This is a genomic window from Collinsella sp. AF37-9, from assembly GCF_003475115.1.
GTDB lineage: Bacteria > Actinomycetota > Coriobacteriia > Coriobacteriales > Coriobacteriaceae > Collinsella.
The window spans coordinates 1,018-58,688 of the sequence record NZ_QROQ01000009.1 but is presented as its reverse complement, the minus strand read 5'-3'; the positions used below and the strand labels follow the sequence as shown (position 1 = coordinate 58,688).

The window sequence follows — 57,671 nt, the reverse complement described above, 5'->3', positions numbered from 1 at the left end:
TTGACTCCTTAAAGCTGTTAGCGTGTGGCTTGGGCGCCGCGGAACTCCATCCGCGGCGCTCTTTTTATTCAAAAAGCTACTAAGAAGGGGCCCGCTCGGACATGTGCTCCGAGCGGGCCCCTTGCTGTTGGCATGTGGCGCTGAGCGGCTTAGGCCTCGTCGACGACCTTAAGGCCGCGGGTCTGGTCGATCTCGTTGAGGAGGTTGACGCGACGCTCGTGGCGGCCGCCCTCGAACTCGGCGTCGAGCCACTCGTCGACGATCATCTTAGCGAGCTCGGAGCCAACGACGCGGGCGCCAAAGGCGAGCACGTTGGTGTTGTTGTGCATGCGGGAGAGCTTGGCGCTGAAGGGCTCGGAGCACACGACGGCGCGTACGCCCTCGACCTTGTTGGCAGCCAGGCTGATCCCGACGCCGGTACCGCAGATCAGGATGCCCAGGTCGACGTCGCCGTTGGCAACGGCCTTACCCACCTTGTAGCCGGCGATGGGGTAGTCAAAGCTCTCGGAGGTGTCGGTGCCAAAGTTCACGACCTCGCAGCCGCGCTCCTTCAGGTGCTCGGAAATGATGTTCTTGAGCTCGACGGCGGCGTGGTCGTTACCGATACCGATCTTCATAGATGGTTCCTCTCTGGTCTGTGCGGCGCAAATGCTAAAGGTGTTTACCGCGTTCGACTGCATGATAGCGCGACTTTTGTGTAAACGCTCGGGCGTTTTTTGATCAAACGCTTTAGCAGGCAACAAGACCCGCATTTCATGAATGAATGCCGCCAGTTTGTGCTTGAGCGCCGTCCGCCGGAACCATGGTTGCGGTTTTTGATGCATTGTTATCAAATAAAGGAGCCAACTTTTTTGAGAGTCCAGCCCGTTATGCAAGCAGGAGATACCTATGCCTACCGATTCCATCCGTGATGCCGCGTTTTGCGATGTTTTGAACCGCGAGCTTGTCTGTGCACTCGGCTGCACCGAGCCCATTGCCGTTGCCTATGCAGCGGCGCTGGCGAGCCAGACGCTCGGTTGCGAACCCGATCATATGGATGTTGCCTGCTCGGGCAACATTATCAAGAACGTTAAGAGCGTGACCGTGCCCAACTCGGGCGGTATGCACGGTATTGAAGCCGCGGCCGTGCTGGGTGCCGTGGGCGGCGACGCTAAGAGCGCGCTCGAGGTGCTCGAGAGCGTTAACGATGAAGACCGCGCTCGCGTGGCCGAGCTCCTCGCCGACGCTGGCTACTGCGATGTGTCGCTTGTCGAGGGTGTGCCCAACCTCTACATCAAGGTGACTGCGACGGCCGGGGGCCATACCGCGGTCGTCGAGATTACCGATCACCACACTAATGTCACGTGCCATACGCTCGATGGTATTCCGGTATGCGGCAAGTCGGCGGGGGAGTGCGCCGCCTGCGCCGAGCGCGTGGTGGCCGAGCGTGCGGCAGATAACGCCGATACGCCCATGTCCATTGATTCCATCATCGACTTTATCGAGGACGGTGACATTGAGGGCGCCCGCGCTGCCGTTGAGCGTCAGATTGAGCTGAATGGCGCAATCAGTGCCGAGGGCCTTGCGCACGCTTGGGGCGCCGAGGTGGGTCGTACGCTGCTGGGTGCTCGTGCCGATGACGTCGCCTGCCGTGCCCGTGCCCGTGCGGCCGCCGGGTCCGACGCCCGCATGAACGGTTGCGCGCTGCCGGTCGCCATTGTGTGCGGCTCGGGCAATCAGGGCATTACCTGCGCACTGCCCGTCATGGAGTATGCCGAGTACCTGCGCTGCGACCACGAGCGTCTGGTGCGCGCCGTGATGCTGTCCGATCTTATCGCCGTGCATATCAAGAGCTATATTGGTGCGCTTTCGGCGTTTTGCGGTGCTATTTGCGCCGCGTGCGGCGCCGGCGCTGCGATTACCTGGCTGTGCGGTGGCACGCGCGAGCAGATTGGCGCGACGGTCTCGAATACGCTCGGTAACGTGGGCGGCATCGTGTGCGACGGCGCCAAGGCGAGCTGTGCCGCCAAGATCTCGGCTGCCGTCGATGCAGCGATTCTGGGCCATGATATGGCCATGCAGGGTCGCGGCTTCCGCGCCGGCGAGGGCCTGATCCAAGATACCGTTGAGCAGACAATCGCCAGTATGGGCTACGTAGGCCGTGTGGGCATGAAAGATACCGACGTCGAGATCCTCAACATCATGATCGGCAAGACTCGAGTGTGCTAGTTCGTTAGTTACGCGGGTTTACCAACCCGCGTAACGGCTCGACGCTGCAAACCCGCCAGAGCGGCAATCTGCCTTTCAACTTCGGCGGCATGATCAAAAGATCAATGCCGCTTCGTTTCAAGGCACCTTGCTCGCTCTGGCGGGTTTTCGCTGACTTTGCCTAAACATCGGGGTAGTCATTGGGGACGTTCTTAAATGACTAGTCGTTGGGGACGTTCTTGTTTGACTAGTCATTTAAGAACGTCCCCAACGACTATTAAGTCTGAACGTTAGCTCAGTTCGTCGGCTACTTGGTGTTCGTAGAAGGCTTCGATTACGGCGTTGAAGTCGCGGGCGAAGTCTTCCATGGTTCCACGCCAGGTGGCTCGGCCGGGCTTTCCTTGGCCCACATAGGCGGTTTGAATACCGCAGTCGGGGCTGGGGAAATCGCGCTTGGGGTCGTTGCCCACCATGAGGACCTCATGTGGCTCGAGCCCCATGACCTGCAGCTGCTCTAGATAATATGTGGCATCGGGCTTGCAGCGCGTGGCGTTGCCCATGTGCGTTACGAGCTCGAAGGGCGCGTCTGTCAGCTCGCCCCAGCCCATGCGGCATTCGATGGCCCCCTGCGGAAAGCTGGGGTTGGTAAAGAGCGCGCAGCGCAGTCCTGCATCCTGTACGGCCTGGAGCGCGGCATGTGCGCCTGGCATGGCTCTCGCATTGATCATGTCATCGTTCTTGTGTGGCAGGACTTCGCGGTCGTAGTAGGTAGACGCCTCGTAGATGAGGGGGTCGGAGAGGCAGATTCCACACCGGCGCTCAACCTCTTTCTGGTAGAACTCAAGATTGGTGCGATTGTCCGTGCTGCTGCGGCGATTGGCGTTGAGATCGACCAGAATTGTGCCTAGGCGTGCCATCGTGCCGCCTCGGCTGCGTCGCCCGATATCCGCGAGCATCGACGAGACATCCTTAAAATAGCGAAGGATGAATGCGTTGAGGTTGATGCTAAGAAGCGTCTCGTCCATATCGAAAACGACTGCTTTGAGCACGCGGGCACCTTTCTCGTAAATTTGATCTAGAGTCGTTGGCTCCGGATACTTTACCCCAAAGCCAAATGCCTGGCTGGTTATCGTCAAGTTGTGGAGACGTGTGTTCATAAGATTGCGAAAAAGTCTCCATACGAGTAAAAAATCGCAGTTCACGCTTGAAATCGAAGTGATTTCCCCGTAATCTATACGGACGTGATTGCATAAGCGTCACATCAGTATCTGTCGGCTCCCGAGTGTTCCTAAACGTTGTGTGCTTGTCGCACCCTTCTGTAGGTCCTAGCAATCGGGGCCCCGTAGTTCGAAAGGGGTCCACCTTTGAGTGAGATTCAGAACTCGTCCATTTTCTCTCTTGACGATGTCAACGAGGAGGAGATGAACAACCTCATCGACGGTACGATTACCGACTTTGATGAGGGCGATCTCGTTAACGGCACTGTCGTTAAGATCGAGCATGACGAGGTGCTCGTTGACATCGGATTTAAGTCCGAGGGCGTTATCCCGGTCCGCGAGCTGTCCATCCGCAAGGACGCTAACCCTGCAGACATCGTTGCACTCGGTGATCCCATCGAGGCCCTCGTTCTCCAGAAGGAGGACAAGGACGGTCGTCTGGTCCTGTCCAAGAAGCGTGCCGAGTACGAGCGTGCTTGGAACCGCATCGAGGAGAAGTTCAACTCCGGCGAGAACGTCGAGGGCGAGGTTATCGAGGTTGTCAAGGGCGGCCTGATCCTCGACATCGGCCTGCGTGGCTTCCTGCCCGCTTCCCTCGTCGACCTCCGTCGCGTCAAGGACCTCACCTCCTACATGGGCACCCGCATCGAGGCTCGCGTCATCGAGATGGACCGCAACCGCAACAACGTCGTCCTCTCCCGTCGCGTCGTGCTCGAGGAGTCCCGTAAGGCCGAGCGTTCCGAGATCCTGTCCAAGCTCAAGTCTGGCATGCGTCTCCAGGGCACCGTTTCCTCCATCGTCGACTTCGGCGCCTTCGTCGACCTCGGCGGTATCGACGGCCTCATCCACATCTCCGAGCTCTCCTGGAACCACGTCAACCATCCTTCCGAGGTTGTCAAGGTCGGCCAGGAGGTCGAGGTCGAGGTTCTCGACGTCGACCTCAACCGCGAGCGCATCTCCCTGGGTCTCAAGCAGACCACCGAGGATCCGTGGCGCGCACTGGTCAAGAAGTATCCCGTCGGCGCTATCGTCGAGGGCACTGTGACCAAGCTTGTCCCGTTCGGCGCTTTCGTCGACCTGGGCGAGGGCATCGAGGGCCTGGTGCACATCTCCGAGATGGCCAACAAGCACGTCGATCAGCCTTCTCAGGTCACCCACGTGGGCGACAAGGTTCAGGTCAAGGTCATGGAGATCGACCTCGACCGTCGTCGTATCTCCCTGTCCATGAAGTCCGCTGCTGAGACTCTGGGCGTCGAGATCGAGGTTACCCCGCTGCCTTCCGAGAAGAAGGACGAGGAGACTGACGCCGAGTAAATCGGTTTGACGATCACTTGTTTTAAGGGATCCGTCCGTAATGGACGGGTCCCTTTTTGCATTTGGCACCGAGATGCGCAATGCTGCCGGGCTGTCCACAGGCTATTGAATTGTCGGTGCATGAAAAAAGCCGACATCCCGCCTCGGGGAGGAGGCGGGAACGCACCGAGTAGACGGAGGGGTGCGGAGCGCGGTCGCGTCTCGACTGACAACGTTGCCCATCGACGGGATTATTGTAGCGCATGGGCGCTTCTTGGTTTATCGTGTCGAGCGCTTGTGTTGTGCCGTTGCCTGTGGCGGCGGTGTGCTACACTCTTGCACTGCTGAGTGGGCCAGACGGTCGCGCGATGTACTGCTTGCGGTACGCGTGAGGAAAGTCCGGGCTCCAGAGGGCGGGATGCCGGCTAACGGCCGGGCGGAGTGATCCGACGGAAAGCGCCGCAGAAAAGAAGACTCCCACCTGCGTCGCAAGGCGTAAAGGGAAAAGCTGAAACGGTGGTGTAAGAGACCACCAGCGTCGTGGCAACACGGCGGCTTGGCAAGCCCCATCCGGAGCAAGCGCGAATAGGAACGCTATGGGCCGGCCCGGTCCGCGTTCGGGTAGCGTGCGTGGAGCTGCACGGTAACGTGCAGACAAGATAAATGACCGTTCACGACAGAACCCGGCTTACAGGCCCACTTGGCATTTTTGTTACCCTGACAATCGGTACGGCCTTTGCCGTATTATTGAGGCTGTTTGTTGCTGCGCTTTATTTTGTTGAGGGGCTTTGTTGGACAGCTATTTTACTCTGCAATCGAATATTGAGGTTTCGGGCGAGTTTGTGGACCGCAAGAGCCGGTTTATTGCCCAGCTGGTCCATATTGAGTCCGAGGACGAGGCGAATGCCTTTATCGAGATGGTTCGCAAGCGTCATTATGACGCTCGACACAATGTTCCCGCGTGGATTTTGGTCGATGGACGCGAGCGCCAGAGCGATGATGGTGAACCGAGCCGCACGAGTGGTATGCCGACGCTCGAGGTGCTGCGCGGTGCGGGGCTCAAAAATGTTTGCTGCGTAGTGACACGCTATTTTGGTGGTACGTTGTTGGGACCTGGTGGCTTGGTACGCGCCTATACCGCGGCGACGCAGACGGCGGTGGCTGCGGCTCAGGAAGCCGGGCAGATCGTTGAGATGACGAGCGTCGTGCCGGTTGATGTGCGTGTGGCCTATCCGCAGTATGAGCAAGTGCTTCGTTTGGCCCAGGATTCGGATGCCAAGGTTTCGGATACCGATTACGCGGATGCCGTGACGATTCATTTGGTGTTTAAGGCGGGGGAGCAGGAGCCGTTTTGCGTTAAGATGCGCGAGCTTATGGCGGGGCGTGAGGAGATTGAGGTCAGCGCTCCCGAGTTTGCTGAGTTCTAACGACGACGGCCGGCGTGCTTTTGGATGAATCCCAAGCGCGCCGGCCGTCGTTTTATGTTGTCGCCGTTTACTCGGCGAGCTGCTTTAGCACATCGCAGGCGATGTCGACGGCGTCGTCGATGCAGCCGGGGCAGCTGCGGAGCGGACCCTGGTCCGATCCGACGCCTTTGAGCGTGCCGCAGACGGTCGTGGTGTTCTTCTCGCCAAAGCGCTTGGCAATCTCGCGCGACAGCTTGTAGGTCTGGCCCTTGGTCTTGGGGTTCTCCATACCATCGCTCATCACAAAGCCCATGATGGCCACGGCGCCCGAGATGGCGCCGCAGGTCTCGGTCATGCCGCCCATGCCGGCGCCAAAGCCCTCGGTGAGGGTAAAGGCGATCTGGGGGTCGAGCCCCACAGCGGGCGCGAGCGTGCAAGCGACAGCCTGGGCGCAGTTAAAGCCGCGGGCGTGGTACTCGGCAGCCTGAGCCTGGCAGGCGGCAGTGTTGAGCTGGGTGGTATCGATCTGCTTCATCGTTGTCTCCTTGTTCATGGTGTACCCGCCTATGGTACCCTTGCCGGCGCATTCGCTTATCGAGACCGCAGTGCATATCTCATTGTTTTTCGCCATCGAACACTTTCTTAAGATTTGGGACAAATAAACCTGATTAATTTGTCCCATAACCTATCGGCGGGATGGGTTGAGAGGGGTGCGGGGTAGCGGTATCGTGAACCGAATAAAAACAAAACCCAAGTAAGGGAGTTGGATATGAGCGAGCAGACCATCGGTACTACATGTGTTCAGGGCGGCTATCACCCGGGCGACGCGGAGCCGCGCCAGGTGCCCATCTACCAGTCCACCACGTGGAAGTACGACACGTCCGAGCACATGGGCAAGCTGTTTGACCTGGAGGAGTCTGGTTACTTCTACAGTCGTCTGCAGAACCCCACATGCGATCTCGTTGCCGCCAAGATCTGTGAGATGGAGGGCGGCACCGCTGCGATGCTCACGAGTTCGGGCATGGCCGCGAACTTCCTCGCGATCTTTAACGTGGCCGGTGCCGGCGATCATGTGGTCGCTAGCTCTGCTATTTATGGCGGTACGTATAACCTGCTCGCCCACACCATGGGCCGCATGGGCGTGACTTGCACGTTTGTCGCCCCCGACTGCACCGATGAGGAGCTGGAGGCAGCCTTCCGGCCCAACACCAAGCTCGTCTTTGGCGAGACGATCGCCAACCCCGCCCTTGCCGTGCTCGATATTGAGCGCTTTGCCAAGGCCGCACATGACCACGGCGTGCCGCTGATGGTCGACAACACCTTCCCGACGCCCGTGATGTGCCGTCCCTTTGAGTGGGGCGCCGACATCGTTACGCACTCCACCACCAAGTACATGGATGGACATGCTGCCTACCTGGGTGGCGTGATCGTCGACCACGGCCAGTTTGACTGGATGGCCCATGCAGACAAGTTCCCGGGTCTCACCACGCCCGACGAGAGCTATCACGGCGTGACCTATGCCGAGAAGTTCGGTCGCGAGGGTGCCTTCATTACCAAGGCAACCGCTCAGCTCATGCGCGACCTCGGCCCCATGCAGAACCCGCAGGCGGCGTTTTTCCTGAATAGCTCGCTCGAGAGCCTGCATGTGCGTATGCCGCGTCATTGTGAGAACGGCCTGGCCGTTGCTAAGTTCCTGCAGAGCCATCCCAAGGTGCGCTTTGTAAGCTATCCGGGCCTGGAGGGCGATAAGTACTATGACATCGCTCAGAAGTACATGCCTAACGGTACCTGCGGCGTGGTGAGCTTTGGCTTTAACGGTGGTCGCGCGGCGGCCGAGACCTTTATGAAGAGCCTTAAACTTGCCCAGATCGCCACGCATGTGGCTGACGCCCGCACCTGCTGCCTGCATCCCGCTAATGCCACACACCGCCAGATGAACGATGAGGAGCTCATCGCCTGTGGCATCTCCGCCGACATGGTGCGCCTGTCGTGCGGCCTCGAGGATACGGCCGATCTGATTGCCGACCTTGAGCAGGCGCTCGAGCAGTGCTAGGCTAGCTTCTCGTATGAAGCGACGGAGCCTCTTGGGGTTCCGGTGACATATAGTTCCGATTCCGTAGGCGGGACCCCAATCGCGACTGTTCGCAGGCGATTGGGGCCCCGTTTTTGCGTTGCACCACTCGAAAGGATGGATATGGAGAAAACTGCAGAGCAGCTGCGCCGCGAGCACATTGCCCTTGAGGGCGATACCCATGGCAAGAACAAATGGGCGATTCTGTTTACCGTGCTCATCATGACGTTTATGTCGTGTCTGGATTCGACCGTCGTGACCGTGGCGTTGCCCGTGATGCAAAAGGAGCTGGGCGTGGGCCTCGACCGCATCCAGCTGGTGAGCTCGGTGTACCTGCTTGCGACATGCGTGGCTATGCTGCCGTTTGGCCGCTTGGGCGACGTGCGCGGCAAGGTGGGCGTATTCCAGCTGGGCGTAATCGTTTTTACGGTCGGCTCGCTGCTTTGCGGCCTTTCGAGTTCGCTAGAAGTTCTTATTCTGGCACGCATTGTGCAGGGCGTCGGCTGCGCGGCGGCCATGGCTAACAACATGGGTATCATCACCGAGTCGTTTCCGGCGCGCGAGCGCGGTCGTGCCATGGGTATTCTCGCGACCTTCGTGGCCCTCGGCATGATGTGTGGCCCCGTGCTGGGCGGCATGCTGGTGGCAAGCTTTCCCTGGGAGAGCATCTTCCTCATCAACCTGCCCATTGGCGTCATCTCGTTTATCGTGGGACTCTATACACTACCGCATGTTAAGCCGGAGGCCGGCGAGCGCCCCATGTCCCTGATTGAGGCTGCTCGTCGCTGCTTTGCAAATTCGGCCTTCACCATCAACCTTGCTTGCATGCTCATCGTGTTCGTTGGTATTGGCGCATCCGAGTTTATCCTGCCGTTCTATTTTCAGGACGCTCACGGCTTTGGTTCCGATATCTCTGGACTACTCTTTTTGGCGCTGCCGATGGTGAATGCCTTTATCGGCCCGCTTTCGGGTACGGTTTCGGACCGCGTTGGCTGCGAGGGACCCACGGCGGTCGGTCTAGGCGTGTACGTGTGCGGTCTCTTTGCGGTAAGCACGCTTGACGAGCGCTCTTCTATCCCTGTGATCGTGTGTTGCGTCGCGTTTATGTCGTGCGGTACGTCGATTTTCCAGAGCCCCAATAACTCGCTGTATATGGGCTCAGCTCCTCGCGAAGCACTCGGTTTTGCGGGCAGCTTGGGCAGTTTGGCGCGATACGCCGGCATGGCACTCGGCATTACGGCGGCGTCGCATATCCTGTATGGGCAGATGAGCGTGGCGATGGGCGAGGCCGTGACCAGTTTTGTTGCGGGCCGTCCGGATGTGTTCCTGTTTGGTTTTCGTTCGGTGTTCTATGTGTTGATGGCCGTGGCAGCCGTGGGCTTTGCGCTCGCCATGGTGCGTTTGGTGAAGATGCGCGCCCGCCATTAGCGTGTTGGGAGGCTGTCTGCCACGATTCGCGCCGTCCCAAAAAGACTGGTTTGTGGTGCGATGTGGCTTGTGGGACGGGCGGGGGTCGGTCCGTGGTAGACTATCGAACAACGTTTATTAATCGCGCGGTATCGTTGCCGCGAGAAGGGGTTGCGCCATGCAGGAGCTTGAGGATCGTATTCGCCATGACGGCATCGTAAAGGCCGGTAACGTCCTTAAGGTTGATGCCTTCCTCAACCACCAGTGCGACGTTGAGCTGTTCGACCACATGGGTGCCGAGTGGGCCCGTCTGTTCGAGGGTGCCGAGATCAACAAGATCCTGACGATTGAGGCTTCGGGCATTGGCATGGCTTGCATCGCAGCCCAGCATTTTGGCGGCGTGCCGGTGGTCTTTGCCAAGAAGGCACAGTCCATCAACCTCGACGGCGAGCAGTATGCCACGACCATCTACTCCTTTACTAAGCAGAAGGAGTACCCGGTCATCGTTGGTAAGCGTTTTCTGTCCGAGGGCGACAAGGTCCTGATCATCGACGACTTCTTGGCCAACGGCTGCGCGCTCGAGGGTCTTATCAAGATCTGCGAGGCTGCGGGTGCCGAGGTATCCGGTATTGGCATTGCGGTGGAGAAGGGCTTCCAGGGCGGTGGCGATAAGCTCCGCGAGCGCGGCTTCCGCGTTGAGAGCCTGGCCCGTATCGCCGATATGGACTGCGAGACCGGCGAGATCACCTTCGCCTAAGCGCGCAACACAAGCGATTGGTATGCGATGTGACAAAGGGACTGTCCCTTTGTCACATTTTTTGTATGAGGGGAGGTGTTGATATGGATGAGAACAAGATGGGGTGGCGCGAGTATGCGCGCTATGCCGAGATGTCGGCCGAGGAGTTGGCGCGCGATTGCGAGGTGCAGGTGTTTCGCGCGACGGGTCCGGGCGGACAAGGCGTCAACACGACGGACTCTGCTGTGCGCATGAAACATGGGCCCACGGGGATTGTCGTGACGGCGCGCGAGAGCCGTAGTCAGTTTCAGAATCGCGCGAGCTGCCTGCGTAAGCTGCGCGCAGAGCTTGAGCGTCGTGGCCGTCCGCCGCGCCGTCGCGTCAAGACCAAAGTGCCCCAGCGATCGCGCCAGCGCAGGCTCAACGACAAGCACTTCAATGCGATTAAAAAGGCTAACCGTCGCAAGCCGGGGAGCGACGAGTAGCCGATTGTTTCGCTGGTCTTGCTAGCGGGTGGGGTGCCAGACTTGGAGGGCGCCGGGTAGGATGTCGACTTCGATGCGCGAGGCGACGATGGGCTCGCCGTCGGCCTGGATGGGGTAGTCGGGCTCCTCAAAAGTTAGCTCGGCATGGCGGCAGCGGCGCATGCGAACCGGTGGCAACTTGGTATGGTGGCCGTCCTTGGCCGAAAGGAACATAGGCAGGGCTACCGCGCGAGGGACGGGGCCGCAGGCGTAGCAGACGTCGAGCATGCCGTCGCAGGGGTCGGCATCGGGGCAGATGCGATAGCCCGAGCCATACGTGGGGCCCAGCTGTATCGCCATAATGATCGCCCTCACGCGCTCTGTGGGCGCGCCGTCAAAGCTGACTGTCATAGGATAGTTGCGATAGCGTAGGCCAAACTGCTCAAGTCCCGAGAGGGTGTAGAGCGGCGCGCCCGTCAAGCCGGTCTTTTTGCGCAGCTCGGTGGTGCTAAGGCCGATGGCAGCATCGATGCCGACCGAGAGCGTCTGGTCGTAGTACTCAACGGTAGCCTCGCCGCTGCCGCTCGCAGGGCTCCACGAGCGAATGCGCCCGATATCCTGACGCTGCAGCTCGCAGGTGAGCAGCGCGCCAAAATCCTTGCCGGAGAAATCGTCGATGCCGAGCGTCTGGGCAAAATCGTTGCCGGAGCCCACGGGCAGGACGGCAAGAGCGGGGCGGGCGTTCTCCTTTTGCGTCATAAGCCCGTTGACGACCTCGTGAATCACGCCGTCGCCGCCGAGTGCGATAACGGTGCGATAGCCCTGAGCCTGTGCGGCCAGCTCCTTGGCGTGTCCCATACGCTCGGTCAACACCAGGTCAAACTGGGATGCGCGTGCAGTCATGTCCAAAAAGCGTTGCAGGCGTTCGGCAACTTCGCGTGCCGCACCCGACTGGGCGGCTGGGTTGGCGATGATGAGCGTGCGACCAAAATCAGTTGCGTGCATGGGGCGACTCCCGGCGTGTGACATGACGGTGCGGTCGCGCTCAGGTCGAATTAGCCCCGATTGTGGCTGCACGGCGATTATTACATCTACTCTATCAGGTCGTTGTGGCGCTCGATAGCATCCGCTACCGTACCGCCCTCATCCACAATAAGCGAACGGCGCTTGGGTGAGATGATGCGCTGGGCGGGGTACACGCCGCGGTGTCCGCCGGTTAGGTAGCTGATAAAGGCCACGATGACAAAGAACCCGGCGGCCGTGCCGTGGAACAGGTCGATGGCCATCATGCAGGTGGTGATGGGCACGTTGAGGCCGGCGCAGAACACGCCGAGCATGCCGAGAGCCGCCAGAAAACTGGGGTCAAGCCCGGTAAGGCAGCCGATCCAGCCGCCGAGCGCCGCACCGATGCCAAACAGAGGCGTGACCTCGCCGCCTTGGAAGCCGGCGCCCAGGGTAAGCGCTGTGACGACCAACTTGATGGCTGCGTCCGCCAGGGTGGTGTTGCCTGCAAACCCGGCGCCGGAAAGCCACGTGGAAAGGCCGGCGTAGTCCCAGGCGTCGAGGAGGGCGTAGGCGGCCAAAACCACGAGTGCGCCTATGAGTGCGCGAACGAGGTAATTGGTGATAAAGCGGCCGTACAGGCTCTTGACGGTACGAACCGACCAGGCAAAGAGACGTGCGGTGAGACCAAAGATGATGGCGCTGATGACTACGATGACAACCGTCCGTGGTGTCATGTTGGGAACGCTGGCGATGACATTCGCCTCGTACTCGGTTCCCAAGGCAAGCGACGTAAAGTAGCCGGTAAACGAGGCGACCAGGCAGTAGATGCCCGCGGTGTAGTCGATCTTGCCGATAAAGCACATCTCCATGCCAAAGAAAGCTCCAGCAAGGGGTGAACCGAATACGGCGCCAAAGGCCGACGAGATGCCGGCGAGCATGAGGTCGTGGTGGTCATGCTTTTTGAGGTGGGCGAGGCTCGAGATGTTGCTGGCGATGGTGCCGCCAATCTGCACCGCAGCTCCCTCGCGACCGGCCGACCCGCCCGTTAGGTGCGTGAGCGTGGAGCAGACGAAGGTGAGAACGGCCATGCGCATATGGATGAGGCGTGTGCCCAGAGCGGAGTCGATGACCAGGTTGTTACCGCGTTTGGCGGCAAGGCCGTGGTTTTTGTACACCCATGCGGTGGCAACGCCCACAACGGGAAGCAAGGCGTAGACCCATGCATGGTGCTCGCGATAGTCGGTCGCGATATTCAGCGAGGTCAAAAACGCCCAGGCGGCAACGCCCATGGCGAGCGAGACGATGACGACGAGTGTGAGCAACTTGGCGCTCGCGAGTAGGTTGCGGGCGTTGCGGCGCGTGTCGGCGGCCAAGAGATGCTCGGAGCGGGTGAGCTGATGCCTGCCGGCCATGATGACGTCGTTCAGGGAGAAAAAGCCGCCGTCGTCGAGCGACTGAGAATGATCCTGCGCTTCGTTTGCGCTTTCGGGTTTGTCGGTAAAAGTCATACGTTCCTCTTTTGGGTTGCAACACGAGCATTATAAAACGCGGTAAACGCGACGAGCCGGTGGGTTGGTTTTGGTTTTGTTTCGCGGCTTGCGGCCGACAGATGTATTCGCGGCCGCGGGCCAGGTCTTGAGCAGGCGGCGAGGGATTATACTGAGAGAAACATAAAGAATCGGCGCTTTTGTTGCGCGCCGCAGCATGCTAGAGGTGTATATGGCTGAGAAACTCATTCCGTTGGAGGACGCGCAGGCGATCGTCTTGTCGCACGTGAATCGCACCGAAGTCGTCGAGATTCCCGTGTGGCAGGCCGCCGGTCTTCCCTTGGCAGAGGATGCGGTGGCCGATATCGACATCTCGCCGTTTGCCAACAGCGCTATGGACGGATATGCCGTGCGCTCGGCGGACTTGGCGCAGGCATCTGGCGAGGCGCCGGTGACGCTCGACGTTATCGGACACGAGGCTGCGGGCCATGTGTTTGAGGGCACAATCGGCGCGGGCGAGACGGTCCGCATCATGACGGGCGCGCCGGTACCCGAAGGTGCCGATGCCGTGGTGAAGTATGAGATCGTCGATGTGCTCGTCGGTGACGGCAACGAGGGTTCGCGTGTGAGGTTCTCGGCGCCTGCCAAGGTAGGGGAGAACGTTCGCTCTGCCGCCGAGGAGGCCCATGCCGGCGATGTTGTGATGCACGCCGGCGAGGTCGTGGCTCCGGCGGGCGCCGGCTTGTTGGCGAGCGCCGGGTATGCGAGCGTGAAGGTGCATGCCGCGCCGCGTGTGGGCATTATCTCGCTGGGCACGGAGCTGGTCGCGCCGGGTGAGCTGCCGGCGCGCGGGCAGATTCGCGACTCCAACTCGTCGGCGTTGATGGCCGAAGCGCTCGATGCAGGAGCCGAGCCCGTGTTCTACGGCATTGCGCCCGATGATGAGCAGGCGATTGCCGAGCTGGTGCATCGCGGCGTGCTGGAGTGCGATTTTGTCATTACGAGCGGTGGCGCCTCGGCAGGCGACTACGACTACGTGACGGCGCTCGTCCGGCGCGAGGGCGAGGTGCTGTTCGATCGCATCTCGATGCGTCCGGGCAAGGCCATCACGTTTGGCTTGCTTGGGGGTAAGCCCTACCTGGGACTTTCAGGCAATCCGGCCGCGGCGTATGTAGGCTTTGAGATGCTTGCGCGTCCGGCGATCCGCAAGATGCGCGGCTTTGCCGAGGGTACGCGTCCCGTGCAGCAGGCGACGCTCACGCACGGCGTGAAAAAGCGACAGCATCGCCGCTTCTTCGATCGCGCCACGGTTTTGCGCGACCCCGAGACCGGTGAGCTGTTGGTGACCGAGGCCAAGACGCAGAATTCGGCGCTGCTCGGCACGATGCAGCGGGCTAACTGCCTGTTGCGTGTTGACGAAGGACCGTGCGACCTCAAGGTGGGCGATGTCGTGGACGTTGTTCGCGTCGACCTGCCCGAGGGCGCCGTGTTGTAAGAGGAATGCTATGGAGCTGAAGATATCGATCGTGACGTGCTCGGATACGCGCGATCTTGCCCAGGACGAGGCTGGAGCCGCACTCGAGGAACTTATCGAGGCGCAGGGCTGGACGGTCGCCTCGCATGTGGTCGTGCGCGACGACGTCAGCGAGATCGGTGATGCCATTGTGGAAGCCGCCGATGAGTGCCACGCCAATGTCGTGCTCACCTGCGGCGGCACGGGGCTTTCGATGCGCGATGTGACGCCCGAGGCGGCGCGTACCGTCTGCGATCGCGATGTGCCGGGTATTGCCGAGGCGATCCGTGCGTACTCCATGACCAAGACGCGCCGCGCCATGCTCTCGCGCGCCGTGTGCATGCAGCGTGGGTATACGCTTGTCATCAACTTTCCGGGATCCACGAAAGCGGCCCGCGAAAGCTGGGAGGCCGTGAGCGACCAGCTGGAGCATGCGGCCCAGATGACGGCGGGCGGCGGGCACACCAAATAAGCGCACTACCTGCGGCGGAGCGACCTTGCGAGTCGCTCCGCCTTTTTATGCATCGACAGCGCGGGCCGTCTCGTGGTTATTGGTAAAAGAAAATTATCAGGCGAGAAATCTTTATCACTGATATTATTCGCACGAAAGTATAATCTAATTACAGAATAAAGCTCGCGGTGGGGTACCCGGGCACAAGGTCCGAAAGGGTTGAACATGTTCGATATGGTTTCTCGCCGCGGATTCGTCTCGCTTTCTGCTGTCGCCGCTGCCGGCCTTGGTCTTGCCGGCTGCTCGGGCAACAATACGTCCGAGCCGGCCGGATCCGATGCCGGTTCTGCTAAGGCATCTTCCAAGAAAGCTGTCGAGCTGCAGGTCTTTGCCGCCAACTCGCTCGAGAAGGCTCTGCCCGAGGTTCAGGAGCTTTATACCGACCAGACCGGCACCGCCTTTGCCGACACGCAGTTCAAGGCCTCCGGCGACCTCGTCGAGCAGATGCGCGCCGGTGCCGCCGTTGACGTGCTCATCACAGCCTCCAAGGGCACCATGGATGACGCCGAGGCCGCCGAGCTCGTCGACGCCGACACCCGTGAGGATATGTTCGTCAACGACCTCGTGATCATTCGCGCTGAGGGCTCCGACACCAAGGTCGAGGCCATCGCCGACGTCGCGAATCTGGACGGCAAGATCGCCATTGGCGACGCCAAGACCGTTCCCGCCGGCAAGTACGCCAACCAGGCCCTGGCCTCCGTGGGCCTCTACACCGGCACCGAGGGCGACGACGGCGAGTACGCCCCCGAGATCGCCGACAAGGTGGCCCTGGCCGACAAGGTCGGCACGGCTGCGTCTTACGTCTCTACAGGCGACTGCGTGGCTGGCTTTGTCTACAGCTCCGACATCTACCGCTACGACGGCATCGAGGAGGCCTTTGTGTGTCCCGAGGACTCGCATAAGCCCATCGTGTATCCGGGCGCTGTCGCCGATGGCTCCGAACATGCCGACGAGGCCAAGGCGTTTATCGACTTTTGCCTGTCCAACAAGAAGGCCCAGAAGATTTGGGCCAAATACGGCTTTGAGCTTTCCGCGTAGTGCGGCTTGGCGCGATAATTCCATCGTTTTGTGTTTAACTCCGTCCTTGTATTCTCTTGGAGCTTTTTGTGCTTAATAGATTCCGCATGCTTGTCGCCTGTGCTTTGACCTTCGCGCTTTGCTGGGTGCCGGGATTTGCGTTTGCTGGGGACGCCGAGGACGGGGCCCAGGTTGCTGCGACCGCTCATGGGCTTTCCTATGGGATCGAGGGTTTTGAGCGGTTGGCCAAGGGGACCGCTCGTGCCATGGAGGGCCAGCCTGAGGGCTACCGGTTTCCCGTTGACGAGGACGTGGACCTTGTAGTGGCGCCTGCTGCCGATCGCGTTGTGGTGTGGATATCGCCCAAGGCGGTCGAGAAGTATGGATTGGATCCGCAGGACAACGAGTGCGTATCGGGCCTCAAGGCCCTCGTCTGTGAGCTCGACAGCGCAAACTGCATGGGAGGTGCGCAGCTGGGGGACGTGGATCTTCCTTGGTATGTCACGGCGGAAGCAACGTTTGATGCCGGCGGGTATACCTATGGCTTTGACGAACGCGGTGCGGATGGGGACCGCTATGTGGTGATTGCATCGGCCTCGGGTGATGCCAAGGGCGGCGCGCGTTGGCTTGATAGCGCTCAAATGGTAGAAGCATCGTCAGTCGTGTTGCGGAATGAGCAGGGGCCCTTGACCTCTTTGGCCTCCTTTTTAGGCGGCATCGACTACCGCCCGTTTTGGGTGTCTATCAAAACGAGCGGCCTTGCCCTGCTGATTGCCTTTGCACTGGGCTTGTTTGCCGCGTGGAAGACTATGGGTACCTCGAGTCGCATCAAGGGCCTGCTCGATTCGGTCTTTACGATTCCTATGGTGCTGCCGCCCACGGTCTGCGGCTTTCTGCTCCTCATGCTGTTTGGCCGCTCGACCGGGGTGGGCCAGTGGCTCATCGCGCACGGCATCTCGATCGTCTTTACCTGGCCCGCGGCGGTCATTTCGGCCGTCGTTGTGTCGTTTCCGCTGGTCTACCGCACGGCGCTCGGAGCCTTCGAGAGCCTCGACACGCAGATGCTCGACGCCGCGCGCACGCTCGGGTGGTCCGAACGTCGCATCTTTACCAAGCTTATGATGCCGCTCGGCTGGCCCTCGATTGCCGCCGGTACGGTGCTCGCCTTTGCCCGCGCCATGGGAGAGTTTGGCTGCACGCTGTTCTTTGCGGGCAACTATGCCGGCATTACGCAGACCATTCCCATCGCCATCTACTTTGAGTGGATGGGCGGCAACACGTCGGTAGCTCTCTTTTGGGTCATTGTCGTAATCGTGTTCAGTTTCCTGGTCATCCTGTTCATCAACATGTACACGGCGCATTCGCAAAAGTATCGCGAACGGGGCCTTTCCCGTGCGGAGCGCAGGCAGGCCAAAGATTTCGCCGGACAGGGCGATTCGCTCGACCCGGTCGGCGGCGATGCGCTGCGTATCGATCGCGAGGCGCTGGCCGAGCTCATGCGCGATGACGCCGTCTCGACGGGAGGTCGATAGGCCATGTCGCTCGTTTTGGATATTAAGAAACGTTATCCCGGGTTTGTGCTCGACATGCATCTTGAGGCCGGCGAGGAGCGCGTGGCACTGCTGGGCGCCTCGGGTTGCGGCAAGAGCTGCACGCTGCGCTGCATTGCCGGTGTGGAGACGCCCGACGAGGGCAAGATCGTCGTCAACGGCGTGACCTTTTTTGATTCGGCGGCGGGCATCAACCTATCGCCCCAGGAGCGTAAATGCGCCCTGCTGTTCCAAAACTATCAGCTGTTTCCCAATATGACGGTGGCCGATAACGTGTGCGCCGGCGTACAGGATGCGGGTGACGTCGCTGCACGCAAAAAGCTCGCCGAGCGCTATCTGGGCATTTTTGGTCTGGCCGATTTTGCCGACCGCTATCCCGCACGCCTCTCGGGTGGTCAGCAGCAGCGCGTGGCGCTTGCGCGCATGGTGGCGGCACACCCGGGCATTTTTATGTTCGACGAGCCCATGAGCGCGCTCGATGCCTACCTCAAGAGCGCGCTCGAGCAGAACATGCTCGACCTGTTCGACGTATGCAACCGCACCGTGCTCTACGTGAGCCACGATATCGACGAAGCGTGTCGCCTGTGCCAGCGCATTTGCGTGATGCATAACGGGCATGTGGAGGAGATCGGCTCCGTCGAAGATGTGGTCCGCCGGCCGCAAACCTTGGCCGCGCTGCGCTTGACGGGCTGCAAGAACACAAGCCGGGCGTGCAAGATCGGCGACGAAGAAGTTGAGGCTCTCGACTGGGGCATGACCTTTAATGTGGGTCGCGAGGTTCCTGATGATGTGGCGTACCTGGGGATTCGCGCAAGTTACTTCCATGTTGACAACCGTGCCGAGCGGGGTCGTAACAGCTACGACTTACACGTGGCCCGGGTGAGCGATTCGCGCTTTGAGCGGCTGGTGCTGTTGGACGTGCCACGTGTCGATGCGCCCACGCGTCTGCAGTGGAAGGTCAACAAGGTGAGCGTGGCTTCCGACGAGCTGCCGCAGGCCGACGAGACCCTGCGCATGCACTTCGATGCCAAGAGAATTCATCTGGTTTGTCGATAATGTGACAAAGGGACAGTCCCTTTGTCACATGCGGGACCTCGGTCGCCTAGAAGCGCGACCGTTTGCCGAATCTAGACTGACAAAACCTTATCAATATGATAAATAATTATCAGAGGGTAGGTTCGGGCATTAGACATCTTGTGCTCCGATGCTGTCGTACGTGTGTCGGCGGTGTTCGTCTGGACGACGACCGCCGGTATAATTGCCTTCGATAAGAAATAGGAGGGTGCGTCGATGCCGCAGATGACATATTCGTGTCGTATTGCGGCGCGCGCCCTGTATATGGCTCGGAGCCGCATATGAGCAGGTATGTTCACGGCTCCGGGAGAGACGACGCACAACTAAATAATCGACCGCAAAGTAGGTTCCCTAAAAATCCGGTTTTGAGCACGGCCGGGCAATCGCCGCCCGTCGTGCATCGATACCGCTGTTATCCGTTTTTGGTTCGAGAGGGGAACCGTTATGGCTGAAGAATTCGATTTCCATCCGATGTGGGAGAGCCTCGGCATGAATCTTGCCGACCACGATATGCTGCTGGGCGCCGTGGGCCAGATGTACGGCGACATGTTCCTGACGCAGAACAATCGCCCCAAGTCCACGTCCTACCTGGACTTTGTGGCCACCAACATCCATAGCGGCCGCATTAAGGAGATGCTCGACAAGAAGGAGGCTGGCGAGGCCACCAAAATCGTGGGCTCGTTCTGCGTGTACGTGCCCGAGGAGATCGTGCTTGCCTGTGACGGCATTCCCGTTGGTCTGTGCACGGGTGCCGATTGGGCAACGGACAAGGTCGAGGAGCATCTGCCGCGCAACACCTGTCCGCTTATCAAGAGCTTTGCCGGCTTTAAGCTGGGCGAGGTCTGCCCCTACATTGAGTCGAGTGACCTAGTGGTAGGCGAGAACACCTGCGATGGCAAGAAGAAGGCCTACGAGTTCTTTGCAACGCAAAAGAACATGTACGTCATGGATATTCCCAACGTGCACGACGAGTCGACGCTCGTGACCTGGAAGGCCGAGGTCAAGAAACTCGCCGCCAAGATCGAGGAAGAGTGCGGCGTCAAGATTACGCCCGAGCGTCTGAAGGCTGCCATCCACGCCGTCAATGAGAAGCGCCGCGCCCTGCAGCGCCTCGCTGCCACGCGCGCTGCCGACCCTGCACCTATTAGCGGTCTCGACAGCCTACTGACCGTTCAGGCCGCCTTTATGGACGACACGCCGCGTCTGACCGGAGCCATCAACGATATGGCGGCTGAGTGCGAGCAGCGTGTCGAGGCTGGCGAGGGCGTGGCGCCCAAGGGGACCAAGCGCATCCTGTACACCGGCACGCCCATGGCCGTGCCCAACTGGAAGCTGTTCAACCTCATCGAGAAAGCCGGCGGCGTTGTGGTAGGCGAGGAGTCCTGCACGGGCTCGCGCTACTACAAGGACCTGGTCGACGAGTCCGGTGAGACGGTGGACGAGATGCTCGATGCCATCGCCGAGCGCTACTTTAAGATCAACTGCGCCGTCTTTACGCCCAACGACCAGCGTATGAAGGACATTGTCCAGATGGCCAAGGACCTGCATGCCGACGGCATCGTCGACGTGGCCCTGCAGTTCTGCACGCTCTATGAGATGGAGTCGTTTGCCGTGGAGAAGGCCGCCGAGGAAGCCGGCATTCCGTTTATGCACATCACGACCGACTACGCCGGTGAGGATGCAGGCCAACTGCAAACCAGGATCGAGGCCTTCTTGGAAACCATTTAGGGCTATCCGTCCCGGCGGCTTTCCCAGGCACCCGATCTTGCCGTTCAAACCGTCGCTTGCGTGCGAAAGTACGCGGCGCGTCTCTTTCACGGCAACCTCGGGCACCTGGGAAAGCCGCTTCCTTGGTTGGTTAAAAGGTTTAGGAGTTATATGTCGGAAAATATTGAGCAGCCGTTGCCCAGCACGTTTGAGGAGTTTAACGAACAACGCAAGGCGGCGTTTATTCGCGTTAAGGATTACAAGCAGGCGGGTAATCGCCTGGTCGGCTTTTTGTGCAGCTATACGCCGCTCGAGATTATCGATGCCGCGGGCGCCTCGAGCGTGGCTCTGTGCGGTACGTCCGACGAGGTGATTCCCGAGGCCGAGAAGGTGCTGCCGGCAAACCTCTGCCCGCTCATCAAGTCGACGTATGGTTTTGCCTATTCGCAAAAGTGCCCGTTTACGTACTTTAGCGACATGATCATCGGCGAGACCACCTGCGACGGCAAGAAGAAGATGTACGAGCTGCTCAACGAGCTCAAGCGCACGCACATTCTGCACCTACCGCAGGGCCGCGACCGCGCCTACGAGCGCGAGGGCTGGTACGAGGAGTGCCGTCTGCTCAAGGAGGAGCTCGAGAACTTCTACGACATTACGATTACCGACGGCGACCTACGCGCTGCTGCCCGTCGTCGCAATCGCCTGCGTGCGGCCCAGCTCGAGATGTTTGCGCTGCAGGCCAACCAGCCGGCGGCCATGAGCGGCGTCGATCTGATGAGCACCATGTTTGCCGGTACGTTCAGCTTTGATATCGAGGCCTATACGCAGCAGCTGGAGCAAAAGGTCGCTAACCTGCGCGAGGCCTACGAGGCCGGCGAGCACCCGGTTGCGGCGGATGCCAAGCGCATCCTGATCACCGGTTGCCCGGTGGGCGGCGTAATCAACAAGATCGGTCGCACCATCGAGTCCAACGGCGGCGTGGTCGTGTGTATGGATGACTGCTCGGGTGAGCGCACGGCGGCCATGATGGTCGACCCGGATGCGCCCGACATCCTGCGTGCGATCGCCGACCGCTACCTGGATATCAACTGCTCGGTTATGACGCCCAACGACGGTCGTATGGAGAACACGCTGGCCATGTGCGAGAAGTATCACGTCGATGGCGTAGTGGAGAGCGTGCTCCAGGCGTGCCACACCTTTAACGTGGAGAGTGCACGCATGCAGGAGGCCGTCGAGGGTGCGGGTATTCCGTATATGAAGATCGAGACCGACTACAGCAACGGCGACATGGGCCAGATCGAGACCCGCATCGCCGCCTTCATCGAAACCCTCTAGCTTCCTCAGGCACCGGATCTTGCCCCTCAAACCGTCGCTTGCGTACCAAAGTACGCCGCGCTCCTCTTTCGGGGCAACCTCCGGCACCTGAGAAACCTAGAGCTAAGGCGCCTGAACGCGCCGCTGTCTTTGATGTTTGGATTAGGAGAGAGCCATGATAGGGATCGGGGTCGATATCGGGTCTACGGCGGCTAAGGCTGCTGTGGTCGATGGTGAGGGTTCGGTGGCGTGGACGTGCGTGCAGCCAACCGGGTTCTCCTCGGTCGATGCCGCCGATAGGTTGCGCGAGGCGCTCGCGGCGGCGGGCTTTGACGTTGCATCCGATTCTGCGCGTGTGGTGGCCACGGGTTACGGGCGCGTGGCTGTGCCATACGCCCACAAGGTTGTGACCGAGATTACCTGCCACGGCGCCGGTGCCGTGCGTCTGTTTGGCGATCGCGGCACGGTGATTGACGTGGGCGGCCAGGACACCAAGGTCATTCAGCTTAAAAATGGCCGCGTGGCCAAGTTTGCCATGAACGACAAGTGCGCTGCCGGCACGGGGCGCTTTTTGGAGATCATGGCCGACCGCCTAGGTATTTCTCAACAGCAGATGGCCGACCTGGCGCGTTCCGGCGAGCCTACCAAGATTTCCAGCATGTGCACGGTGTTTGCCGAAAGTGAGGTCATTAGCCTGATCGGTCGCGGTGAGCCGCGCGAGAACATCGCACGTGGCGTGATCGACAGCGTGGTCTCGCGCGTGGCGACCATGGCCGGGCAGGCCGCGGGCGCCCCGTACTACCTGACCGGTGGCCTGTGCGAGAACGCCTTCGTGGTGGAGCGGTTGGGCGAGCTGCTGGGGTCGCCGGTGACCACCTCGCCCCAGGCTCGCTTTGCCGGTGCCATCGGCGCGGCGATTCGCGCACAGGCGCTCGATTAATGCATCGGCCGTGGGCCTGCATTCATGCGTATACTGGGAGGAAATGATTGACCGATGAGAGGAGGTATCGATGGCTGACGATCAGATTAAGCTCACGTCTATGACTGCCGCGAGCGGTTGAGCCGCTAAGTTGGCTCCTGGAGCCCTCGCCCAGGTCCTGGGCGACTTACCCAATGTGCATAACGACAACCTGCTCGTGGGGTTCGATACCTCCGACGATGCTAGTGTTTTTCGTGTTGGCGAAAACCTGGGCCTCGTGCAGTCCGTCGACTTCTTCCCGCCGATGGTCGACGACCCGTTCCTGTTTGGTCAGATCGCGGCGGCCAACTCGCTGTCGGACATTTATGCCATGGGTGGACGACCGAGCCATGCCATGAACCTGCTGTGCATTCCCAGTTGCCTGGGCGTCGAGGTCGCAGGTGAGATTCTGGCGGGTGGCGCCGATAAGTGCGTCGAGGCGGGTTGCTCCATCGCGGGCGGCCATACCATCAACGACGACGAGCCCAAGTACGGCCTGTCCGTGAGCGGCTTTGTCTCGCTCGACCGCATGCTCGCCAACAGCGGCGCGCGCGCTGGCGATGTCCTGCTGCTGACCAAGGCGATCGGCTCTGGCATCATCACCACGGCCATTAAGGGCGAGCTCATCGAGCAGGACGAGGCCGCAGCCATGTTCGACTCGATGCGCACCCTCAACGAGGCCCCGATTCGTCTGGCCGAGGGCCTCGAGCTTCACGGCTGCACCGATGTCACGGGCTTTGGCCTGATCGGGCACGCGTGCGAGATGGCCGAGGGCTCAGGTGTGCAGATTGAGCTTGTGTCGGGGGCGGTGCCGCTCTTTGACCAGGTGCTCAATATGGCGCGTCTGGGCATTATCCCTGCCGGCGCCTACCGCAACCAGGATTTCTTTGGCCCGCGCGTGGCGGCCGACGATGACCTGGAGCCGGGAATGCTGGATGCGCTGTACGATCCGCAGACCTCGGGCGGCCTGCTCATCGCAGCGCCTGCTGCCGATGTGGATGAGCTCGCCCGCCGCCTGCATGCCGAAGGTCGCGTTGCCGCCACAATCGGCCGCGTGTGCGAGGCGGTGCCGGGTGGTCCTGCCGTTCACGTTGTGCATTAAGGAAAACCGTTTATGCGACCGTCTACTGTTCTGGGCGGTCCCTTTTGAAAGGATTTGCTATGTCTACCAAAATTGAAGTCAATGCCATGGGCGATGCCTGCCCGCTGCCCGTCGTCAAGACGCTCAAAGCTCTGAAGCAGCTTGATGGCGAGGGTGCTGTGGTGACCTCGGTCGACAACGAGACGGCCGTCAAGAACATCTCCAAGATGGCACAGGAAAAGGGCTGCACGGCCTCGGTCGAGAAGGTCGCCGATGCCGAGTGGCACGTGATCGTGGCGACCGCCGGCGCCGTTGCCGTGGCCGATCCTGAGCAGGACGGCGCCGCTTTCTGCGACGCCAGCGCCGGCAAGGGCAAGCTGGTCGTGGCCGTCTACACCGATTGCATGGGTCGCGGCGACGATGAGCTGGGCCACAAGCTCATGAAGGCCTTTATCTTTGCCGTGACGCAGCAGGAGGAGCTGCCCGCCACGATGCTCTTCTACAACGGCGGCGCCAAACTCACCGTCGAGGGGTCGCCGGTGCTTGACGACCTCAAGGGCCTGGCCGAGCAGGGTGTCGAGATCCTTACCTGCGGCACCTGCCTCGACCACTTTGGCATTAAGGACCAGCTTGCCGTGGGCGATGTCACGAACATGTACGTGATCGTCGAAAAGATGGAGCAGGCCGGCCGCGTCGTGCGTCCGTAGCGCCTGGGTGGGATTGCCATGAGAGAAAAGCGCCCGGCGCTTGTCATCACGTTTCCCACCACGGCGGCCGCCATGGGCTGCGAGTCTCTGTGCCGTGAGCGTGGCCTTCCCGGGCGAACGATTCCCGTACCCGGAGAGGTTGCTGCCGGCTGCGGCCTGGCATGGAAAGCCCTGCCTGAAAATGAACCACTGCTGCGAAGCGAGCTTGCCGCGGCGGACGTTCCCACCGAGGGCTTTACTGTGATCGATATGTGGGAGGTCGTGCGATGATCTACCTGGATAACGCGGCGACGACCATGCACAAACCTCAGGCGGTCATCGATGCCGTGGTGCAGGCGATGTGCTCGCTCGGCAATGCTGGGCGAGGCGCCACGTCGGGTGCGCTCGACGCGGCGCGCACCATCCACAGCTGCCGCACCAAGCTTGCGCGCTTGCTGGGCTGCCCGCGGGTGGACCATATTTGTTTTACGCCCAACTCCACGGCGGCGCTCAACACCGCCATCAACGGCGTGGTGCGCCCCGGCGATCGTGTGGTCACGACGGTGCTCGAACACAACTCCGTGCTGCGTCCGCTCAACCGCCTGGCGGCAGAGCAGGGCGTGACTGTTGAGCATGCGGGCTGCGACGCGAACGGCGTGCTCGACTACGACGAGCTCGAGCAGCTGGTCACGCCGGGCACGCGTGCCGTGGTGGTGACACACGCCTCCAATGTGACCGGCAACGCGGTCGACATTGCACGCGTGGCTGCCATGGCCCATGCGGCCGGCGCGCTTGTGATCGTCGATGCCTCGCAGTCTGCCGGCACGGCGCATATCGATATGCAGGTCATGGGGCTCGACGTGGTGTGCTTTACCGGCCACAAGGGGCTCATGGGCCCGCAGGGGACCGGTGGCCTAGCCGTGGCGGAAGGCATTGACGTGGCTCCTTGGGCCATGGGTGGCACGGGCGTGCGCAGCTTCGATGCGCTGCAGCCGCAAGAGTGGCCCACGCGTCTTGAGGCGGGCACGCTCAACGGTCACGGTATCGCCGGCCTTTCCGCCGGCCTCGACGTTATCGAGGCCCAGGGCGGGGTAGAGGCGATTGCGGCACGCGAACGTGCGCTTGCCGAGCGCTTCCTCGCCGGCGTTCGCGACATTCCCGGCATTGCGCTCTACGGTGCGTTTGACCAGCCCGTGCGCTCGGCGATCGTTTCGCTTAACGTGGGCGATATCGATTCGGCCGAGGTCTCGGACGCGCTCATGCAAGGGTGGGGGATTGCGACGCGCCCCGGCGCCCACTGCGCTCCGCTCATGCACCGCGCACTGGGGACCGAGCGCCAGGGTGTCGTTCGCTTCTCGTTTGGGTATTTCAACACGGACGAGGAAGTCGACACCGCGATTGACGCTCTGCACGATTTAGCCTGCTAAAGCGTATATACTTGCGGGACGGGTCTTTTGCCCGTCCCGTTTTGTTTCGACCCGAAAGGTGGTCCTATGGCATCATCCGCCCCGCGCGGTCTGCGCTCCGACCATGTCCTCACCGTCGGCATCGCCCTGTTCTCGATGCTCTTTGGCGCCGGCAACCTCATTATTCCGCCGCTGCTGGCGCTGCAGGCGGGCTCTGCCACGCCGCTCGCCATGCTCGGCTTTCTGATTGCCGCCATCGGCCTTCCCGTCATGGGCTTTATTGCCGTGGCACTTGCCGGAACGGCGCGCGAGCTTGCCGGTCGTGTGCACCCCAAGTTTGGCGAGTTTTTTGTCGCGGCGGTGTATCTGGCTATCGGTCCGTGTCTGGCCATTCCGCGCACGAGCTCCACGGCCTTCGAGATGCTGGTGCCGCTGCTGCCCGAGGGTGTCTCGCTCGGCACGGCCCGCCTGGTGTTTGCCGTCGCCTTCTTTGCCGTCGCCTTTGTGCTCACGCTGCGCCCGGGTGTCATTACGCGCGTGCTCGGCCGCATTACGGGCCCCGCGCTCATCGCCCTTATCGTATTGGTCGTGGGCGCTGCCGTGGTCTCGCCGCTGGGTTCCGCTGCCGCGCCGCAGGCTCCTTACGATGCCGGTGCCGCCGTGCAGGGCTTTTTGACCGGCTATCAGACCATGGACCTGCTCGCGTCGCTCGCCTTTGGCATCATCATCGCCGAGACCATCCACGAGCTGGGCGTTACCGACGACAAGCGCGTGGCCTTCGAGATTTCGCGCTCCGGCGTGATCGCTGGTGTGCTCATGGCCATCATCTACTGCGGTCTGGCGCTTGCCGGCACGCAGCTGAGCACCGTGATGCCCGATGCCACCAACGGAGCCGCCATCCTCGCCCGCTCGGCCTCCATGCACTTTGGCCTTGCCGGCACGGTCGTGGTCTTTGCGATCTTCTTCCTCGCCTGCATGAACGTATGCATCGGCCTCATCAGCTGCTGCTCGCGTTACTTCTGCGAGACGTATGTGGTCGAAGGGGGAGCAGAGGCTTCCGAGGAGGCCATGCGCCGTCCCTTTGCGATACTCGCCTTTGTGTTCGCGGCGTTTTCGTGCGTGCTCTCAAACGTGGGCCTCGACGTGATCCTCATGTTCTCGGTGCCCATGCTCAACGCCCTGTACCCTGTTGCAATTGTTCTGGTGCTTATGGGCCTAGTGCACGGTTTTTGCGACGCGCATCCGCAGGTGTGGGTCTGGGTCGGCGGCGTTGTCGCGGTGCAGAGCGTGATCACCTCGATCCGCGACGCGTTCTTTGCAGGCGTGTGGCTGCCGTTCGATGCGCTGCCGCTGGCCGACATTGGAGCCGCATGGGCGCCGGTTGCCGTGGTGGCGTTTGTGATTGGCCTGCTCCACAGCCGGTTTGTCGCACATTCGAGGAGCTAGGGTATCGTCGCTTGCACAGGCGGGGAGTCTCCCCTATAATTTCCTTCGCTTTGGGACACGCAAGGTTTAGACCTTAGCTGCTCAACACCTTCGGGACGTGGCGCAGTTTGGTAGCGCGCCTGCTTTGGGAGCAGGATGTCGCAGGTTCAAATCCTGTCGTCCCGACCATATCTTGCGGGCGTAGTTCAATGGTAGAACCCCAGCCTTCCAAGCTGATGACGCGGGTTCGATTCCCGTCGCCCGCTCCAAGTAATTTGCAGGTCAGAGGTACGTTTACTTCTGACCTGTTTTGTTTTGACCGTCCGACGCGGGGCCTTTGCATTGGCAATGCTCGTCCCTGCTGATTAGGAAAGAAGTGACTGACATGGCAGATTTCAAGGCAGAATATCCCACCCCCGATTGCCTGGCGCCCGCCGCGATCGAGGCCAAGACTGAGGCCGCCGGCGTTACCAAGGCTAACCTGCCGGTCTCGAAGGCCTTTTTGCTCGCTATGTTCGCCGGTGCGTTCATCGCCTTTGGCGGCCTGTTCTTCACGGTCTTTCTGAGCGATGCGTCCCTTGGCTGGGGCGCTCAGCGCTTTGTAGGTGGCCTTGCTTTTTGCCTGGGGCTGGTGCTCGTGCTTATTTGCGGCGCGGAGCTGTTTACCGGCAACTCGCTTATGGTCTGCGCGCTTAAGAGCAACAAGATCACGCTCGTCCAGATGCTCAAGGCTTGGGCTATTGTGTGGATCGGCAATTTTGCCGGCGCCCTGTTCGTTGTCTTTTTGATTTACATGGCAGCTATTTACAAGCTCAACGGCGAGGCCGTCGCCAACGCCATGGTGAGCGTCGCCGCCGGTAAGGTTACGATCGACGCCGTTACCATCTTCTTCCGCGGCATTCTGTGCAACATCTTTGTCTGCCTGGCCGTATGGATCGGCACTGCCGGCAAGACCGTGGTCGATAAGGTCGTGGGCATTTTGCTGCCCATTGCCGCCTTTGTGGCCTGCGGTTTTGAGCACTGCGTTGCCAACATGTACTTTTTGCCCATGGGTATTTTGATGCACTCCTGCGGCTATGGAGCCGATGTCGCTGGCGCCGATGCCCTCAACGCTGCCGGGTTGGCGCTCAACCTTACGGTCGCCACGCTGGGCAATATCGTGGGTGGCGCCCTGATCGTGGCGCTGGGCTACTGGTTTATCTACGCCAATAAGGAGGCCTAAAGCCACCAAGCCATAACCGACCAAAAAGGGACAGGTTTATTTTGGCAGGTTTTAGACGAGGCGCTTCGACGTCTTGTCACGAGCTGCCATAATGGACCTGTCCCTTTTGCGTGCGCGCCGGTATTTATTTGCCCGATGACGATCGCGGGGGACCAGCTTTTTATTGAACATGTCGAAAGGCTTTTCATGAGCGACTGCGAATCCATGTCTGCCGAGGTGCGCGGCCGCCTGCGTTCCATTCCCGCCGTTCACGAGCTGCTTGCCGAGTGGCCGGTCATGAAGGCTGCTGGCGATGCAGGCGACACGATGGTACGCGAGGCGATTGACGCCGAGCTCGATGCCGAGCGCGCGGCGATTCGCTCCGGCGCCCCTGCAAGGAACAAGCGCGAGCTCGCCTTGGCAATTGAGCAGCGGACCCATCGCCTGTCGCTGCCGACCCTGCGCCCTGCCGTCAACGCGACGGGCGTTGTGATTCACACCAATCTGGGCCGTGCTCCGCTTGCTCCCGCAGCGGTGCAGGCGGTGGCCGATGTCGCCCGCGGCTACAGCACGCTTGAGTATGACGTCGCGACCTGTGCCCGTGGGGGCCGCAAAGAGCATGCCGCGCGTCTGCTGCGCACGCTCACGGGGGCGCAGGACGCCCTGGTTGTCAACAACAACGCCGCGGCGGTGCTGCTGGTGCTTGCCGCGCATGCAAGCGGCAAAGAGGTCATCGTGAGCCGTGGCGAGCTTGTCGAGGTGGGCGGCAGCTTCCGCATTCCCGATATCATGGCGGCTTCGGGTGCCAAGCTTGTCGAGGTGGGCTCCACCAACCGCACGCATCTGGATGATTACCGAAGCGCCATTACGCCCAATACGGCGATGATCTTGAAAGTTCATCCTTCTAACTACCGTATCGAGGGTTTCCACGAGGAGGTTTCCGCGGCGGAGCTTTCTGCGCTGGCGCATGAGCACGGGCTGTTACTGTACGAGGACCAGGGCTCGGGCGCTTTGCTTACAGATGAGGTGCTCGTCGATGCTGGGGAGAAGCCCACGTCCGCCTCGCTTTGCGCCGGCGTTGACGTCGTCTCGTGCTCGGGCGACAAGCTGCTCGGCGCCTCGCAAGCGGGCATTATTCTCGGTAGCGCCCAGGTAATCGCCGCCTGTGCCTCGCATCCGCTTATGCGCGCGCTTCGCCCCGGCAAGCTCACGCTCGCGGCGCTCGAGGCCACTTTGCGCCTGTATGTGACCGGATCCGATACAGCGCATCGGGAGATCCCGGTGCTCAACATGCTTTCCGGCGCGCCGGCTCCGCTCGAGCGTCAGGCCAAGCGCCTGCATGACCGCATGCTGCGCAAGCTTCGCGAGTCTCAGTGTGAGGAGGCGGTGGAGCTGCAGGTTGTCGAGGGCGTGTCTGCTCCGGGCGGCGGTTCGCTGCCGACCGTCGAGCTCCCAACTTTTTGCGTTGCCGTCTGTCCCGTCGATGGGCGTCTATCCGCCGATGGCCTAAAGCGCGCTATGGTACAGGAGCCCGATACGCCGGTTGTGACGCGCGTGCGGCACGACCAGGTGCTTTTTGACGTTCGCACGCTTTTGCGCGACACCGACCTTGACCTGTGTGCGTCTGCGTTGGCGGATGCCGTGCGGGCAGGTTTGCGTCGATGACCGCGCGCGAGCTTGTCGAATGTCCCGTTATCGTCGGAACGGCAGGACACGTCGACCACGGAAAGTCGGCCCTTATCGAGGCGCTGACCGGCAAAAATCCCGACCGTCTGGAGGTCGAACGGCGCCGAGGCATGACCACTGAGCTCGGCTTTGGCGAGCTCGAGCTTCCCAGCGGCAAGCTTGTCGGCTTGGTCGACGTACCCGGGCATGCGCACTATCTGCGCGCCATGGTGCAGGGCGCCACCGGCGTGGACGTTGCGTTGCTGGCGGTTTCGGCCGTTGAGGGCGTGATGCCGCAGACCCGCGAGCACGTTCGGGTTCTGGAGCTGTTGGGTGTGACGCGCATGGTCGTCGCACTCACGATGCGCGATTTGGCCGACCACGAGATTGCCGCGCTGGCGGAGCTCGATGTCGAGGCGTTTCTGGACGGGACCGTGTTTGCGGGTGCCTCTATAGTGCCGGTGTCCTCCAAGACGGGCGAGGGCCTGGACGAGCTGCTTACGACGCTCGATAACACGGTTTGTTCGTGCTGGTCGGAGCATCTGGAGGCGACCGCTGGCTCGGGCGCCGCGCCCCGTCTTCCCATCGACCGTTGCTTTAGCATCCGCGGCACCGGAACCGTCGTGACGGGTACGCTGCACGACGGTCCCGTTTCGGTTGGCGATGAGCTCGTTGCGCTGCCGTCGCAAACGCGCTGTCGCGTGCGCGGGGTGCAGGTTCACGGGGATACCCAGTGCGCGGTTCCCGGCCAGCGCGTCGCCCTGAACCTGGTGGGCGATGGCGTGGCGGGCCTCAAGCGCGGCGAGATGCTCGGCGTCGAGGGTCGCGTGGGCCAGACGCTGCGCTTTTTGATGCAACTGACATATGTGGGGCGCGATGGCGTGCGAGCCGGCGTTCTTGCTTCGGGTACACGCGTGCACGTTATGGCGGGCACGGCTGAGGTGCTCGGCCGCATTATGCTTTTAGACGACGAGCCGCCTATTGCGGTCGGCGAGACGCGTGTGGTGCAGGTGCGCCTGGAACGGCCGCTGCCGTTGCGCGCCGGCGATCATGCCGTCATTCTGTCGTATTCGCCGATTTCGCTGCTTGGCGGCGGACGCGTCCTGCTATCGCGCTGTCGCCGCGCGCGGGTCCTGTCGGCGGGGGAGCGCGCGTTGTATGCGGCGCTTGAGTCCGGAGATGTCGCGGACGGCGTACACGCGTGGCTGGCGCTGCAAACGCTGCCTGTTGCTGCTGCCGGTGTTGCCGCAGCGCTCGATCTTGTTACCGGCGAGGTCGAGATCGTTTTGCGTGGGCTTGTGGACCAGGCTGCCGTGTGCGAGCTTGCTGCGGGCGGTGCGGTGCTCTACGCAGATGCCTCGGCTCTCGATGCTGCAATGGATGTGCTGGCTGCGGCCTTGTCCTCCATGCACGCGGCGGCTCCCAAAGAGATCGGCTTTACGTCCGGTGCGGTCGCGCACGCGGCTTGGCCGGGCGCCGGTAACGATGTCGCGATGGCACTTATTGCCGAGGGCTGTGCACGTGGCGTGTGCGCCGTCGACGGTGCCGAGGTGTTCGACCCGCATTCCGCCGCCGCGGCGATACGCGTGGTGCGCGAGGCTGGCCAGCGTATCGTGGCCCTGCTGGATGAGGCCGGTCTTAATGCGCCGACGCTTCCCGAGGTGAGCGAACAGTTGCAGCTCGATCGCGACACCATGACGCGTGTACTGCGCGAGCTTTCGCTCAACCACTCGATCGTTAAGGTCGAGCGCGACGTTGCCTTGTCCGCCGCTGCCGAGGCCCATGCGCGTGAGGTTGTTGCGACGGCTATCGAGGCTGCTGGCGGCGCCGCCACCACGAGTGTGCTGCGCGAAGCCCTGGGCGTGTCGCGCAAACGAACCATTAGCATCTTGGAGCACCTGGATGCCGTGCGCTTTACAGTACTCGACAAGGAGTCCGGCGGTCTGAGATCGCTGCGTTAGCGGTTTCCGCATCGCTCTTTTCGGTTGTGGTCTGTTGGGTTTGGTAAAATACCGCCACGTTTGGGAGCGGATGGGCTCCGGTGGGCCCCGCGGTCTTCAAAACCGTTGTGAGGCGTGCAAAACGTCTTGGATGTGTTCGATTCACATCCGTTCCCGCCAACGCATCTCGTCAAAACCACCACAAAGGTGTCTGTCCCCAATGTGGTGGTTTGGAACACGTGGACGAAACAGGTTTGAAACACGGGTTTTGCACGTCAGGTGCTCAAAAACGCTTCTACCTGCATCGTAATCAAAACGAAACATCTGCTCGTCTGCTTATGCGAAACTTTGCTGCAACAGTGCGATATTATCCATAGTCGATAAAGTTCGCGGCGCATAGGGTGCCGCGACCGACATTTTTCGTTTCCCATCATTGGAGGAAGCATGAGCTACACGCAGAAAGTTCTCGACGAGCTCAAGGCCCGCTATCCCGAGCAGCCTGAGTTCATCCAGGCCGCGACCGAGATCCTCGGCACCATCCAGCCGGCGCTCGACGCCCACCCCGAGTACGAGGAGGCCGCCCTGCTGGAGCGCCTCGTCGAGCCCGAGCGCATCGTCATGTTCCGTGTTCCCTGGGTCGACGACCAGGGCAAGGTCCAGGTCAACCGCGGTTACCGCGTCGAGTTCAACTCTGCCATTGGACCCTACAAGGGCGGCCTGCGCTTTAACCCGACGGTCACCCTGGGCATGCTCAAGTTCCTGGGCCTGGAGCAGATCCTCAAGAACAGCCTGACCACCCTTCCCATGGGCGGCGGCAAGGGCGGTTCCGACTTTGACCCCAAGGGCAAGTCTAACAACGAGATCATGCACTTCTGCCAGTCCTTCATGACCGAGCTCTATCGCCACATCGGCCCCAACACCGACGTTCCCGCCGGGGACCTGGGCGTTGGCGGCCGCGAGGTTGCCTACATGTTCGGTCAGTACAAGCGTCTGACCAACGAGTGGACCGGCGTCCTCACCGGCAAGGGCCTCTCCTTTGGCGGCTCGCTCGCCCGTACCGAGGCCACCGGCTACGGCCTGGTCTACTTTGTGGACGAGTACCTCAAGAGCCGCGGCGACTCCTTCGAGGGCAAGAACGTTGTGGTTCACGGCTCCGGTAACGTCGCTATCTACGCGGTCCAGAAGGTCTCCCAGCTCGGCGGCAAGGTGCTGGCCTGCTCCGACACCCACGGCTGGGTCGAGGATCCCGACGGCATCGACTACACCGTGCTCGAGCATGTCTACAACAAGAAGCGCTCCGGCCACGACAAGGGCGTCACGCTCGCCATGTACGTTGACGAGAAGCCTGGTGCCGTGTGGCACGAGGGTGACGGCCGCGGCGTGTGGCAGCTTCCCTGCGACATCGCGCTGCCCTGCGCTCGCGAGAACACGCTGCTGCTCGAGGACGCTCAGGCGCTCGTCGCCAACGGCTGCAAGGTGGTCGGCGAGGGCGCGAACATGCCCACGACCATCGAGGCCACGACCTACTTCCAGGAGAACGGCGTCGCCTTTATGCCCGGTAAGGCTGCCAACGCCGGCGGCGTGCTCGTGTCCGGCCTGGAGATGAGCCAGAACGCCGAGCACCTGTCCTGGACCTTCGAGGAGGTCGACGGCAAGCTCGAGCAGCTCATGCGCGGCATGTTCCACAACGTGGACGACACCGCCAAGGAGTATGGCCAGGAGGGCAATTTTGTCATGGGCGCCAACATCGCCGGCTTCCTGAAGGTCGCCGACGCCATGCTCGCCCAGGGCGTCTGCTAACCCTAGCTGACATAGCATGTAATGAGGCTCTCGGCTCAACGCCGGGAGCCTTTTTTGATTCGAAGGAGACGGAGGAAAACGGATCATTTTGTCTCGGCATGAGTTACGGCCCCTCGTTTGGTACACTTAAAAGTACTGGACAAGTGAAGAGATGGGGGAGAACGTGCTCAAGTTCGGTACCTACGTCCGTGTTGGAAACGCGGCCGAAGCCTATGAGCTCTTGCAGAAAAACCGCAACAACAAGATTGTGGGCGGCGGCATCTGGATGCGCCTGGGTTCGCGTCGTGTGGCGACGGCGATTGACCTTTCGGCCTGCGGACTCGATCAGATCGAGGAGACCGAGACCGAGTTTCGCATCGGTGCCATGTGCACCCTGCGCCAGCTCGAGCGTCATGCCGAGCTCAACGCGCTTGTCAACCATGTCTTTGAGTTCGCCGTCCACGATATCGTGGGCGTGCAGCTGCGCAACACCGCCACGGTGGGCGGCAGCATTTACGGTCGCTTTGGTTTCTCGGACGTGCTCTCGGCCTTTTTGGCGCTCGATTCGTTCGTTGAGCTGACGGGTGCCGGCCGCGTCTCGCTCGCGGAGTTCGTGCGGATGGGCTACGTGCGCGACGTGATCGAGCACGTCGTGGTCGTCAAGCACGACTACCGTGCGAGTTATGAGGCCGTGCGCAAGGCCGCGACCGACTTCCCCTCGCTCAACGTCACCGCCGCCTGGTGGGATAACACCTGGCACGTCACCGTGGGCGCCCGCCCGCTGCGCGCGACCCTGCTGCAGGGCGAGGCGTGTGGCCTCACCAGCGAGCAGCCTTCCGAGGACGAGCTTCGCGCCCTTGCTGCATCCGTGCGTGCCCTGAGCTACGGAACCAACCTGTGGGGCTCGGTCGAGTACCGCCGTCGCATCTCGGCACCGCTCGCCGTCCAGGCCGTGCGTCGTGCCGCCGGCATCGAGCTTTCTGCCGCGCTTGCCCGCGAGCTCGAGACCGTGCAGATTCCTAAGTTTGCCACGGACGAGTATTCCTGCCGCCGCGTGCCCGGCGTCGATTCTAGCGAGGTGCGCTAATGGCTGCCAAACTCATCGATCTTTCCTTTACGCTCAACGGCCGCAAGGTCAAGGTTCAGATTGCCCCCGATACCATGCTCTTTGCACTGCTGCGCGAGCAGGGTTGCGCGTCGGTGCGCTGTGCCTGCGAAACCACCAACTGCGGTCTGTGCACGGTGTGGCTCGACGGCGACCCGGTGCTGAGCTGCTCGGTTCCCGCCGCCCGTGTTGAGGGCCACACCATCACCACGCTTGAGGGCCTCAAGGCCGAGTCCGAGGCGCTCGCCCGTGCGATGGCTTCCGAAGGTGCCGAGCAGTGCGGTTTTTGCGCCCCCGGCCTCATCATGAACGTGCTGGCGCTTGCCCGCGCCGCCAAGGAGGACCCGAGCCTCGTCGCCACGCGCGAGGAGCTCTCGCGCCAGCTGGCTGGCAACCTCTGCCGCTGCAGCGGCTACGAGAGCCAGCTGCGCGCCATCGTCCGCTTCCTTAACGAGTCCGGCGTGCAGGTGGGCTTCGAGATGCCCGAGCTGCCGGTCAATAACACCAGCTCTGACGGCGTCACCTACAAGCAGATTACCCACAAGCAGCCCAAGAAGGACTCGAAGGCCCTGCTCGAGGGCCGTCCCGTCTACACGGGCGATATGGTGCCCGCCGGTGCGCTCATCGTCAAACTCAAGCGCAGCCCCTATGCCCGCGCCAAGATCCGCTCCATCGATACGTCGCGCGCCCTGAAGGTGCCCGGCGTGGTGGGCGTCTATACCTACGAGGACGTGCCCCAGCGCCGCTTTACCATCGCCGGCCAGAGCTACCCGCAGCCGAGTCCCTACGACCGCCTGATCCTCGAGAACCTCGTGCGCTATCAAAACGAGGAGGTGGCGATTGTCGCCGCCGAGACCGAGGAGGCCGCCGACAAGGCGCTCAAGCTCATCAAGGTCGACTACGAGGTGCTCGAGCCGCTGCTCGACTTTACCCAGGCACTCGATAACGACATCGTGGTCCACCCCGAGGGCGACGTGACCTTTATGTTCCCGCAGGGCGGCGACGTCCCGCGCAACCTGGTGTGCAGCGGTACCAGCGATTACGGCGATCTGGACGAGGCCTTCGCCCAGAGCGACATCGTCTTTGAGCGCACCTACACCAGCCAGGCCACGCAGACCGCGCCCATGGAGACCTTCCGCGCCTTCGCGACAACCGACGCGTTCGGGCGTATCTCGGTGACCACCTCCACGCAGGTGCCCTTCCACGTGCGCCGCATGGTCGCGCAGTCGCTCGACATTCCGCAGTCGCAGGTGCAGGTCATTAAACCGCGCATCGGCGGCGGCTTTGGCTCCAAGCAGACGGGTTGCTGCGAGATTTTCGTGGCGTTCGTGACCCAGCAGACCGGCCGTCCGAGCTATTGCTGCTACACCCGCGAGGAGACCATCACTGCGGGCAACTCGCGTCACCAGATGCAGATGACCGTTAAGCTGGGCGCCATGAACGACGGCACTATCACGGCCATCGACTTGCACACGCTGTCCAACGCGGGCGCGTACGGCGAGCACGCCACCACGACGATCGGGCTTTCGGGCCATAAGAGCCTGCCCATCTACAACCATGTGAAGGCGAGCCGCTTTAGGTGGGACGCCGTCTACACCAACACCAACCGCGGCGGCGCGTATCGCGGCTACGGTGCCACCCAGGGCCAGTTTGCCGTGGAGAGTGCCGTCAACGAGCTCGCCGACATGCTGCACATGGACCCCGCCGACCTGCGCCTTAAGAACATCGTGCGCGAGGGCGAGGTCATGCCGCAGTACTACAACGAGAAGCTCAACGCCTGCGCGCTCGACCGCTGCCTGCTGCGCGCGATGGACATGATCGGTTGGCGCGACAAGCCGCTGGCCGTCGACCTGGGCGACCGCGTGCGCGCCCTGGGCTGCGCGCTCACCATGCAGGGCTCGGGCATCTCCAACGTGGACATCGCCGGCATCGACATGCGCCTGGAAGAGGACGGCTTCATTACCATCGGCACCGGCGCCACAGACAACGGCATGGGCGTCGACACGATCCTGGCGCAGATTGCCGCCGAGGAGCTGGGTGTGGAGAGCTCTCTCATTGTGGTTCGTGGCGTGGATACCGATGTATCGCCCTTCGACGCCGGCTCGTACGCGAGCTCGGGTACGTACGTGACGGGCCTGGCCGCCAAGAATGCCGCGACCGAGCTGCGCAAGAAGATTTGCGCCAAGGCCGCCCAGATGTGGGACGTTGACGCCGCCGACGTGGTCTTCGACGGCCAGTACGTGCGCCTGTCCGACGAGCGCGCCGCCCGCGAGCGCGGTCGCTACCTCACGCTGCGCGACTTTGCCAACCTGTGCGTTAAGAACATCGAGGGCGGCGACGCGCTGACCTCGCATGCCTCTGCCAGCCTGCCCGTTTCGCCCCCGCCGTTTATGGCCGGCATTGCCGAGGTCGAGGTCGACAAGGCCACCGGCAAGGTGACCGTGGTGGACTATGCGGCGGCCGTCGATTGCGGCACCGTGATCAACGAGGCGCTCGCGCGCGTCCAGGCCGAGGGCGGCATTGCCCAGGGTATCGGTCACGCGCTCTACGAGATTGTCGAGCACGACGACCGCGGCCGTCTGCGTACCGGCAACTTTATGAGCTACAAGCTGCCCACCCGCCTGGATATCGGCAGCATCCGCGTGGCCTTTGAGCCGAGCTACGAGCCGACGGGCCCGTTTGGCGCCAAGTCGATCGGCGAGGTCGTCATCAACACGCCGCTCGCCGCCGTGGCCTCGGCCGTCGCACACGCCACCGGCCACCAGGTCCGCTCGCTTCCCATCACGCCGGAGAAAGCGCTGCTGGGGGAGTAGCGGGTCAGCGAATAAGTCGTAATTGGCGGGGTGGGGCAACTCGCCCCGCCTTTTGCACTCGTGGTGAGGTCGTGAGCCTGTAAAAGGTGTGCGTGCGCTTGCCGTTCGTATCTGCTATCATTCCTAGTCTGTGCGCTCATGCGGGCGTGGCGGAATTGGTAGACGCGCCAGATTTAGGTTCTGGTGGGATTCCCGTGAAGGTTCGAGTCCTTTCGCCCGCACCAACGCATCTGCGTCGGCTTCGGCCGTCGCGACTCTTTGTTGCATAAAGGTACCAGCACCTCAGATAAGCTGGGCAGTATGAGGAGGAACGTGTTGAACATCACCGCTTCTGACGTCAAGGACGCCAAGCTCACCGCTACGGTCACCATCCCGGCCGCCGACGTCGACGCCGCGATCAAGAAGGCTTACAAGGACACCGCCAAGAAGTACCGCTTCCCGGGCTTCCGCGCCGGTAAGGCTCCCCGTCCGGTTATCGACTCTGCTCTTGGCGCCGAGGCTACCCTCGCTCAGGCCACCAACGACCTGATCGCCGCCAACGAGCCCGCCGTCCTCAACGAGCTGGACATCGTCCCCACCAAGAACGGTGACTACAAGGACCTCGACCTCGCTAAGGATCACGAGGACTACACCTACACCGTCGAGTTCTCCCTGCGTCCCGCCGCTGAGCTCTCCTCCTTCGACGCTGTCGAGATCGAGATGCCCCCTGCGGAGGTCACCGAGTCCGAGATCAACAACCAGGTCGAGATGCTCCTCAACTACCGTGCCACCTTCGAGGACGTTGAGGGTCGCGCCGTCGAGGCCGAGGACTATGTCACCGTCGACCTCAAGGCCGTCGAGAACGCCGACAACTTCGCTGCTGAGGGCCGCATGCTCATCGCCGGTAGCGACAGCAACCCCGCCGAGTTCAACGAGGCCCTGATCGGCGCTAACGTCGACGACGTCAAGACCGTCACCTGGACCGACGAGGTCGAGGAGGGCGAGGAGGCCGAGACCCACACCGTCGAGGTCACCGTCAAGGGCATCAAGGTCCGCAACACCCCCGAGCTCACTGACGAGCTCGTCAAGTCCGACTTTGGCTTTGACAGCATCGAGGCCATGCGCGACGCCATCAAGATCGAGATCGAGCAGGACAAGGCTTCCCGCCTGCCGGCCGAGAAGGAGAACCGTTGCGTCTCCGCTCTCGCCGAGCGCCTGCAGCTCGACGAGATGGACGCCGACTACGAGCAGTCCGTCTTTGAGGAGCTTGGCCAGAACTTCCTGTCCAACCTCGCCGCCCGTGGCATGACGCTGGACACCTGGCTGCCCGCTTCCGGTCTGACCATGGAGCAGTTCATCGGCGACCTGCACAAGCAGGCTAACGACGTTGCCCGTGAGTCCCTGGCTCTCGACGCCCTCGCCCGTGAGCTCAAGATTGAGGTCACCGAGGACGACATCAACGCCGAGTTCGAGAAGGCTGGCGTCAAGGACGTCGAGGCTTCCAAGGCCGAGTTCATCGCCGATGGCCGCATGCCTGCCGTCCGCGAGTCCATCCGTCGCTCCAAGGCCGTCGACCACCTGGTCGAGAACGCCAAGGTGACCGAGGTCGACGAGACCGCCAAGGACGCCGAGTAATTCTCGCCACCTTGCCCACGAGCGCATGCGTGCGCCCGTGATGGGGTAAAGTTATACACCGGTTATCCGGTTGCTTCGTACGGTGCCAGCCAATGCATAGCATGCGGGCACCGTACGTTTGTCTAGAACCACTATTGGTCCGTAAGAGAAATGGAGATGCGTATGATCGCCAAGTTCGATTCCGCCCTCGTGCCATACGTTATCGAGCAGACGCCGCGCGGCGAGCGCAGCTACGATATCTATTCGCGCCTGCTCAACGACCGCATCATCTTCTTGGGCGAGGAGATCAACTCCGTCAGCGCCAACCTGGTCGTTGCCCAGCTGCTGCATCTTGAGAGCCAGGATGCAGAGAAGGATATCTCGCTCTATATCAATTCGCCCGGTGGCGAGGTCTACTCCGGCCTGGCGATTCTGGACACCATGAACTTCATTAAGCCGCAGGTCTCCACCATTTGCGTGGGTATGGCCGCGTCTATGGCCGCCGTGCTGCTTTCGGCCGGCGCCAAGGGCAAGCGCTTCTGCCTGCCGCACTCCAAGGTCATGATTCACCAGCCCAGCGGCGGTGCCCAGGGTCAGCAGACCGAGATCGAGATCGTTGCCGAGGAGATCAAGAAGACCCGCCGCGAGCTCAACCAGATTCTGTCCGACGCCTCTGGCCAGCCTATCGAGAAGGTCCAGGCCGATACCGAGCGTGACAACTACCTGACCGCTGCCGAGGCCCTCGACTACGGTCTGATCGACCGTATCGTCACCTCGCGCGATCTTGCCGCGAAGGACGCCTAGGATGGCAGGTAACATGCAGGACAACTTTGACGAGAACGGCAACCCCATCCGCTGTTCCTTCTGCGGAAAAGAGCAGGGCCAGGTCCGTCGTCTTGTAAAAGGTCCGACCAACATCTTTATCTGCGACGAGTGCGTCGCCGCCTGCTCTGAGATCTTGGAGGAGTCGCTGGCTTCGGACTTTATGGACGCTGCCCGCAATGGCAAGCTGCCGGGCTTTCTCAACGACCACGGCCAGGCTGCGACTCAGCCTGCCATGGATCCCGAGGCCGAGGGCTTTGAGCTCGAGGACGACGCCCGACAGGTCATTACGCGCGTGCCGACGCCGCACGAGATCTATGCCGAGCTTTCGGCCTATGTCATGGGCCAGGAAGACGCCAAGCGCGCCATGTCGGTGGCCGTGTACAACCATTACCGCCGCGTGATCGAGGGCGGCGCCGCGGTGTCTGCCTTTGACGACGGCATGGGCTCGCAGTTCAACGACGATATGGACGAGGTAGAGCTCGCCAAGTCCAACATCCTGCTGCTCGGCCCCACCGGTACCGGCAAGACGCTGCTGGCCCAGACGCTCGCGCGCATCCTCGAGGTGCCGTTTGCTATCGCCGATGCCACCGCGCTCACCGAGGCTGGTTACGTTGGCGAGGACGTGGAGAACATCCTGCTCAAGCTCATCAATGCTGCCGATGGCGACATTGAGCGCGCTCAGGTGGGCATTATCTACGTGGATGAGATTGACAAGATCGCCCGCAAGGCCGAGAACCTCTCCATTACCCGCGATGTCTCGGGCGAGGGCGTTCAGCAGGCGCTGCTTAAGATTCTTGAGGGCACGGTGGCAAGCGTTCCGCCCACCGGCGGCCGCAAGCATCCCCAGCAGGAGCTGCTGCAGATCGACACGACCAACATCCTGTTCATCTGCGGCGGTGCCTTTGTGGGCTTGGACAAGATCATCGCTGACCGCGTGGGCAACAAGGGCGTGGGCTTTAACTCCGAGATCGCCGGCCCCACCTCGGTGGACGAGAACGACCTGCTGCGTCAGGTGCTCCCGCAGGACCTCAACGCCTTTGGCATGATCCCCGAGTTCGTGGGCCGTACGCCCGTTGTCACCCAGACGCAGGCGCTTGACGAGGACGACCTGGTGTCGATCTTGACCGAGCCCAAGAACGCCGTGGTGCGTCAGTACCGCAAGATGTTCCAGCTCGAGGACGTTGAGCTTGAGTTTGAGGATGCGGCCCTGCACGAGATCGCCCGCATGGCGCTCGCCCGCAAGACCGGCGCCCGCGGCCTGCGTTCTATCTGCGAGGACGTGCTGCAGCAGACAATGTTCGATCTGCCCAGTGAGGAGGGTGTTTCCAAGGTCGTTGTGACCGAAGCCTCCGTAAAGGGCGAAGAACAGCCCCAACGCATCTACGGCTAAACCAGCCAAAAACGTGCTTGCAAATAGCCTCCGACCACCCGCGGTCGGAGGCTATTTTATATATACGCAATAACCCCAACTACCTGTGTTATTCTGTGTGTTTGTTTAAGCCTCAGCGAAGTCATATCAGACTGAAGTATTCGATACCTAAGGCGCGTCCGCCTGCTTGGTTTTCGTAGATTCCGCACGAGCCGAAGAGCACTTAATGTGCTCTTCGTGCGAGCCAGGACCTGACCGAGCGAAAACCAAGCAGGCGGACGCGCCGGCGGGACAGGGAGAGATATATGGAAGAAATGCCCAAGAACTACGATCCGTCGACCAACGAGCCGGCGATCCTGCAGAAGTGGCTCGACGGCGGCTACTACAAGCGCCGCGAGGGCGTGGGCGACTGCACCGTCACCATTCCGCCTCCCAACGTGACCGGCAAGCTCCACATGGGTCACGCCACCGACGACTCCATCCAGGACGCCATCATCCGTATGGCCCGCATGCGCGGCAAGTCCACGCGTTGGGTGCTCGGCACCGACCACGCCGGCATCGCCACGCAGACCAAGGTCGACAAGAAGCTCAAAAGCGAGGGCATCAGCCGCCTGGAGATCGGTCGCGACAAGTTTGTCGACGCTTGCTGGGATTGGACCCACGAGTACGGCGGCATCATCGTCGAGCAGATCAAGCGCATGGGCTGCTCCGTCGACTTTGATAACGAGCGCTTTACCATGGACGAGGACTACGCGCAGGCCGTGCGCAAGGTCTTTTGCGACTGGTACCACGACGGTCTGATCTACCGCGGCAAGCGCATCGTCAACTGGTGCCCCAACTGCACCACCGCCATCTCGGACGACGAGGCCGAGTATAAGGACGAGAAGGGCCACCTGTGGCACCTGCGCTACCCGCTGACTGAGCCGGTCAACGGCCAGGACTACATCGTCGTCGCCACCACGCGCCCCGAGACCATGCTCGGTGATACGGGTGTCGCCGTCTCCCCGAAGGACCCCGAGAAGGCTGCCTTCGTGGGTAAGACCGTCAAGCTCCCCATCGTCGACCGCGAGATCCCCATTTTTGAGGATTGGCACGTCGACGCCAACTTTGGTTCCGGCTTCGTCAAGGTCACCCCGGCCCACGACCCCAACGATTACGCCATGGGTCAGGCCCACGACCTGCCGCAGATCAATATCTTCGACGAGCACGCGGTGGTCGTCGAGGGCTACGGCGAGTTCACCGGCATGAACCGTGACGAGTGCCGCGAGGCCGTCATTAAGTGGTTCGAGGAGCACGATCTGCTCGACCACGTCGAGGAGCTCGACCACTCCGTCATGCACTGCTACCGTTGCGACTCCGCCCTGGAGCCGTGGCTGTCCGAGCAGTGGTTCGTCGCCGTTGACAAACTCAAGGGGCCGGCGCTCGACGCCGTCAACTCTGGCAAGGTCACCTTCCACCCCGCGCGCTGGACGCAGACCTACACCACCTGGATGGAGAACCTCAAGGACTGGTGCATCAGCCGCCAGCTGTGGTGGGGCCACCGCATCCCCGTGTTCTACTGCGAGGACTGCGGCTGGGAGGACGCCCTTACCGAGGACACCGACGTGTGCCCCAAGTGCGGCGGCCATCACGTCCATCAGGACGAGAATGTTCTGGACACCTGGTTCAGCTCGCAGCTGTGGACCTTCGCCACGCAGGGCTGGCCACAAAAGCCGGAGCTGCTCGAGGGACATCACCCCACGACGGCGCTCGTCACCGCGCGCGACATCATCGCGCTGTGGGTCGCCCGCATGGTCATGAGCTCGCTGTACTTCCTGGACGAGGTTCCGTTTAAGGACGTCGTCATCTACCCGACGATCCTTGCCAAGGACGGCAGCCGCATGTCCAAGTCTAAGGGCAACGGCGTTGACCCCATGGACCTCATTGGCATGTACGGCGCCGACGCCATGCGCTTCAACTTGCTCACGCTGTGCACCAACAACCAGGATGTCAAGTTCGACGCGAACATCGACAAGAAGACCAAGAAGCTCATCGACAGCCCGCGCACCGAGCAGGCCAAGTCGTTTGTGACCAAGATCTGGAACGCCAGCCGCTTCCTGCTTATGAACATGGAAGGCTACACGCCCGGCGAACCCGTCGTGGAGACGCCGGCCGACGCCTGGATGTTCAGCCGCCTTGCCAATGCCGTGAAGATGGTCACCGAGGGCATCGAGAACTACACCTTTGGCGACATGGCGCGCGGCGTGCAGCAGTTCTTCTGGAACGAGGTCTGCGACTGGTACGTCGAGGTCACCAAGGCCCGTCTGAAGGGCGAGGGCCGTCTGCAGGCTCAGCGCAACCTGATCTTTGTGCTCGACACCTCGATTCGCCTGATGCACCCGCTTATGCCGTTTGTCACCGAGGAGATCTGGGACAACATGCCGGCCAGCGTGCTTGACTTGGATGCCGAGGGCAACGTTGACCGCGCCGAGGCGCTCATGATCGCCAAGTGGCCCGAGCCCGCCGACTACGCCAAGTACGTCGACGAGCCCGCCGAGCGCGCGTTTGAGCTGTGCCGTGCCGTCGTGTCTGCCGCCCGTGCCACCCGTTCGCGTTATCGCTTAAGCCCCAAGGCCGAGCTCGACGTTGTCGTGCGCGCCGGCGCCGAGGATATCGAGAAGCTCGAGAGCCTGCGCTCCACGATTGAGCCGCTGGCGAACACCGCTTCGCTGGTTATGGGTACCGACGTTGAGAAGCCGGCTGCGAGCATTGCCGTGGTCGACAGCGGCGTCGAGGTCTTTGTGGTTCTCGAGGGCAAGGTTGACCTTTCGGCCGAGAAGGCGCGCCTGGAGAAAGAGATTGCCGCGGCCCAGAAGGAGCTCGCCGGCTGCGAGAAGACGCTCGCCAACGAGGGCTTTGTGGCCAAGGCCGCGCCCGCGGTGGTCCAGAAGAAGAGGGACCGTGCAGCTGAGCTCAAGGAGATCCTGGCGGCGCTGACTGCTCAGGTTGCTGACTTCTCGTAGGCGGTACTGGGGGACGCGGTTTGGGGCATTGCTCGCTACTGCGGACAGTCCTGCTCGCACGAAGGCCACATTAAGTGGCCTTCGGCTCGTGCGGAACTTGTATCGAGCAAAGCCCCAAACCGCTCCCATGGCGGTTACGTGGTTGCTTGCATCTGCCTGTTAGGACCGCTGTGTTGTAGCCTTGATTCTGCTGCAAAGCGGTGTTTGGCTGATATTTTGAATGGGAGGGGCTCGTTGTTGCTTACGGGCCTCTTTTTATGTTGAGGGGACTTTGGTTTATGCCTAAACGTTCGGGGTCGTATTCTGTACCGTTCTCGTTTGATTTGCTTTCGTTTGATGAGGCTGTGGGGCTAGCTGCTGATACAGGGCGGATTTCTGGGGATGCTGGGCCTCTGCTTGAGACGGTTGTCGATATGCTCGATGAGTTGGGGCGTCCGGACGAGTACTTTGATTGCATTCAGGTTGCCGGTACCAATGGCAAGACTTCGACCACGCGATTTTCGGCTGCCATCCTTCGCGGCGAGGGACTCAAGACCGCGCTGTATACGTCGCCGCAGCTGGTGCGCTATCCCGAGCGTATGGAGGTCGATGGACGCGTCGTGAGCGATGAGGCCTTTGCCCGTGGTGTTTCTGCTGCTGTTGAGGCGGGACATCGCGTGAATGCCCGTCGTGTGGCGGCGGGGGAGCGCGCCTATTCCATTACGCCGTTTGACCTGCTGACGGCTGCCGCACTTGTCGTGTTTGCCGAGGCCGCGGTGGATATTGCCGTGCTCGAGGTCGGCATGGGCGGACGCTGGGACGCCACGAGTGCGACCGATCCCGTCGCCGTTGCCATTACGGGCATTGGGCTCGATCACACACGCATTTTGGGCGATACGCTCGAGGCCATTGCGGGGGAGAAGGCTGCGGTTATTAAGCCTGGACGCCTGGTTGTTTTGGGCGAGGGTACGCACGAGGCGAGCGTTCAGCGCGTGATGGATGCACGTTGTCGCGAGTGCGGCATAGTGCCGCTGGTGGTGAACCATGCCACGACCAAGGTGCCGGCACATGTGGGCGACACGGTTGAGTTTAGCTGCACCACGCCGCGTGCGATCTATACGTCTAGCATGGTCAAGCCGGCGTATCAGCCGCAGAATGCCGCGTGCGCGATTATGCTGTGCGAGGGGTATCTGGGTCGCGAGCTCGATCATGACAAGCTCGATGCGTCGCTTATGGGCTGCCCCACGCCGGGTCGCTTTGATGTGTTGGGAACCAATCCGCTCAAGCTGATCGACGCCTGTCATAACCCTCAGAGCTGCGAGAACTTTGTGAGCGCACTGGACGAGATCGATTCGTGCGTAGAGAATCGCTCCACGCTGCTGTGCGCCGCGCTGGCCGATAAGGACGTGGCGGGTATCGTTGACGTTCTGGTTCCGGCGTTCCCCCGCGTGGTCGTAACCCAGACCGATTCCGATCGCGCCTTGCCCGCACAGGAGCTTGCCTCCCTGGTGGACGCCGACAAGCTCGCGGGCGTGTACCCCAGCGTATCCGAGGCCCTCGCGGCTTTCGATGCCGCGGGCGAGCCTTTCGTAGCAGCCGGTACCATCACCCTAGCCGGCGAAGTAGCGGGGCTGCTCCGTTAACCCATCCCCTCATCAGTTGCGGTGAAATACGGACTGTTTTACAAGCCAGAAGCCTCAAACGGTCCGTATATCACCGCAACTCAAAAGCAGTCAATTTGGGACGGGGCTTTTTTGGCTGCCCTGCGCCTCGAGTTGACTTGCTCGCCACGAAATGGGCCTATTTACTACGTTTGACCGGTAACCCTCGACCATACCGAGAATTGCGAAATCAAAACCGCAGGTAAAGGGCTTGCCAGTTTTGCGAAAACACGGGTATGGTCGACCCACGCGGGCTAAACGTAGTAGATAGGCCGTTTTTGTGGCGGCATTCATGTGATGCGGCAAAGGGACAGCCCCTTTGCCGCATTGCCTAGTCTAGGCGGACTGGATCGTGGGGGTAGGCGTTCAGAATCTCGACGCCGGACTCGGTCACCAGGGCCAGGTCCTCGATGCGGACGCCGGTGTGGCCGGGGAGGTAGATGCCTGGTTCGATAGAGAACGTCATGCCCGGCTCTACGACCTGCTCGTTGACGAGCGAAACGTCACCAGGCTCGTGGTCCTGCAGACCGATCGAGTGGCCCAGGCGGTGCGTAAAGTACTTGCCGTAGCCCGCATCCTCAATAACGTCGCGTGCTGCGCGGTCCAGGTCGCACATGCGCACACCCGGTGCGATGAGCGCCTCGGCGGCCTCGTTGGCGCGGCTCACGATGTCGTAGATGCGTGCGGTCTCCTCGTCCGGCTCGCCCCAAAAGAACGTGCGCGTCATGTCCGAGCAGTAGTTGCGGCGACGTCCGCCTATGTCGAACAGCACCACATCGCCGCGCTTGAGTACGGTGTCGTCGGGCTCGTGATGCGGGTCTCCGGCGTTGGCGCCAAAGCTCACGATGGGCGGAAAGCTAAAGCCCTCGCAGTCGTGCTTGCGGTACAGGCCGAGCATCTGGTCGGCAATTTCGCGCTCCGTCACGCCCTCGTGAACGAGCTTGATGGCGTCGGACATCACGGCGTCGTTAGCGGCTGAGGACACGCGCATGAGCTCCTGCTCGGCGGCATCCTTGTGGGTGCGTGCTGCGGTGACGGCAAAGTCGCCCAGGAAGAACTCGCTTGCGGCGTAACGATCCATAAGGGGCAGCAAAAAGCCGGAGCGCATTACGGTATCGATGCCGAGGGGCTTGGATGGATTGACCTCGCGAGCGATGGCGTCGGTCACGACGTCGGTGTCGTTGTGGTAGGCCACGCGGGCATTGTCGTACTCGGGCAGCTGATGCAGGGCGTTGACTAAGATCACCGGCTCGGCATCGCGCGCGAGCAGCACGCCGCAAAAACGCTCGAACATATCGGCATAAAAGCCGGTCAGGTAATAGATCGACCACGGGTCGTTTACGAGCAGCTGCGCGCCGGGGTGCTGAGCCTCGAGCGCATCGAGCACGCGTGCCACACGCTGGTCATCGACATGTGCCATGAAACATCCTTTCACTATGGTGCCACCATGGTATCCCAAGCCCGGCACATAGGGACGTTCCTTTTATGCCGGCACCTTGGGACACTCCTTGGCATGGCTAGCCTGGCAAGCGTGCAGGCAAAAGCAGCTAAAAGAGCCCCGTCCCAAATTAGCTACTCGATGTCCATGCTGGCGATGAGGTCGATGTTGGTGTTGAGGAGGTTCTTCAGAACGATGTCGCCCATGCGGATGGGGGCCTCGACGACCACGCCGCGGATGAGGTCCATAGCTTGGGCGTGAAGCTCCAGCGGGATGGCTTCGCCCGTGCGCACGGGCAGCAGCGCCTCGTCGCCGCCGGATACGGCCACGGTCGTGGTAAGCACGCGCATGGGGCAGGTGAGCTCCTGATGTGCAAACTTATCACCGCGCGGGCAGCTGTTGCCGGTTACGGAGCGCACCTCTACCACGGCGCCGTCTGCGCTGCGCTCGACCTCCACGGTCAGGAGGCACTCGGATGGGCAGGTGGTGCAGTTGAACTGCAGCGTTTCGATCGCGTTCGCGCTCATGACTCTACGCCTCTTCAACGGGATCGACGGACAGGACAATCTCGTTAACACCCAGGTCGAGCGCGCGCTGAATCACCTTTGCCGGTAGCGGGAAGCTTTCCATGACGCTCGGTTTAAACGGGCGAACCTTGCCTGCAAACAGTTCCTCGTTGCCTGCCAGAATGCGCACGCGGGCAGCATCGACCGGCCGACGTACGCGGAAGTTGAGCTTAGTGAGCCCGACGGCCGTGATGCGTCCCGGCAGTGCGTAGCCTGCGATGCCAGCGGGGGAGACCGTGAGCTGGCAGCCCGCGCCCGCCACTCCCGCCGCGGTGCCGACAGCCCCCAACGCCCACGCCGCCGCAGCCGCACCGGCACGTTCGGACTCGGTCGTCACGTTGTCGGCCAGGTCGTGCACGTGCAGCACGTTGCCGCAGGCAAATATGCCCGGCACGCCCGTCTGCAGGCTCTGGTCCACCACGGCGCCGCGCGTACGTGGGTCCAGCTCGACGCCCGCGGCAACCGAAAGCTCGTTCTCGGGAATCAGGCCCACCGAAAGCAGTAGCGTGTCGCATGGAACGATGCGCTCGGTTCCCGGAATGGGTGCAAGATGCTCGTCGACCTGGCTTACCTCGACAGCCTCCACACGATCGTGCCCGATCACACGCGTGACCGTGGTAGACAGATGCAGTGGAATGCCAAAGTCTTCCAGGCAGTTCTTAACATTGCGACGCAGGCCGTTGGCGTACGGCATGAGCTCGTACACACCCTCGACCGAAATCCCCTCGAGCGTGCAGCGGCGCGCCATGATCAGCCCGATGTCGCCCGAGCCCAAAATGACGGCGCGCGAGCCGGGTTTGAGGTTCTCGATATTGATGTATCGCTGCGCTAGGCCGGCCGTAAACACGCCGGCGGGTCGGCTGCCGGGGATCTTGATCTCGCTGCGCGTGCGCTCGCGGCAACCCATGGCAAGGACGACCGCGCGCCCGATGAGCTGCAGCATACCGGTGGGGCTCATGAGCGTGACGGTGTGGACCGCGGCGTCTTCCGCGGACTCGCCCGAATCAACCCCTATCACCATGCTGTCCAAGAACAGCGCAATGTTGGTCGCGCGCACCTGGTCGATAAAGCGCTGCGCGTACTCGGGACCGGTGAGTTCCTGCTTAAAGTGCGACAGTCCAAAGCCCGGATGAATGCACTGTCGCAGGATGCCACCCAGATGCTGCTCGCGCTCCACGATGGCCACGTGCGCGCCGGCCTTATGCGCGGAAAGCGCGGCCGCCATGCCGGCAGGTCCGCCGCCGATAACGACCACGTCGAAGGCCTGCGTTACTACCGACGCTACGGCTCCGGCCTCCGCGCGTTCGTCGCGCATATCAAGCGTCGCCATCCTAGCGCACCCCCTTCAGCGGTCCCTCAACCAACCAGGATCCGGCGTCCTCCAGTAATACCTCGCTGGGGTCGCAGTCCAGCTCTCGGGCAAGAATCGCCACCACGCGGCTCTGGCAAAAGCCACTTTGGCACCGACCCATGCCGGCGCGGCAGCGGCGCTTGACGCCTTCGACCGAAACCGCGCCCGGGCGGCGTCGGATCGCGGCCACAATCTCGGCCTCGGGCACCGTCTCGCAGCGGCAGACGATCTGCCCCCACGCGGGGTCGGACTCAATGAGTTCTTCCTTGCGCGCAAGCGGCGCGCGGTCAAAGTCGTCCGGCGCGCGGCGAATCGGGTTCCAATCGTCCCGTTCGCGCAGGGGCACGCCGGCATCGCGTAGGACCTGCTCCATGCGCTCGGCAATGGCCGGCGCGCTCGCCACGCCCGGCGACTGAATGCCTGCCGCCTGGAACAGCCCCGGCACCACGGCAGACTGCCCAATAAAAAAGTCGTTCGTACCCTGAATGACAGGACGACCGCCGGCAAATGCGCGCACCACGCGGCGCGTGTCCAGATCGGGCACCAGCTTGCGCGCGCCGCTTAGCAGCGCGTTGACATCGGTCGCGTAGGTCTGTGTATCGCCCGGATCGCGCACGGCGGCCGTCGCGGTAATCACGGTGTTGCCGTGTACGGTACCCGTGACGATAACGCCCTTCGATATCGGCGTCGGCACGGGGTAGAGCGGCATGAGCGTGCGCGGCTCTTTGTCCAGCACCACGATGTTGCCCTGACGCCAGACCATCTGGAACTCCTCGGCGCCCGCCATATGCGAGATGTCGGCGGCTCCGTTGCCCGCGGCGTTGATCAAGTAACGGCAGCGCACATTGCCGGCGGGCGTTGCCAGTGTAAAGCGTGCAGCCCCGTCGGTTGCCTCGCTGCCTGCAACCTCAATCGCCTTCACCGGCGCGGACCGCATAAACGTCACCCCGTTGGCCACGGCGTTCTCCAGTGCGGCGATGGCAACCTCAAACGGGTCGACAAACCCAGTCGAAGGGCACCACAACGCGCACGTTGCATCGGCACTGGCGCGTGGCTCTAATTCGTGGATGCGGTCGGGTCCGACGATCGACAGCTCGGGCACGCCGTTGGCAAGGCCGTTGCGCCGCAGCTGCTCCAGATGCGCGCGGTCCTCGTCGTTAAAGCCCAACACCATCGACCCGGTGCGGCAGAACAGAAAGCCTAGCTCCTGCGCCCACGTACCGTACAACTCGCAGCCATGGGCGTTGACCTGCGCCTTTACGGTGCCCGGCGCCGGATCGTAGCCAGCGTGTACCAGGCCGCCGTTGGCCTTCGACGCGCCCAGCGCAATATCGTTAGCCGCCTCGACCACGCAAATGGACAGGTCATAGCGCGCGAGCTGCCGCGCGATGGCGCATCCGGTGATGCCCGCGCCCACAATTGCGATATCAAACGTTTCTGCCACGGTGCCTCCAAGACAAGTTGACAGGCTGTCAATAGGACTATCCTAAGGTCTGCGCACCCCCAGTGCAGCGGCAATGCGGCGAACAGCCCCGCAACACCCGCCAACGGCAGACGAGGGGAGACCCGGCACGGATGTTGACCTCGTCTGTCGACAGCTGCGGCAACCGTTCGTCTCGACCTGTAACAGTTAGCTGACGATCTGGGTTCTAGATGTTACAGATCAAGACAAACCTTCCGGCGGATTTTGAATGTCTTGATCTGTAACAGTAAGAGGGGTTTTGGTGCCCAAGATGTTACAGATCGAGATTGAAGTCGGGGAGGGACCCCTGTGTCTCGATCTGTAACACCTAGACCCGGATTCCGCTCCTAACTGTTACAGATTGAGATGTTTGTGTCCGCGTCAGCCCCGCCCCTAGCCGTGGTCCCATATAAACAAACCCCGTGGTAAACTTGACCAGACTGTTAATATTCCGAAAGGTACCCGTAATGTCCAAGTACATCTCCGAGCTCATGTCGCCGCAGCTCATGGGCGTCGTCTATGCCTTCGTTGGCTTTATCATCGCCCTGTATGTTCTGTCGGTCGTCTATGTGTTCATCGACGCTCGCCGCCGCGGCGCCAGCGCCTACGTGGCATGGGGCATCATCGCCCTCATCCCGTTTGTTGGCCTCATCGCCTACCTGGTCCTGCGTCCGCACTCCTACGCGGCCGACCGTGAGGAGCAGGAGCTGGACATGGCCCTGCGCGAGCGCCAACTTGCCCAGTACGGCACCTGCCCGCAGTGCGGCGCGCCCATCGAGAAGGACTTCGTCGTCTGTCCGGTGTGCGATACCCAGGTTCGCAACGTATGCCCCAGCTGCCATCGCCCGCTCGATGCGCACTGGAAGGTCTGCCCCTACTGCCGAACTCGCATCCAGTAACGCATCCATCGCCGGGCCGGCCGCAAGCCACGGGCACGCCGCAAGCCACACGCACCCCGCCCCACTCGATGAAGCATGCGTAGAAAATCGCCCGCCGTGCCATTAAGGTGCGGCGGGCGCTTGTATACCAAGGCAACCTGCCTATAATGATGCAAGTTAAAACGCCGAGCGCATCGCACGCACTTGCACCAGGCATCCGAGAGGAGAAAACATACCCATGAAGGCACTCTACAATGACGGTTCGGTGGCCGAGCTCCCGCAGGACGAGGTCACGCACGTCATCCGCCACTCTGCCGCGCACATCATGGCGCAGGCCATTAAGCGCCTGTACCCCCAGGCCGACTTTGCCTACGGCCCCGCGACCGACAACGGCTTCTACTACGACGTCGACCTGCCCGAGGGCGTCAAGATCAGCGAGGACGACTTCCCCGCGATCGAGGCCGAGATGAAGAAGATCGTCAAGGAGAACCTCAAGTTCTCCGTGTACGAGAAGCCCCGCGCCGAGGCCATCGCCCTTATGGAGGAGCGCGGCGAGAAGTACAAGGTCGAGCACATCGGCGACCTGGACGACGATGCCCGTATCACCTTCTACCAGCAGGGCGACTACATCGACATGTGCGTCGGCCCCCACATCTGCTACACCAAGGCGCTGAAGGCCTTTAAGCTCACCGGCGTCTCGGGCGCCTACTGGAAGGGCGACAAGGACAACAAGATGCTCACCCGCATCAACGGCGTCGCCTTTGCCACCAAGGAAGAGCTCGACGAGCACATGCACATGCTGGAGGAGGCCAAGAAGCGCGACCACCGCAAGATCGGCCGCGAGATGGACCTCTTTATGATGCGCGACGAGGCCCCCGGTTTCCCGTTCTTCCTGCCCAACGGCATGATCCTTAAGAACACGCTGCTGGACTACTGGCGCGAGATCCACCACAAGGCCGGCTACGTGGAGATCTCCACGCCGCTCATCATGAACAAGCAGCTATGGAAGACCTCGGGCCACTGGGACCACTACAAGGACAACATGTACTCCACCGTCATCGACGACGAAGAGTACTGCATTAAGCCCATGAACTGCCCGGGTGGCGTGCTGGTGTACGCCTCCAAGCCGCACTCCTATCGCGAGCTGCCCATTCGCGCCGGCGAGATTGGCCTGGTGCACCGCCACGAGCTGCGCGGCGCCCTGCACGGCCTGTTCCGCGTGCGCTGCTTTAACCAGGACGACGCCCACCTGTTTGTGCGTCCCGATCAGCTGACCGACGAGATCGTGGGCGTGGTCAACCTCATCGACTCCGTGTACCAAAAGTTTGGCTTTAAGTATCACGTTGAGCTTTCTACCCGCCCCGAGGACTCTATGGGTTCCGACGAGGACTGGGCGCGCGCCGAGGAGGGCCTGCGCACCGCTCTGGAGAAGCTGGGCATGGACTACGAGGTCAACGAGGGTGACGGCGCCTTCTACGGCCCCAAGATTGACTTCCATCTGGAGGACTCGCTCGGCCGTACCTGGCAGTGCGGTACCGTGCAGCTCGACTTCCAGATGCCGCTCAACTTTGACCTGGAGTACGTGGACGCCGACGGCACCAAGAAGCGCCCCATCATGCTGCACCGCGTATGTTTTGGCTCCATCGAGCGCTTCATCGGCATTCTGATTGAGCACTTTGCGGGCAAGTTCCCCACCTGGCTGGCCCCCGTGCAGGTCAAGGCGCTTCCGGTTTCCGAGAAGAGCCGTGACTACGCCCACGAGGTGTGCGCCAAGCTGGAGGAGGCTGGCATCCGCGTGGTCTGCGACGACCGCGACGAGAAGATCGGCTACAAGATCCGCGAGGCCCGCAGCATCGACCGCGTGCCCTACATGCTCATTCTGGGCGAGAAGGAGGTCGAGGCCGGCAACATCTCCGTTCGCGATCGCTCCAACGAGACCGTTCAGATGAGCGTCGACGAGTTTGTTGCGAAGGTGACCGAGGAGATCAAGACTCGCGCCTAAGGCAAACTGCACAACAATTAACAAAGGCGACCGTCCACAAAGGGCGGTCGCCTTTTTTCTTACCAAAATGAGAAAAGCCGCTGGTTGAACGGCTTTTTTTGTTGCACAAAAAGGTACAGGTTTTTGTAGAGGGGTATGGAGATATACCTACTAGCAGTACATTTTGCGTAATCTGGGCAAACGCTGATTAATTGCTCGTATAATGGCGTTTGTCGAAAGATACAAAAACCTGTACTTTTGCGACTGCGCCTAGCTGCGAGCGAGAAGCCTGTTCTAAACGCCCCTGCATTTGCGTACATCGCAAAGCCAAAAAGAGGGGGCGAGAACATGGAGCAGATGGCGCGGCGCCAAGAGCAGCTGCCGGGCGCATTTAACGGCGTCACCACCAACAGCCAGCACGGCCGCGTTCGCTGGTATCTGGTTCACACCCCCCATGGAAAAGAACGCGAGACCTGCGAAAAGGTCCGCCGGATTATCCCGCACGAACTGATGCAGGACGCTTTTGTGATGCAAAAGGAGTTCTGGTTTAAGCGGGATGGCGCTTGGTCGCTCCAAACCAAACCCATGTACAAGGAATATTTCTTCGTCGCGACGCACGATGCTGCCGCGCTCGATAGGGCCTTGGCCCAGTTGAGCTTTGGCTGTCGCATCGCCGGTAGTAGGGAGCGGGCGTACATGCCTATGCCGGACGATGCGCAGGACTGGTACCGCAGCGTGCTGGACGACGACGGTGTTGTGCGCAACAGCGTTGCGCGCATAGAAGACGGCGTGCTGCACATAGAACAGGGGCCCTTGGTGGGGCAAGAGGCCCGTGTGCACAAGATCGACCGTCATAAGCGCTGGTGCCTGGTAGACGTGGGCGAAGGTGACTCCACATTTAGGGAGCTGCTACCGCTTGATGTTCCCAGCAAAACGTAAGGGAGACGTTGCACCGGCAAATTACTTGATTTTGGATTCATAGATGGGGGGGGGGTTCCTGGGGACAGGAACGTAAGTTTGACTGTGGCTGCTAAAGAAGTAACTGAGAAGTGTATCCCAACGAGAGATGCACTTGTTGTAAATCAAATAAAGCCTAGTGGAACATTGGGCTATCGCTTTGTTAAGAGGCTGTTTGACCTTGTTTTTAGTCTTATGGCGATCGCTATTTTATTCATTCCAGTGCTGCTTGTGTGCGTCCTGATTTGTCTAGAGTCTCCGGGTAATCCCTTGTACACCCAGGAGCGAATTGGCAAAAATGGCAAGGTCATTAAGATCTTTAAGCTGCGCAGCATGGTTGCCGATGCGGGCAATGTTCAGAAGTATTTAAATTTTGAGCAGCTGCATCAGTGGGAAATTGAGCGCAAGGTCGATAACGATCCGCGCATCACTAAGGTAGGGCGGTTTATTCGTAAGTGCTCTATCGATGAGATGCCGCAGTTTCTTAATGTTTTAAATGGTGATTTATCCGTTATCGGTCCTCGTCCCATTACGCGTGATGAACTCGAAATGCATTTTTCTGATGAGGATAAGGTTGTATTTCTTTCGGTTCAACCTGGAATTACCGGTTTATGGCAGGCAACGGATCGCAACGATGCGTCATTTGAAAGCGGTTTGCGCCAAAAAATCGAATTGCATTACGTGCGGAACCGTTGTTTCCGAATGGATTGGAAGTGTTTTGCTGGCACTTTCGGCGCCATGTTTGGCAAGGAGAGGACGGGCCGGTAGATGGAAATCTCCGTCATCATTCCGACTCTTAATGCTGAGCATGAAATCGATGGGCTTTTAATTGCCCTCGAACACCAGTCTATTCAGCCGGTTGATATCCTGATCGTTGATTCCGCTTCGGAAGATAAAACTATAGAGCTGGTCCGGCAGCACAAAAGAGTCCGCCTGCTGAAGATTGATCGCCAGGATTTCAACCACGGCACCACAAGAGACATGGCACTAAGGGAGTCGAGGGGTGACTTTGTATGCTTCCTTACCCAAGATGCTGTGCCTGTTTCTGATGATTACCTGGAGCGGCTTGTTGCTCCCATGCTTGATGATTCCGATATCGCTCTCGTAAGCGGCAGGCAGCTGCCTAAGGCGGATGCTCGACGTTTTGAACAGCTGGTGCGTGGTTTTAACTATCCCGACTGGCCATCCGTTCGTTCCAAATGTGATCTCGAGAAACTCGGTATTAAGACGTTTTTTGCATCTGATGTCTGTTCCGCCTATCGACGAACTGCATATCTCGAATGCGGCGGATTCGAGCACGTTAACACCAACGAGGACATGCTCATGGCGGCAAGGTTTATCGCCTCAGGGTTGAAGGTGGCTTACGAGCCGCGTGCAGAGGTCTATCACTCGCATAACTTGACGCCATCCCAACAATTTGCCCGCAACCGCGCTGTTGGCTTCTTTCTCGAAACGCATGCAGACGAACTCATGCATGCAAGTGAGATTGGTGAAGGAGGCCGGCTCGCCAAGATGGTTTCGTCGCAACTTCTACGAGAGGGAAGTCTTGGCGAGCTCGTTGCTTTCGGGGTCGACTGCTGCGCTCGCCTTCTCGGAAATCGCTCTGGCCGTAGGGCCGCAAGAAAAGAAAGGCTATAGCCAATGAAAGGCATCGTCCTCGCCGGCGGGTCCGGCACCCGCCTGTACCCGCTCACGCTCGTGACCTCCAAGCAGCTGCTGCCGGTCTACGACAAGCCCATGATCTACTACCCGCTGTCCACCCTCATGCTGGCGGGCATCCGCGACATCCTGGTCATCTCCACGCCGACCGACCTGCCCAACTTCGAGCGCCTGCTCGGGGACGGCTCGCGCTACGGCGTGAACCTCTCCTACGCCGAGCAGCCGAGCCCCGACGGCCTCGCGCAGGCCTTCACCATCGGCGAGGACTTCATCGACGGCGAGCCGTGCGCCCTCGTGCTCGGCGACAACATCTTCTACGGCAACGGCCTGTCGCGCCACCTGACGCGCGCCGTCCAGAACGCCGAGTCCGGTAGGGCCACGGTCTTCGGCTACCATGTCGACGACCCCGAGCGCTTCGGCGTCGTCGAGTTCGACGGCGAGGGGAGGGCCGTCTCCATCGAGGAGAAGCCCGAGCGCCCCAAGAGCTCCTACGCCGTCACCGGACTCTACTTCTACCCGGGCGACGTGGCGGCCAAGGCCCATAAGGTGGAGCCCTCCGCGCGCGGCGAGCTGGAGATCACCACGCTCAACCAGATGTACCTGGAGGAGGGGACGCTGTCGGTCGTCACCCTCGGCCGAGGCTACGCGTGGCTGGACACCGGCACCATGGAGAGCCTGCACGAGGCCGCGGAGTTCGTCCGCGCCGTGGAGCACTCGCAGGACCTGCCCGTGTCGGTCCCCGAGGAGATCGCCTGGGAGAACGGATGGATCACGACCGCCGAGCTTGAGGAGGCCGCCAAGGCCTACGGCAAGTCGGTCTACGGCCAGCACCTGAAGAAGGTCGCCGCCGGCGAGATCGTCAACAGCCCGCGCGAGTACTAATCCGATCCAATGGGAGATAGAAACATGTCTGAAGAGCTCTTCGAACCGAA

At 61.4% G+C, this 57,671-nt stretch carries 45 protein-coding genes, 4 tRNA genes, 1 other RNA gene and 1 pseudogene; 42 read left to right on the top strand and 9 right to left on the bottom strand.

Annotated elements, in window-relative coordinates; all coding sequences use genetic code 11:
• Positions 1-149: 149 nt before the first annotated feature.
• Positions 150-617: a ribose 5-phosphate isomerase B gene (rpiB, locus tag DW024_RS04425; RefSeq protein WP_055251633.1), complete on the bottom strand. Its 468-nt coding sequence runs from the start codon at positions 615-617 to the stop codon at positions 150-152.
• Positions 618-888: 271 nt separating this feature from the next.
• On the opposite strand from rpiB, the gene DW024_RS04420 reads away from it, so the two are divergent.
• Positions 889-2,208: a serine dehydratase subunit alpha family protein gene (locus DW024_RS04420; protein ID WP_118065226.1), complete on the top strand. Its 1,320-nt coding sequence runs from the start codon at positions 889-891 to the stop codon at positions 2,206-2,208.
• Positions 2,209-2,477: 269 nt separating this feature from the next.
• Here the strand turns inward: DW024_RS04420 and DW024_RS04415 are convergent, their stop codons facing one another.
• On the bottom strand, positions 2,478-3,236 hold the full coding sequence (locus DW024_RS04415) for an HAD family hydrolase (RefSeq protein WP_118065228.1): 759 nt from the start codon (positions 3,234-3,236) through the stop codon (positions 2,478-2,480).
• A 315-nt stretch (positions 3,237-3,551) separates the two neighbouring features.
• Between DW024_RS04415 and rpsA the strand changes: the two genes are divergently transcribed.
• The 3 genes from rpsA to DW024_RS04400 all read left to right on the top strand — a co-directional run bounded on the left by rpsA (position 3,552) and on the right by DW024_RS04400 (position 6,124).
• The gene (gene rpsA, locus DW024_RS04410) at positions 3,552-4,718 is read left to right on the top strand and encodes a 30S ribosomal protein S1 (protein WP_022095232.1); all 1,167 of its coding nucleotides are present in this window, start codon (positions 3,552-3,554) and stop codon (positions 4,716-4,718) included.
• A gap of 324 nt (positions 4,719-5,042) precedes the next feature.
• Positions 5,043-5,404, top strand: an RNA gene (rnpB, locus tag DW024_RS04405) — RNase P RNA component class A.
• Between the two features lie 81 nt (positions 5,405-5,485).
• Positions 5,486-6,124, top strand: a complete 639-nt coding sequence (locus tag DW024_RS04400; protein WP_199576928.1) for a YigZ family protein — start codon at positions 5,486-5,488, stop codon at positions 6,122-6,124.
• 67 nt (positions 6,125-6,191) lie between these two features.
• Here the strand turns inward: DW024_RS04400 and DW024_RS04395 are convergent, their stop codons facing one another.
• A complete protein-coding gene (locus tag DW024_RS04395; RefSeq protein ID WP_089571609.1) occupies positions 6,192-6,638 on the bottom strand; it encodes a C-GCAxxG-C-C family protein in 447 nt (148 codons plus the stop codon).
• Positions 6,639-6,872: 234 nt separating this feature from the next.
• On the opposite strand from DW024_RS04395, the gene DW024_RS04390 reads away from it, so the two are divergent.
• The 4 genes and pseudogenes from DW024_RS04390 to DW024_RS04375 all read left to right on the top strand — a co-directional run.
• On the top strand, positions 6,873-8,156 hold the full coding sequence (locus DW024_RS04390; RefSeq protein WP_118065232.1) for an O-acetylhomoserine aminocarboxypropyltransferase/cysteine synthase family protein: 1,284 nt from the start codon (positions 6,873-6,875) through the stop codon (positions 8,154-8,156).
• A gap of 141 nt (positions 8,157-8,297) precedes the next feature.
• Positions 8,298-9,602, top strand: a complete 1,305-nt coding sequence (locus DW024_RS04385) for an MFS transporter (protein ID WP_118065234.1) — start codon at positions 8,298-8,300, stop codon at positions 9,600-9,602.
• Between the two features lie 157 nt (positions 9,603-9,759).
• On the top strand, positions 9,760-10,338 hold the full coding sequence (locus DW024_RS04380) for a xanthine phosphoribosyltransferase (RefSeq protein WP_118065236.1): 579 nt from the start codon (positions 9,760-9,762) through the stop codon (positions 10,336-10,338).
• A 155-nt stretch (positions 10,339-10,493) separates the two neighbouring features.
• A pseudogene (locus tag DW024_RS04375) lies at positions 10,494-10,802 on the top strand (peptide chain release factor-like protein); the annotation flags it as partial.
• Between the two features lie 21 nt (positions 10,803-10,823).
• Here the strand turns inward: DW024_RS04375 and DW024_RS04370 are convergent.
• Together DW024_RS04370 and DW024_RS04365 are read right to left on the bottom strand one after the other, a co-directional pair.
• Positions 10,824-11,786 carry a diacylglycerol kinase family protein gene (locus tag DW024_RS04370; RefSeq protein ID WP_118065238.1) on the bottom strand — a complete coding sequence of 321 codons (963 nt, stop codon included), beginning with the start codon at positions 11,784-11,786 and terminating at the stop codon, positions 10,824-10,826.
• Between the two features lie 86 nt (positions 11,787-11,872).
• Positions 11,873-13,294, bottom strand: coding sequence for a chloride channel protein (locus DW024_RS04365; protein WP_192934557.1), 1,422 nt, complete (start codon positions 13,292-13,294; stop codon positions 11,873-11,875).
• Positions 13,295-13,505: 211 nt separating this feature from the next.
• On the opposite strand from DW024_RS04365, the gene glp reads away from it, so the two are divergent.
• The 28 genes from glp (at position 13,506) to DW024_RS04230 (ending at position 46,429) form a co-directional block, all read left to right on the top strand.
• Positions 13,506-14,768, top strand: a complete 1,263-nt coding sequence (gene glp, locus DW024_RS04360) for a gephyrin-like molybdotransferase Glp (RefSeq protein WP_118377060.1) — start codon at positions 13,506-13,508, stop codon at positions 14,766-14,768.
• A gap of 10 nt (positions 14,769-14,778) precedes the next feature.
• Positions 14,779-15,258 (top strand): molybdenum cofactor biosynthesis protein B, encoded by a 480-nt coding sequence (locus DW024_RS04355; RefSeq protein WP_118377059.1) that lies wholly within the window; start codon positions 14,779-14,781, stop codon positions 15,256-15,258.
• Between the two features lie 204 nt (positions 15,259-15,462).
• Positions 15,463-16,335, top strand: coding sequence for a molybdate ABC transporter substrate-binding protein (modA, locus tag DW024_RS04350; protein ID WP_117773612.1), 873 nt, complete (start codon positions 15,463-15,465; stop codon positions 16,333-16,335).
• A gap of 68 nt (positions 16,336-16,403) precedes the next feature.
• On the top strand, positions 16,404-17,846 hold the full coding sequence (modB, locus tag DW024_RS04345; RefSeq protein WP_233541331.1) for a molybdate ABC transporter permease subunit: 1,443 nt from the start codon (positions 16,404-16,406) through the stop codon (positions 17,844-17,846).
• Positions 17,847-17,849: 3 nt separating this feature from the next.
• Positions 17,850-18,920 (top strand): sulfate/molybdate ABC transporter ATP-binding protein, encoded by a 1,071-nt coding sequence (locus tag DW024_RS04340; RefSeq protein WP_118377057.1) that lies wholly within the window; start codon positions 17,850-17,852, stop codon positions 18,918-18,920.
• 462 nt (positions 18,921-19,382) lie between these two features.
• Positions 19,383-20,666 carry a double-cubane-cluster-containing anaerobic reductase gene (locus DW024_RS04335; RefSeq protein ID WP_117854997.1) on the top strand — a complete coding sequence of 428 codons (1,284 nt, stop codon included), beginning with the start codon at positions 19,383-19,385 and terminating at the stop codon, positions 20,664-20,666.
• Between the two features lie 150 nt (positions 20,667-20,816).
• Positions 20,817-21,980, top strand: a complete 1,164-nt coding sequence (locus tag DW024_RS04330) for a double-cubane-cluster-containing anaerobic reductase (protein WP_117637557.1) — start codon at positions 20,817-20,819, stop codon at positions 21,978-21,980.
• Between the two features lie 154 nt (positions 21,981-22,134).
• Positions 22,135-22,899 carry an acyl-CoA dehydratase activase gene (locus tag DW024_RS04325; RefSeq protein WP_117639211.1) on the top strand — a complete coding sequence of 255 codons (765 nt, stop codon included), beginning with the start codon at positions 22,135-22,137 and terminating at the stop codon, positions 22,897-22,899.
• 70 nt (positions 22,900-22,969) lie between these two features.
• Positions 22,970-24,019, top strand: coding sequence for a selenide, water dikinase SelD (gene selD, locus DW024_RS04320; RefSeq protein ID WP_117854998.1), 1,050 nt, complete (start codon positions 22,970-22,972; stop codon positions 24,017-24,019).
• Positions 24,020-24,078: 59 nt separating this feature from the next.
• Complete coding sequence (gene yedF / locus DW024_RS04315; RefSeq protein WP_117629428.1) at positions 24,079-24,705, top strand: sulfurtransferase-like selenium metabolism protein YedF; 627 nt, start codon at positions 24,079-24,081, stop codon at positions 24,703-24,705.
• Positions 24,706-24,723: 18 nt separating this feature from the next.
• On the top strand, positions 24,724-24,975 hold the full coding sequence (locus DW024_RS04310) for a DUF3343 domain-containing protein (protein WP_117629429.1): 252 nt from the start codon (positions 24,724-24,726) through the stop codon (positions 24,973-24,975).
• Positions 24,972-26,111 (top strand): aminotransferase class V-fold PLP-dependent enzyme, encoded by a 1,140-nt coding sequence (locus DW024_RS04305; RefSeq protein WP_117855001.1) that lies wholly within the window; start codon positions 24,972-24,974, stop codon positions 26,109-26,111. Before DW024_RS04310 ends, DW024_RS04305 begins: the two co-directional genes overlap by 4 nt.
• Positions 26,112-26,177: 66 nt before the next feature.
• Positions 26,178-27,536 carry a branched-chain amino acid transport system II carrier protein gene (brnQ, locus tag DW024_RS04300; protein ID WP_117629431.1) on the top strand — a complete coding sequence of 453 codons (1,359 nt, stop codon included), beginning with the start codon at positions 26,178-26,180 and terminating at the stop codon, positions 27,534-27,536.
• Positions 27,537-27,627: 91 nt separating this feature from the next.
• Positions 27,628-27,704 (top strand) — tRNA-Pro (locus tag DW024_RS04295).
• Positions 27,705-27,710: 6 nt separating this feature from the next.
• A tRNA-Gly gene (locus DW024_RS04290) sits at positions 27,711-27,784 on the top strand.
• Between the two features lie 116 nt (positions 27,785-27,900).
• Entirely contained in the window at positions 27,901-28,737 is an 837-nt protein-coding gene (locus tag DW024_RS04285; RefSeq protein ID WP_117629432.1) for a formate/nitrite transporter family protein, read from the top strand.
• A gap of 186 nt (positions 28,738-28,923) precedes the next feature.
• Complete coding sequence (gene selA / locus DW024_RS04280) at positions 28,924-30,381, top strand: L-seryl-tRNA(Sec) selenium transferase (protein ID WP_158571938.1); 1,458 nt, start codon at positions 28,924-28,926, stop codon at positions 30,379-30,381.
• Positions 30,378-32,342 (top strand): selenocysteine-specific translation elongation factor, encoded by a 1,965-nt coding sequence (gene selB / locus DW024_RS04275; protein ID WP_117629434.1) that lies wholly within the window; start codon positions 30,378-30,380, stop codon positions 32,340-32,342. The genes selA and selB overlap by 4 nt, the downstream gene beginning before the upstream one ends.
• A gap of 62 nt (positions 32,343-32,404) precedes the next feature.
• Positions 32,405-32,501, top strand: a tRNA-Sec gene (locus DW024_RS10050).
• A 264-nt stretch (positions 32,502-32,765) separates the two neighbouring features.
• Positions 32,766-34,121 (top strand): NADP-specific glutamate dehydrogenase, encoded by a 1,356-nt coding sequence (gene gdhA / locus DW024_RS04270; protein WP_118377056.1) that lies wholly within the window; start codon positions 32,766-32,768, stop codon positions 34,119-34,121.
• 163 nt (positions 34,122-34,284) lie between these two features.
• Entirely contained in the window at positions 34,285-35,187 is a 903-nt protein-coding gene (locus tag DW024_RS04265) for a xanthine dehydrogenase family protein subunit M (RefSeq protein WP_199576926.1), read from the top strand.
• Entirely contained in the window at positions 35,187-38,018 is a 2,832-nt protein-coding gene (locus tag DW024_RS04260) for a molybdopterin cofactor-binding domain-containing protein (RefSeq protein ID WP_118377054.1), read from the top strand. Before DW024_RS04265 ends, DW024_RS04260 begins: the two co-directional genes overlap by 1 nt.
• Before the next feature lie 140 nt (positions 38,019-38,158).
• Positions 38,159-38,242: transfer RNA gene (locus DW024_RS04255), tRNA-Leu, on the top strand.
• Between the two features lie 88 nt (positions 38,243-38,330).
• Positions 38,331-39,632 carry a trigger factor gene (gene tig / locus DW024_RS04250; protein WP_233502592.1) on the top strand — a complete coding sequence of 434 codons (1,302 nt, stop codon included), beginning with the start codon at positions 38,331-38,333 and terminating at the stop codon, positions 39,630-39,632.
• A 162-nt stretch (positions 39,633-39,794) separates the two neighbouring features.
• The gene (locus tag DW024_RS04245; RefSeq protein WP_022095182.1) at positions 39,795-40,415 is read left to right on the top strand and encodes an ATP-dependent Clp protease proteolytic subunit; all 621 of its coding nucleotides are present in this window, start codon (positions 39,795-39,797) and stop codon (positions 40,413-40,415) included.
• 1 nt (position 40,416) lies between these two features.
• Positions 40,417-41,826 (top strand): ATP-dependent Clp protease ATP-binding subunit ClpX, encoded by a 1,410-nt coding sequence (clpX, locus tag DW024_RS04240; RefSeq protein WP_118377053.1) that lies wholly within the window; start codon positions 40,417-40,419, stop codon positions 41,824-41,826.
• 284 nt (positions 41,827-42,110) lie between these two features.
• Positions 42,111-44,807 (top strand): valine--tRNA ligase, encoded by a 2,697-nt coding sequence (locus DW024_RS04235; protein ID WP_118328465.1) that lies wholly within the window; start codon positions 42,111-42,113, stop codon positions 44,805-44,807.
• A gap of 278 nt (positions 44,808-45,085) precedes the next feature.
• Positions 45,086-46,429, top strand: a complete 1,344-nt coding sequence (locus DW024_RS04230; RefSeq protein WP_117635755.1) for a folylpolyglutamate synthase/dihydrofolate synthase family protein — start codon at positions 45,086-45,088, stop codon at positions 46,427-46,429.
• A gap of 349 nt (positions 46,430-46,778) precedes the next feature.
• Here the strand turns inward: DW024_RS04230 and DW024_RS04225 are convergent, their stop codons facing one another.
• The 4 genes from DW024_RS04225 to DW024_RS04210 form a co-directional block, all read right to left on the bottom strand.
• Positions 46,779-47,867: a Xaa-Pro peptidase family protein gene (locus DW024_RS04225; protein ID WP_117635756.1), complete on the bottom strand. Its 1,089-nt coding sequence runs from the start codon at positions 47,865-47,867 to the stop codon at positions 46,779-46,781.
• 152 nt (positions 47,868-48,019) lie between these two features.
• Complete coding sequence (locus DW024_RS04220) at positions 48,020-48,412, bottom strand: DUF1667 domain-containing protein (RefSeq protein WP_117635757.1); 393 nt, start codon at positions 48,410-48,412, stop codon at positions 48,020-48,022.
• Positions 48,413-48,416: 4 nt separating this feature from the next.
• Positions 48,417-49,766 (bottom strand): NAD(P)/FAD-dependent oxidoreductase, encoded by a 1,350-nt coding sequence (locus DW024_RS04215; protein ID WP_369834737.1) that lies wholly within the window; start codon positions 49,764-49,766, stop codon positions 48,417-48,419.
• A gap of 16 nt (positions 49,767-49,782) precedes the next feature.
• Positions 49,783-51,246, bottom strand: a complete 1,464-nt coding sequence (locus DW024_RS04210) for an NAD(P)/FAD-dependent oxidoreductase (protein ID WP_118377052.1) — start codon at positions 51,244-51,246, stop codon at positions 49,783-49,785.
• Between the two features lie 485 nt (positions 51,247-51,731).
• Here DW024_RS04210 and DW024_RS04205 point away from each other — a divergent pair, with 485 nt between their 5' ends.
• The 6 genes from DW024_RS04205 (at position 51,732) to rfbA (ending at position 57,621) form a co-directional block, all read left to right on the top strand.
• Complete coding sequence (locus DW024_RS04205; RefSeq protein WP_035138069.1) at positions 51,732-52,163, top strand: zinc ribbon domain-containing protein; 432 nt, start codon at positions 51,732-51,734, stop codon at positions 52,161-52,163.
• Positions 52,164-52,380: 217 nt separating this feature from the next.
• On the top strand, positions 52,381-54,144 hold the full coding sequence (thrS, locus tag DW024_RS04200) for a threonine--tRNA ligase (protein WP_117794706.1): 1,764 nt from the start codon (positions 52,381-52,383) through the stop codon (positions 54,142-54,144).
• Between the two features lie 327 nt (positions 54,145-54,471).
• Positions 54,472-55,062 (top strand): hypothetical protein, encoded by a 591-nt coding sequence (locus DW024_RS04195; protein ID WP_118377051.1) that lies wholly within the window; start codon positions 54,472-54,474, stop codon positions 55,060-55,062.
• An 84-nt stretch (positions 55,063-55,146) separates the two neighbouring features.
• Entirely contained in the window at positions 55,147-55,848 is a 702-nt protein-coding gene (locus DW024_RS04190) for a sugar transferase (RefSeq protein WP_147352045.1), read from the top strand.
• Entirely contained in the window at positions 55,849-56,718 is an 870-nt protein-coding gene (locus DW024_RS04185) for a glycosyltransferase family 2 protein (RefSeq protein ID WP_118377049.1), read from the top strand.
• Positions 56,719-56,721: 3 nt separating this feature from the next.
• A complete protein-coding gene (rfbA, locus tag DW024_RS04180) occupies positions 56,722-57,621 on the top strand; it encodes a glucose-1-phosphate thymidylyltransferase RfbA (RefSeq protein WP_118377048.1) in 900 nt (299 codons plus the stop codon).
• Positions 57,622-57,671: the final 50 nt, after the last annotated feature.

Coding starts and splice junctions, on each gene's coding strand:
- rpiB (WP_055251633.1), bottom strand. CDS start 617: ATGAAGATCGGTATCGGTAACGACCACGCCGCCGTCGAGCTCAAGAAC.
- DW024_RS04420 (WP_118065226.1), top strand. CDS start 889: ATGCCTACCGATTCCATCCGTGATGCCGCGTTTTGCGATGTTTTGAAC.
- DW024_RS04395 (WP_089571609.1), bottom strand. CDS start 6,638: ATGAAGCAGATCGATACCACCCAGCTCAACACTGCCGCCTGCCAGGCT.
- DW024_RS04390 (WP_118065232.1), top strand. CDS start 6,873: ATGAGCGAGCAGACCATCGGTACTACATGTGTTCAGGGCGGCTATCAC.
- DW024_RS04385 (WP_118065234.1), top strand. CDS start 8,298: ATGGAGAAAACTGCAGAGCAGCTGCGCCGCGAGCACATTGCCCTTGAG.
- DW024_RS04380 (WP_118065236.1), top strand. CDS start 9,760: ATGCAGGAGCTTGAGGATCGTATTCGCCATGACGGCATCGTAAAGGCC.
- DW024_RS04370 (WP_118065238.1), bottom strand. CDS start 11,786: ATGCACGCAACTGATTTTGGTCGCACGCTCATCATCGCCAACCCAGCC.
- DW024_RS04365 (WP_192934557.1), bottom strand. CDS start 13,294: ATGACTTTTACCGACAAACCCGAAAGCGCAAACGAAGCGCAGGATCAT.
- glp (WP_118377060.1), top strand. CDS start 13,506: ATGGCTGAGAAACTCATTCCGTTGGAGGACGCGCAGGCGATCGTCTTG.
- DW024_RS04355 (WP_118377059.1), top strand. CDS start 14,779: ATGGAGCTGAAGATATCGATCGTGACGTGCTCGGATACGCGCGATCTT.
- modA (WP_117773612.1), top strand. CDS start 15,463: ATGTTCGATATGGTTTCTCGCCGCGGATTCGTCTCGCTTTCTGCTGTC.
- DW024_RS04340 (WP_118377057.1), top strand. CDS start 17,850: ATGTCGCTCGTTTTGGATATTAAGAAACGTTATCCCGGGTTTGTGCTC.
- DW024_RS04335 (WP_117854997.1), top strand. CDS start 19,383: ATGGCTGAAGAATTCGATTTCCATCCGATGTGGGAGAGCCTCGGCATG.
- DW024_RS04330 (WP_117637557.1), top strand. CDS start 20,817: ATGTCGGAAAATATTGAGCAGCCGTTGCCCAGCACGTTTGAGGAGTTT.
- DW024_RS04325 (WP_117639211.1), top strand. CDS start 22,135: ATGATAGGGATCGGGGTCGATATCGGGTCTACGGCGGCTAAGGCTGCT.
- yedF (WP_117629428.1), top strand. CDS start 24,079: ATGTCTACCAAAATTGAAGTCAATGCCATGGGCGATGCCTGCCCGCTG.
- DW024_RS04310 (WP_117629429.1), top strand. CDS start 24,724: ATGAGAGAAAAGCGCCCGGCGCTTGTCATCACGTTTCCCACCACGGCG.
- DW024_RS04305 (WP_117855001.1), top strand. CDS start 24,972: ATGATCTACCTGGATAACGCGGCGACGACCATGCACAAACCTCAGGCG.
- brnQ (WP_117629431.1), top strand. CDS start 26,178: ATGGCATCATCCGCCCCGCGCGGTCTGCGCTCCGACCATGTCCTCACC.
- DW024_RS04285 (WP_117629432.1), top strand. CDS start 27,901: ATGGCAGATTTCAAGGCAGAATATCCCACCCCCGATTGCCTGGCGCCC.
- selA (WP_158571938.1), top strand. CDS start 28,924: ATGAGCGACTGCGAATCCATGTCTGCCGAGGTGCGCGGCCGCCTGCGT.
- selB (WP_117629434.1), top strand. CDS start 30,378: ATGACCGCGCGCGAGCTTGTCGAATGTCCCGTTATCGTCGGAACGGCA.
- gdhA (WP_118377056.1), top strand. CDS start 32,766: ATGAGCTACACGCAGAAAGTTCTCGACGAGCTCAAGGCCCGCTATCCC.
- DW024_RS04260 (WP_118377054.1), top strand. CDS start 35,187: ATGGCTGCCAAACTCATCGATCTTTCCTTTACGCTCAACGGCCGCAAG.
- DW024_RS04245 (WP_022095182.1), top strand. CDS start 39,795: ATGATCGCCAAGTTCGATTCCGCCCTCGTGCCATACGTTATCGAGCAG.
- clpX (WP_118377053.1), top strand. CDS start 40,417: ATGGCAGGTAACATGCAGGACAACTTTGACGAGAACGGCAACCCCATC.
- DW024_RS04235 (WP_118328465.1), top strand. CDS start 42,111: ATGGAAGAAATGCCCAAGAACTACGATCCGTCGACCAACGAGCCGGCG.
- DW024_RS04230 (WP_117635755.1), top strand. CDS start 45,086: ATGCCTAAACGTTCGGGGTCGTATTCTGTACCGTTCTCGTTTGATTTG.
- DW024_RS04225 (WP_117635756.1), bottom strand. CDS start 47,867: ATGGCACATGTCGATGACCAGCGTGTGGCACGCGTGCTCGATGCGCTC.
- DW024_RS04220 (WP_117635757.1), bottom strand. CDS start 48,412: ATGAGCGCGAACGCGATCGAAACGCTGCAGTTCAACTGCACCACCTGC.
- DW024_RS04215 (WP_369834737.1), bottom strand. CDS start 49,766: ATGCGCGACGAACGCGCGGAGGCCGGAGCCGTAGCGTCGGTAGTAACG.
- DW024_RS04205 (WP_035138069.1), top strand. CDS start 51,732: ATGTCCAAGTACATCTCCGAGCTCATGTCGCCGCAGCTCATGGGCGTC.
- thrS (WP_117794706.1), top strand. CDS start 52,381: ATGAAGGCACTCTACAATGACGGTTCGGTGGCCGAGCTCCCGCAGGAC.
- DW024_RS04195 (WP_118377051.1), top strand. CDS start 54,472: ATGGAGCAGATGGCGCGGCGCCAAGAGCAGCTGCCGGGCGCATTTAAC.
- DW024_RS04185 (WP_118377049.1), top strand. CDS start 55,849: ATGGAAATCTCCGTCATCATTCCGACTCTTAATGCTGAGCATGAAATC.
- rfbA (WP_118377048.1), top strand. CDS start 56,722: ATGAAAGGCATCGTCCTCGCCGGCGGGTCCGGCACCCGCCTGTACCCG.